Below are 57,671 nucleotides of genomic sequence, written 5' to 3'. Positions count from 1 at the left end.
TCCTCATCCCAACCAGTAAGCATGGCATACATGCGAACATTCATTTTGTTAGAAGCCTTCATATTTTCATAAAGCGCAATGGTCTCTTTACCGATACCGGCATCATGAAAACCTGTAATACCATTTCTTTGGCAAGCTGCGATGGCCAATTCAAAAGCTTTAGCTTCTCGTTCTGGGGTCGTCTCAGGAATATGCTTGGTAATCAAGGTCTGGGCACGTTCATTGAAAATGCCTGTTGGTCTGCCCAAAGCATCTCGCATTACTTCTCCACCTTCAACTTGAAATTTATCGATTCCTTCTTTTGCCAACACTGAAAGACCAGCAATTTCCATCGCTTTGGCATTGGCAAAGCCTGCATGCCCACTCGCATGCCTTAAATACACTGGATTGTCAGGAGAAACTTCACTTAATAAATCGTGTGTTTGGAATCCATTTACCAAATTGTCGGGCATCTTGTCCCACTTACTTTGATGCCAACCTCGCCCTAAAATCCATTCACCCGGTACGGCGGTTTTCGCCTTTTCTGCGACCGCATCAACAATTTGCTGATAACTGGCTGTATTGATAAGGTCAAGATTTAGTTCATTATAACCTAAACCCATAAAATGCCCGTGCCCTTCAATGAGTCCTGGGGTCATGGTTTTGCCTTTTAAATCCAGTAATTTAGTGCTTTCGTCTTTATATACTTCTGCATCCGCCAGATTACCGGCAAACAAAATGATGCTATCTTTTATTGCAACAGCCTCCACTTTTGTTTGTGTGGTGTCAACCGTATATATTGGGCCGCCAAAAATTAACATTGTGGCAGTTTCTTTTTTTGCTTTGGAGCATGAGGATGTTATTATAAGAAGCGCCAGGATCAAAAAAAGAGAAAGGTTTTTTAGTTTCATTATGGACGGGTGGTTAAGGTTTTAAATACTAGAATTCTGCTATCAATATAGTTTAATTTAGCTCATTCAACCAAGTACTTTTTTAAGCGCACTATCAAATCGTTGTATATCTTCCATGGTACCTGTACTAATTCGGGCCCATTCATAAAAGGGAGGGAAGGGCCTGCCAATAATAACATCTTCTTTTTTCATTTTAGTAATCATGTCCGAAATAGGCTTACCCGTTTTAAAAAAAATGAAATTGGTATGTGATTTAATGTATTCAAGATTCAAATCATCTAATGTTTTATAAATAGCTTTTTTGGCTTCTACATTCTTCATTAAACTGAACTTATAAAACTCATCATCCTTAAGTGCTTCTTTAGCGGCTTCAATTGCTAACACATTGGTCATTGCCATAACATTACCTCTAAGCCTTTTAGCAATATCAGGGCGTGCCACTAAATATCCGATTCGCATTCCTGCTAAACCATAAACCTTTGAAAAAGTCTTAGAAACGATGACATTCATACCTTCTTTTACGAGCTCTACCATCGAAGGGTAATCTGGCTCAGTGATAAAATCATAGTAGGCTTCATCACTAAAAACCATAGTTTTTTTACTAATACTGCTGCAAAAATCTCGAAGCTTGTTTTTATCCAATAAAGTTCCTGTAGGGTTATTGGGATTGCAGATAAATATCAACCTGGTCTTAGTGTTGATACGATTGGCCATGGCATCTAAATCATGCTCCATGTATTGGTCGACAGGAACGCGATGTACATAAGCACCAAAGTTTTCAGCATATCGCAGCATTGCCTGAAATGTTGGGTCTGCAGCAATGATTTCACCTCCGTCAATACCATAGGTGATTCCAGTTGCTTTTAGACCTTCTGTCGACCCGCCAGTAATTACAATATGGTCGGTAGATACTTCTTCTGTAGCAGCTATTTGTTCTAAAAGTGGTCTAAAAACAACAGATGGATATCGGCAAGCATTATTAAATGCCTTGGTTATCGCAGTTCTAACTAGCTTTGATGGCCCAAAAGGATTTTCGTTTGAATTTAGTTTAGCAAAAGAGTTATCCTTTAAAACCTCAGTTGGTAAAGATGAATCCATTGCAAGCCCGCTTAGGCCCCCTAGTAGGGTAAAACCACCAGTTAGCCCCATTGTTTTAAGCCATTCTCTTCTTTCTATAGTCTTCATAAGTAACTCTTATTTATGTAGTAAAAGGTACGAAAGAATAGAGAAAATAAGTGCTATTGCACTAAATTACCTTGATGTTTGCCTTTAAACCTTGAATGATTCCTAAGATATTGGTCACAGTGTCCTTTAAATAATATTTGATGACAACATGTGGTATTCTGATGGTGGTAAATCCATTTTTAAAAGAATGCATTGCCTCTTCTAAATCATTTATTGCTTGCTCATGGGTAATCATTTGATAATCAGTGTCAATCTCAATGTTTAATTTCACTCTTGAAATTGCAATATCTACTGATTTATGGCCATCCCACCATTCGAGCATTGGGTTTGCCCCAGCTTCTTTTAGTGCATAAAATAGCTGCACTGCTTCGATGGGAGTGTCATTTTCTATAATTACTTTTTCAATAAGTCGGGTATGCCGTTCACACAATTCAACACCTAAGGTTTCGGTCGAATATTTAAACGCGTCATAGCCGATATTTTTGTTACAATCTATACATGCCATGTAAGTAGGTCAGTTTGGTCAATTTTTCAATTTGGGACTATTATAACTTGTACATTTTTTTTATCGTATGTGCTATCGATGTATAGCACCCCTTTTTTAGATGAAATGCATTTTTTTAGATGAAATGCAAGGTGGCTTGTTGGGAAACTGCTATTTTGTGTGGTGTAAATTTTCAGTATGTTTAAAAAGATAGGCCCCGGAGTTTTAATCGCAGCCGCATTTATAGGGCCAGGTACGATTACTGCATGTACAATTGCTGGGGTAAGTTTTGGTTACGCACTGCTTTGGGCAATGCTACTATCAATAATTGCTACGATGGTATTGCAAGAGATGGCTGCACGCTTAGGAATTATTACCCAAAAAGGATTAGCGGATGTCATTAAAAATGAACTTACTGATAGACGGATCAGGGCGTTGACGATTGCAATAATATTAGGAGCTATTTTAATAGGAAACGCAGCTTATGAAGCTGGTAATATTGGCGGGGCAACTTTGGGCTTAGAAGCTTTGTTTGGAGAAAAGTACGCGAAATTTTATCCAATCGTGATAGGATTTTTGGCATTTGCGCTTCTTTGGTATGGAAGTTATAAGGCCCTTGAAAAAGTATTTATCATACTAATCGCTTTAATGAGTTTTTCATTTGTGATAACGGCAATTTTGACAGGACCTATTCTAGGGGAAATTTTAAAAGGGCTGTTCGTTCCTTCAATGCCATCAGGAAGTTTATTGACAGTAATTGCATTAGTTGGTACTACAGTAGTACCTTATAATTTATTTTTACATGCCTCGTTGGTCAATGAAAAATGGAAATTAACAAGCGATTTAAAAACAGCTCGTTGGGATACCATAATGTCAATTGGTTTAGGGGGGCTAGTTTCTATGTGCGTAATTATAGCTGCTGCTGCAATACCTTCCGACGAAGTCAAAAGTGCCATGGATTTAGCTATGGGTCTTGAACCGCTCTTTGGAAACACGGCTCGTTACTTCATGGGAATCGGACTTTTTGCCGCAGGTATCACATCTTCTATTACTGCGCCTCTAGCTGCTGCTTATGTTGCCAATAGTTGCTTTGGTTGGAAAGCTGGTTTCAAAGACTGGCGCTTTCGACTAGTCTGGATTTCTATATTGTTAGTAGGTGTGTTTTTTCTTTCTTTTGGTATTAAACCTATTGAGATTATAAAGTTTGCTCAGGTGGCAAATGGTATTTTGCTACCTGCTATTGCAGTACTTTTAGTTTGGATGGTTAATAAAGCAAATGTTATGGGTGTATATAAAAATAACTTGACCCAGAATATAGTTGGGTATGTAATTGTCGCATTTTCTTTGTTCTTAGGATTGAAAAGCATTGTTAAAGTTTTAGGCCTGTATTAATGGACACTATTTTAATTGATATTAACTGTGATGTTGGAGAGGGTATAGGTAATGAGGCTGAATTATTGCCACTAATAAGTTCTTGTAATATTGCCTGTGGTGGTCATGCAGGTGATGAAATTACTATGCAAGAAGTAATGCAGTTGGCAAAACAGAATGATGTGAAAGTAGGGGCACACCCTAGTTACCCTGATAAAGAGAATTTTGGGCGAAAAACTTTAAACATTGCGAATGAAGAATTAAAAAAAAGCATCAAAAATCAGCTTGATGTATTCATAAAAATTCTTGAAGAGGCCCAATTACCGCTGCATCATATTAAACCGCACGGAGCTTTGTATAATGATGTTGCTAGAAATTTAAGTTTAGCAAAGGTGTTTTTAGAAGTGATTAAAGCATATAAAGAACACTGTTTTTTATATGCCCCTTTTGGTTCGATAATTTCGAAAGAGGCAATTGAACAAGGCTTTCAAATTAAATATGAAGCCTTTGCAGATAGAAACTACAATGCAGATCTGAGCTTGGTGGCAAGAAGTCAATCTAATGCAATTATTGAAGCCCCTGAATTAGTTCTAGAACATCTCTTAAACATTGCTAAAAATGGTAAGGTGATTTCATCTACCGAAGAAAGTATTGTAATTAAGGCAGATACGTTTTGTGTGCATGGTGATACGTCTTCTGCATTGGAAATATTGACGTATCTTTCAGAAGAATTACCAAAAAACCAAATCGAAATACGAAAGTGAGATACCCCATTACCATCAAACCTTTTGGTGCTCATTCCATTTTGGTAGAATGGCCCAATAATGTAGCAGACACGATATTGGAAGATATTCTTCAATTCAATACATTTTTAGAGACTAAGCTTGAAGGCCAGTGGGAGTTTGTCCCTTCATACAATTCTTTGGCACTTATACAAGACTCGGTAATATCAGACTTTAAAATACTCAATAATCAACTATTGGAGTTTTATAGGGAATTAGACTATACTAAGAGAACAGAACGACATTTATGGAAACTTCCTGTTTGTTATGATTTGGAATTCGGACTTGATTTAGAAGAAGTTTCCAAAAAGCTCAATATGTCTATTTCTGATTTAATTTCAAATCATTCATCTAACGAATATACAGTCTATGGTATTGGATTTTTACCTGGCTTTATGTACTTAGGCGGGTTACCGCAATCCTTAGAAATAGCACGTAAAGAAACTCCACGGTTAAAAGTAGCTAAGGGTGCTGTGGGACTTGCGGGGAAGCAAACAGGTATTTATCCTCAGGAATCTCCAGGGGGATGGAACATCATAGGAAGTTGTCCGATTCCAATCTTTAATGTCAATTCAGAAAAACCTTGTTTTGTAAGTGTTGGTGATAAGATAAAATTTGAGGCCATTTCACGAGCAGAGTACGAGCTGCACAAAATTGAAGGAGAAGTAGGCATTTACCAACCCAATAAAACAATTTTGGATGCTTAAAGTACTAAAACCAGGATTTTTTACTTCTATTCAAGATAATGGTCGGTACGGCTACAGAAATAAGGGGGTGCCTATTTCAGGAGCTATGGACTCGAGAGCCCTAAATATGGTCAATTCATTATTGGAAAACCCTGTTAACGCAGCTGCTTTGGAAATTACCATGACAGGACCAACGCTTATATTCGAAGAGGAAACCTATGTCAGCCTATCTGGCGGAGTCATCTCCGCGACATTAAACAATGAACCTATTGAGAATTATAAGGTTTATAAAGTTGAAAAAGGGGATATCATTTCCTATGGTAGATTAGAATCAGGTTTTAGGGGGTATTTGGCTGTAAAAGGTGGATTTTCCCTTAAAAAAACTTTAGGTAGTTCTTCACAATATTTTCCTTTGACTGCCAAAAGGTGTATTTCAGAAAAAGATGAGATTCCTTTTGAACCCACATTGAACTTTGTGCCAAAAATATCTGAATTAAAAATAGACTCCTATTTAACGGAAAAACAGCTACAGGTGAGTAGGGGACCAGAATATACGATACTTAATGACAAACAATTGGAGGCTTTATTTTCAAAAGGTTTCACGGTTGCAAAAGAAAATAATAGAATGGCATATCAGGTTTCTGAGTTTATTGAGGGGCATTCGATACCCATGCTTACATCGGCAACCTTGCCCGGAACTATACAACTAACCCCGGCTGGAAAATTAATTATCCTTATGAAGGATGGTCAAACTACAGGGGGTTACCCTAGAATACTTCAATTGACCGAAGAGGCAGTCTGTGTATTGGCACAAAAAAAATCTGGAGATAGTATTAATCTTAAATTGAATTAAACCTCGCGGTATACCTCTTTAAAAGGAATTCTAAAACGTTCTCCATAAATTCCCTTTTCATCTCGAATTCCACAACCAATAACCATGTTGATTTCAGCACCTTGAGGTAGTCCTAATATTTTTTTAACCCTCCATGTATCACTCCCTTCCATGGGGCAAGTGTCATAACCCATAGCTGCCATACTTATCATGAAGTTTTGTGCTGCAAGCCCCGCACTTTTATGGGCTACTATTCGCATATCCGAATTTCTAACTTGTCTATAAGTTGGTTTGAATAAACCTACCAACTGAAAAATCAAAAATTTTATCCAACCCAAAATTCCTAAAATATCAAAATACACTGTTGGTATTAATTTAGAATAGTAATTCAAAGCAAATTTCTCTCTTCCAGAATATTCAGATGGTTTCTTATCACCCATGCCAGCTTTAAGAAAAGAAATATTGGCTTGAGCACGTTTTCGCCATAAATCTTTTCTGGCTACAACTACAACCATTTCTTTTGAATATTTTGCAGCATTTTGCCCTAGGCATGCAACCGTCATCTTTTTTAGTACCTCTTTATCTTTAACATGATAAAACTCCCATAACTGCAGGTTACTACTTGTTGCCGCTAGAGTTGAATTTTGAATGCACTGTTTTACTTTTTCTGAATCTAATTCTAAATCTTCTCGAAAGATGCGCACAGAACGACGATAATTGATGGCCTCGGTAACTGTTTTTTCCATAGTGGCCAAAAATATAAAATTGAATTTGACTTTGGAGTAAAAATAAAAATAGCTATTCTTGTCATATGAATAACAAAAGTATTGTGATTAACGTAATTGTGATTTCTCCTGTATCAGGGTGATTTCAGTTCATGTTATTCAGAAAAGCCCTGACAGCAACGTCAGGGCTTTTTTTGTGGCTTTTGTCAAGGAATGAATATGGTATTTTAAATTACTGTAATAAGCTGTTATTCAGATGGATAAACAGATATCAATTTAAATGAATTTAGAGCCTGCTTTACTGTTAAAATTATTCGGTATTTGAAAAAATTATTTTTGAATGCTGAAGTATTTATAAGCTTGAGGCACAATTTGAAAGAGATTTTCTAATGGAATTGAATAAGTATAGTAAAAACGTTACCCAAGATCCAACTCAACCAGCTGCTCAGGCCATGCTATATGCCATAGGTTTGACTGAAGAGGATTTAAAGAAACCATTGATAGGTATTGGTAGCACAGGTTACGAGGGAAACCCCTGTAACATGCATTTAAACGAATTGTCTAAATATGTCAAAGAGGGAATTAACTCATCTGACTTGGTTGGGCTAATATTTAATACCATCGGTGTGAGTGATGGAATATCAATGGGTACTTATGGAATGCGTTATTCGCTTCCCTCTCGTGATATTATAGCCGATTCTATGGAAACGGTAGTTCAAGCGATGAACTACGATGGTTTGGCTACTGTGGTTGGATGTGATAAAAATATGCCTGGGGCCTTAATGGCAATGATTCGATTGAATCGTCCATCTGTTTTGGTTTATGGCGGTACAATTGCTTCTGGATGTTTGAAGGATAAAAAATTGGATGTGGTCTCCGCTTTTGAGGCGTGGGGAGAGAAAGTAGCGGGCACCTTAAATGAGGAAGATTACAAAGCCGTAATTCAAAACGCATGTCCAGGTGCCGGTGCGTGCGGAGGAATGTATACGGCAAATACCATGGCTTCAGCAATTGAAGCATTAGGGATGGCAATGCCTTATAATTCATCAAATCCGGCTACAGGAAAAGAAAAAAAAGATGATTGCATTGCCTCTGGTGAGGCATTAAAACATCTTATCGAAAAAGATATTAAACCGTTAGACATCATTACTCGAAAATCATTGGAAAATGCTGTTCGGTTAATTACGGTACTTGGTGGTTCAACTAATGCGGTATTACATTTTTTGGCGATTGCCAAAGCAGCTGAGATTAAATTCACCTTAGAAGATTTTCAACATATAAGTGATACCACCCCATTCTTGGCGGATTTAAAACCCAGTGGTAAGTTTTTGATGGAAGATGTACATCGCGTTGGTGGTGTACCTGCCGTGATGAAGTTCATGTTAGAAAACGAAATGCTACATGGTGATTGCTTGACGGTAACAGGTAAAACTGTTGCTGAAAATTTGGCTAAGGTCCCTAGTCTAAAAGGAGGTCAGCAAGTAGTTAAAGGTCTAGATGATCCGATTAAAGAAACTGGACATTTGCGTATTCTTTTTGGTAACCTAGCAGCAGAAGGTTCTGTTGCTAAAATTACCGGAAAAGAAGGCTTACATTTTTCTGGTCCCGCGAAAGTCTTTGAAGGAGAATTTAAAGCCAATGATGGTATTCGTGATGGCTTGGTAAATAAAGGAGATGTTGTCGTGATTCGTTATGAAGGCCCTAAAGGAGGACCTGGAATGCCAGAAATGTTAAAACCAACAGCTGCTATTATGGGTGCAGGATTAGGAAAAGATGTCGCATTGATTACAGACGGTCGCTTTTCAGGGGGCACCCATGGCTTTGTGGTGGGGCATATCGCTCCTGAGGCTCAAGATGGTGGAAATATAGCGCTATTACAAGATGGCGATATGATTACCATTGATGCAGAAAAAAACAGTATCTCGGTCAATCTAACCGATAAGGAGCTTTCAAATCGAAGAGCTAACTGGAAGCAACCCGCTTTGAAGGTTAGAAAAGGAAGTTTATATAAATATGCAAGAACAGTTTCTTCAGCCTCAAAAGGTTGTGTAACTGATGAATTATAATCTGGATGCCTATGGAAACGCTTAAGGTGCAAAAAGCAGAAAACAAAACAAAAACCACTATCAAAATTTCTGGAGCGGAAGCAATTATTCATTGTTTACTTGCAGAAGGAGTGGATTTGCTATATGGATACCCAGGGGGCGCCATTATGCCCGTGTATGATGAATTATACAAATTTCAAGATAAATTAACCCACATTTTGACAAGACATGAACAAGGAGCTACCCACGCAGCGCAGGGTTATGCTAGGGTTTCGGGTAGAGTTGGCGTCGCTATGGCCACTTCAGGACCTGGAGCCACAAATTTGGTCACGGGTTTGGCCGATGCTCAAATAGACTCCACACCTATAGTTTGTATTACAGGTCAAGTACCACGACATTTATTAGGTTCTGATGCTTTTCAAGAAACTGATATTATTGGTATTTCAACTCCTGTTACAAAATGGAATCATCAGATTACAAAGGCTTCAGAAATTCCTGAAATGATGGCAAAGGCCTTCTATATTGCAAAGTCTGGTAGGCCAGGCCCGGTTTTGATTGACATCACTAAAAATGCGCAGTTTGAAGAGTTTGAGTTTAGTTATGAAAAGTGTACTGGAGTTCGCAGTTATAACCCAGTTCCAACGCCAGTCATGGCTTCAATAGAAGCTACTGCAGAACTTATTAATAATGCCAAAAAACCTTATATCGTTTGGGGTCAAGGGGTAATTTTAGGTCAAGCTGAAGAAGAACTTAAAGCTTTAATCGAAAAGGCAGGTATTCCTGCAGCTTGGACGATTATGGGGGAATCTGCAATTTCGACGAGTCACCCATTAAATGTAGGTATGGTAGGTATGCATGGCAACTATGGACCTAATGTATTAACAAATGAGTGTGATTTGCTATTGGCCATAGGAATGCGTTTTGATGATCGGGTGACGGGTAGTTTAGATACTTATGCCAAACAGGCTAAAGTCGTACATTTTGAAATAGATCCCGCAGAAATCAATAAAAACGTAAATGCAGATGTTGCTGTTTTGGGAGATTCAAAAGAAACATTGTCATTACTGATTCCTCTCGTAAACGAAAACAAGCACGAAGCTTGGCATAACGAATTCAAAAAAAGACACCAAATAGAGTTTGATACAGTGATCAAGAATGATATTCACCCCACAAAAGATGGTCTGACCATGGGCGAAGTCATTGAAGAAATAAATTTAGCTTCAAAAAACAAAGCGGTGATTGTTACCGATGTAGGGCAGCATCAAATGATTGCCTGTCGTTACGCAAAGTTTGAAGAATCAAAGAGCAATATAACCTCTGGCGGATTAGGGACTATGGGATTTGCACTTCCTGCTGCTATCGGAGCGAAACAAGGCGCAATGGATAGAGAAGTGGTTGCTATTATTGGTGATGGAGGGTATCAAATGACAATTCAAGAACTTGGAGTTATTTTTCAGCATAACATTCCGGTAAAAATTGTGGTCTTGAATAATGACCATTTGGGCATGGTAAGGCAGTGGCAAGAACTGTTCTTTGATAAAAGATACGCCTCTACCGTTATGGTCAACCCTGATTTTGTGAAGATTGCCGAAGGCTATCATATTGAAGCAAAACGAGTTAGTGAACGTAAAGATTTAAGGGCTACTATTCAAGAAATGATTGCTTCCGACAAGCCTTATTTCTTAGAAGTAAAAGTTGAAAAAGAAGACAATGTATTCCCTATGATACCATCTGGGGCCTCTGTTTCCGATATACGATTGAAATAATGCATGAGTGTAGTTTTACAAGAATAATTGAAAAATATGAATAGGAGAAATTTTGCCAAAAATGCATTGATTGGAACTATTGCTATTGGAGCAATCAGTTCATCTTATGCTTTTAGCGAAATAATAACTGAAAAAAACTTTGATTTCATGTCTCAAGACCATCCAAATATCATATTGATTAACGATTTCTTTGCTGCGTATTCAAATAACGATTTAGAAGGGATACGCAAAGTAGTCTCAGAAGATATTAAATGGCATATACCTGGTGAACATCCTTTAAGCGGAACGAAAATCGGGATTGAGGAAGTTATGACATTTTTTAAAAACCTTAACAAAGGAAAATTCAAAGCCTCCCCAATCATTATGGGTGCAAATGATAATTATGTAATTGATTGTCATCAGAACTGGAGTAATCTTGAAGATTCTGAAAATCTAAATGCCATGTCTTGTTTGTTGTGGCGGATTGCGAATAATAAAATTATTGAGGTTCATAATTTTCCTCAAAATCAAATAGATGTTGATGCCTTTTTCAGAAAATTATATGGATGACATAGAGTTTTAGTTTAGATTGACCCTAAGTAATAACAGCTACTAAGATGAACGATTCAAATATAAAAGACATTCCTATTATCCATCATCAGATAACTCAAAAATCTAAAGAGATTGGGTTTACGATGCCTTCGGATTTATTTATCGGAACGCTTTTGAAAACTTTGATTGCTAGTAAGCCTAGAGGTCTGTTTTTGGAATTAGGCACCGGTATTGGTCTTTCATTATCATGGATGATTGACGGTATGGATATTAACTCAAAATTGATAACCGTTGACAATGACCCAGAATTGATAGCTATTGCCAATCAATATTTTGGTGCCAATGAACGAGTCAAAATTGTTTGTGAAGATGGAACAAAATGGATCAATAATTATAAAGGCAACCAATTCGATTTGATATTCGCAGATGCCTGGCCGGGCAAGTATAGTGAATTGGATGAGATTTTAAATTTGATACAAATAGGAGGATTTTATGTTATTGATGACATGAGCACACAGCCCAATTGGCCAGAGGGCCATCAAGATAATGTAGATGGACTTATTACTTATTTGGAAAAAAGAGAAGATTTTAATCTAACAAAAATGAACTGGTCAACTGGTGTGATAATAGCGGTTAGAACAAAATAAATAGTATGGAAAATCAATGGTTCACCATATCGGTTTATTCCGAGAATAACGTAGGATTGTTAAATAGAATATCAGGTATATTTTTAAAGCGACACATTAATATAGAGAGTTTAAACGTCTCTAAATCAGAAATTGATGAAGTTTCTAAATTTACTATTGTAGTAAACACTACAGAAAAATGGGTGCACAATATTGTTGGTCAGATTGAAAAGCAGATTGAAGTAATAAAGGCTTTTTATCATATCGATGATGAAACTATATATCAAGAATCTGCATTGTTTAAAATTAAGTCTGCACTCCTTTTTGATGAAAGACAAATTCAAAACATCATAAAAGAAAGCAATTCTCAAATTGTGACGGTAGCAAGAGAGTTTTTTGTACTTGCAAAATCCGGTCGTAGGCATGAGATAGACGAAATGCACGACCAGTTGAAGCCTTTTGGTATTATGCAGTTTGTTCGTTCAGGACGGATATCAGTATCAAAGGAAGAAATGCAGATTTCTGCGATGCTAGAAGAATTTCATTTAACTAATTAATATATAACCTTTCTAAAGATTTCTGTTTTTGGCAGAAGCAAAAATTAAAAATTTAAAAATGGCAAATTACTTTAATACACTATCATTAAGAGATAAATTAATCCAATTGGGAAAATGCAGATTCATGGAATCTAGCGAATTTTCGGATGGTGTTAGCGCTTTAAAAGGAAAGAAAATAGTCATTGTTGGTTGTGGAGCGCAAGGTCTAAATCAAGGCTTGAATATGCGAGATTCTGGATTGGATATATCATACACCCTAAGAGAAGCGGCTATTAAGGAACAAAGACAGTCTTATAAAAATGCTTCTGAGAATAATTTTAACGTGGCCACATATGAAGAATTGATTCCTTCGGCGGATGTGGTTATTAATTTGACTCCAGATAAACAGCATTCAAATGTTGTAAGCACGGTTATGCCAATGATGAAAAAAGGGGCGACCCTTTCCTATTCCCATGGTTTTAATATAGTTGAGGAAGGAATGCAGATTCGTGAGGATTTAACCGTCATTATGGTAGCTCCTAAATGTCCAGGTTCTGAAGTACGTGAAGAATATAAAAGAGGTTTTGGCGTGCCGACCTTAATTGCTGTGCATCCTGATAATGACCCTCAAGGGCACGGTTTGGCCCAGGCAAAAGCTTATGCTGCAGGCACCGGTGGTCATAGGGCAGGTGTGCTGGAGTCCTCTTTTGTGGCTGAGGTGAAATCTGATTTAATGGGAGAACAAACAATCCTTTGTGGTTTGTTACAAACAGGTTCTATTCTTTGCTTTGATAAAATGGTCGAAAAAGGAATTGATGCTGGATATGCATCTAAATTAATTCAATACGGATGGGAGACCATCACAGAGGGAATGAAATACGGAGGTATTACTAATATGCTTGACAGATTAAGTAACCCTGCTAAAATAAAAGCGTTTGAGTTGGCTGAAGAGTTAAAAGGTATTATGCGTCCACTGTTTCAAAAGCATATGGACGATATTATGACCGGTCATTTCTCAAAAACCATGATGGAAGATTGGGCTAATGACGATAAAAATTTACATACTTGGAGGGCGGCAACTGGAGAAACCGCTTTTGAAAAGACGCCAGCAGGTGATATGGAGATTTCTGAGCAAGAATTTTATGATCATGGGGTTTTAATGGTTGCTATGGTAAGGGCAGGAGTAGAGCTTGCTTTTGAATCTATGACCGAATCAGGAATTATAGCTGAATCTGCTTACTATGAATCTTTGCATGAAACGCCACTTATTGCAAATACGATTGCAAGAAAAAAACTTTTTGAAATGAATCGGGTGATTTCAGATACGGCAGAATATGGTTGTTATCTCTTTGATCATGCGTGTAAGCCATTACTGGCCGACTTTATGAAATCGGTGGATACAGATATTATCGGAACGAGCTATGGAGCAGGAGAAGATGGTGTCGATAATGCTAAATTAATAGCTGTGAACAAGGCTTTAAGAGATCATCCAGTTGAGATTGTAGGAACTCGATTAAGAGCATCGATGACTGCAATGAAACCTATAGTTTAACGACTAAATCCCTAAGCAATTAGGGATTTTTTATTTCAACTAAATTTAAGAAAATGAGCGTAAAAAATAATATACCAGAGCTATACCAGATTACCGAGACCATTAACCAAAGGCAATACTTGGTAAATGGAGAACTTAAAGATTGGAACGGAAAAACCACCGAGGTGATTTCTACTATTTCTTCTACTTCAGATTATAAGCATACCGTTTTAGGAAGTACACCTGATATGGGTGAACCTGAAGCCATGGATGCTTTAGAAGCTGCTCTTGGCGCCTATGACAAAGGAAAAGGGGTTTGGCCTACAATGAAAGTCAAAGATCGTGTAGAGCGCATGGAAAACTTTGTCAAAAAAATGGAGACCAAACGCGAAGAAATTGTGAAATTATTGATGTGGGAGATTGGCAAATCACTTCCGGATTCGCAAAAAGAGTTTGACAGAACTGTTGAATACATTTATGACACCATTGAAGACTACAAAGAGTTAGACCGTAGTTCCGCCAAGTTTCACAAGTCTGGAGATGTGTATGCCCATATTCGAAGAGGCCCTTTAGGAGTTGTGCTATGTCTTGGACCTTATAATTACCCTCTAAATGAAACCTTTGCATTATTGATTCCTGCAATAATTATGGGTAACACCACTATTTTTAAACCTGCCAAGCATGGTGTATTATTGATTACCCCTCTTTTAGAGGCGTTTCAATCTAGTTTTCCTAAAGGAGTGGTGAATATTCTTTTTGGTCGAGGTAGAGCGGTTGCAGCGCCCATTATGAAGACAGGTAAAGTAGATGTTCTCGCCTTGATTGGTAATAGTAAATCAGCAAATGCCTTGCAAGACCAGCATCCAAAAAGTAACCGACTACGATTGGTGTTAGGGCTAGAGGCTAAAAACCCAGCAATTATTTTACCAGATGCTGATTTAGATCTTACGATTAATGAAGTAATAGCGGGTACCACTTCTTTTAATGGACAGCGTTGTACTGCATTAAAAGTAGTTTATGTTCATGATGACATTAAGGATGAGTTTTTAAAACGTTTCTCGGCTAAAGTAGATGCATTGAAGTTCGGAAATCCTTGGGATGATGGCGCAAAATTAACGCCACTGCCAGAGCCTGGAAAACCGGCTTACATTCAGGAACTCTTAGATGATGCTTTGGCTAAAGGAGCTAGTGTTCAAAATAAAAAAGGAGGAGAGCATTCTGATAATTATATTTGGCCTGCCGTCTTATATCCGGTTTCAAAAGACATGCGAGTGTATGAAGAAGAGCAATTTGGACCCATAATTCCAGTGCTTTCGTTTTCTGACATTTCAGAACCGCTCGACGATATGGCGGAATCTAATTACGGGCAGCAAGTAAGCCTTTTTGGAAAAGATGTGTACAGTCTTTCTCCGCTTATTGATACACTGGCAAATTTGGTTTGTAGAGTAAATTTGAACAGTTCATGCCAACGAGGACCAGATGTTTATCCTTTCACTGGACGCAAGGATTCTGCCCAAGCAACCCTAAGCGTTCATGATGCTTTACGATCGTTTTCAATAAGAACCTTTGTGGCTTTTAAAGACAATGAGTTAAATAACGAAACGATTGAGCAGTTATTAGAAGCTAAAGTGAGCAACTTTTTGAGTACAGATTATATCTTATAAACTTGCTTTTACTAAGGGAGCTAACTTTTGGCCAATAAGTTGTATGGCCTTAAGTAGTTTTTCATGAGAAATACCAACATCCATTTGAAAGGTTATTCTTGATAACCCCCCAAGTGCTTCATTATGATGTAAGATTTTCTCGGTAATGTCTTCAGGACTTCCAACTAGTAATGCTCCTTGAGGGCTAGCATTTTGCGCATCAAAACCTGCTTTGGTAACTGGTGGAAAGCCACGTTCTTGACCAACTTTAGTGAATACTTTTTGATAACCTGGAAAATAGTCGTTAACTGCTTGCTCTGTCGTTTCTGCAACATAGCCTAGAGAATGTAAGCCCACTTTTAATTGCTCAGGAGCATATCCAGCTTTTGCTCCAGCCTGTCTGTATATATTCACTAAAGGGGCAAAATGATGGGTTTGCCCTCCAATAGCGGCAAGCATGAGTGGAAGACCTAATTCACCGGCCCTTACAAACGAAGAAGGTGTGCCACCTACTCCAAGCCATATCGGAAGTTGTTTTTGAACAGGTCGGGGGTAAATGGATTGTCGATTAAGACTGGGTCTAAATCTTCCGGTCCATGTGACGGTTTCTTTAGCTCTTATTTCTAGGAGCAGATTTAACTTTTCTATGAAAATATCATCGTAGTTTTCTAATTTGAAACCAAATAGAGGAAAAGCATCTGTAAACGAACCACGCCCTGCAACAATTTCTGCTCTGCCGTTGGAAATTAAATCAAGTGTGGCGAAATTCTGAAATACCCTTACAGGGTCGGCGGCGCTTAAAACAGTTACGGCACTAGTCAATTTGATACGTTCTGTCTTTCTGGCTGCAGCGGCTAAAATCATGGAGGGGGCAGAGTCCAAAAAATTTTCTCGATGGTGTTCACCAATGCCAAAGACATCCAATCCAACTTGGTCAGCAAATTCAATGCGCTCTATAAGTTCATTAATGGCTTTTGAACCATTGACCTCCTTTTCTGGAGAAGCTGCAAAACTGTCTATACCAATCTCTATCATTTATTGTTTTTTATTTGAAAAGGGATACTCAAAGTTGTCCCTTCTTTTTCATATTTTAAAGCTCCAATTTTATGGTCAAATAACCCATTCAAATTATTGCCCGAAGGGTCTTCCAATCGTGTATTGATGAACAGAAAATATTCTCCTTCACGCCAAAATGAATCTGGGGTGAAAAGCCAACTTTTTTCATGCTTCCCAATACTTACATCTCCTTTAATTACATTTTTTTCAGCATCAGTAACTACTAATCTTTGCTCCAAAGAAAAATAGTCTAACATACTCGGAAAGTATACTGTTATATAATCTTTAGTATTGGATTTTGGAACTCCTAAATTCCAAGAATCGATATCTGGTGGAGTAAGGTCAGAGGATTCAACCGTAAACTTTTTAGTATAAGCAGTTATCATTTTTTGATGATTGACATCTTCAATATTGTCAATTATCAATTTGTAGTTTTGACCGGGGATTAATGCCCTACCGTATTTCATATTTGCATGAAGTCCTGTTTTGACCCGTGCTGGATCTAAAATTAAAGTGAGTTGTTTTTGTTCTTTATTCCAGAGCTCATAAACGTTATTAAAAAAAACGTTTTCTATGATATTGCCCTCTCCATCCATCAATTTAATCTTTTCCAAATTATTGACAGTTTTCATGGGCTTTGAAAACTTGATATATATTCTGAGTAAATTATCTGGTAATTTATCTGAACTAGGGTAAACGGCCTGAACAAAAGGATGATTACTTTTTTCATTACAGGCCGCTGAAGTACAAAAAACTAGTATTAAAAAAAATCCTTTATAAAAGTTCATTTCTAAATTTGAAATAGAGCCTAATTACGGCTCATTGCTTCTGATGTTAATTCTGGGTAGCCCTCCATTTGTTTTGCCATATCATGGTATTGCTTTGTTGGCTGTTGTGCCTCTGAGTACCTATAATCCGGAAAATCGTATTCTGAAATAAAATCACTCAACCTTAAATAAGAACCGGTAATTTCAGAAATCAAGTCAATTTCCCCCGATTCTATATTTCTGCGTACCATGGTCAAAAACATTTGGTTTTGAACATCAATTTGCATGACGTTTGCTGTTGGTATAGCCCGAATACCATCAAGGCCAGTTGCATCCATGGCCTGCATACCAGCCATGCCTTTTCCTTCGGCACCTTCAACAATAGAATTAAAGGGAATCAATGACCCACCCCTATTTTTATGCGTAACCAAAAGACTTTTTGAAACACTTCCATCCATTCCTTGTTCTTGCACTATGATCATATCAATTGGTGTATTACCATATCCAAGTTCAGCAATGGTTTTTCCTTTGACATTGGCATTCTCTTTTATTTCGGAAGTTGGTATGGTCACGAGAGGTGTGCAGGTATAACTTGCAATTATTGTGGGTGTTCCATCAAGTTCGTCGATCAGCATGGTTCGTATTGGTGCTCTAGTTTCCATTTGCGTATGAACGGCGTGATAAATTTCAATACTGTTCACTTCGTTTTTCGATTGGTCAAAAGGATAAGCAATTTTTCTAATATTGGAAGCAAACTCTCCATTTGTAAGACCGGAAACAAATATGGAATCATCACTATAATCAATATCAGTAATTGTTAAAGAACTGGCTGGAGTTTCATTCCAAAACTTTAAATCGGCAGAAGCTGGATTTGTTATGGTGACAGTTTTAGTATTTGCTTCTTTCATCTCTACAAAACGAATTTCAGAGGTGGTAGGGCTTACAATTGCAATCATGGATTCTGCGTCTGGTGAATGCCCTTTTTTTATTGAAATATAGGCTTCTTGACTGACGGGATGAATTTTCATATCATTAATAACAACATCTCTAAGTTCGATACCTAACTTTTCAGAAAGCATATTATCAATGCCCTCTAGGTTATAGGGTACTGCATCTTTTAATTCAATCGCTTCAGTTTCAATAGCATGTATCCGAGCATTTTTACTATCTCCAACAAACAATATATTATCAGGTCCAAAGGCCAAAATATCAGCCCCTGGCAAGGAAGTATTTTCAATAACAGGGCTTGCGCTTTCTACATTTAGGGCAAGTTCTTTTATTTTTTCTTGTTTGCATGCTGCTGCCAACAACAAAAATGTGCTTAAAATGATCAATTGTACTTTCATAGTGTGATTTTTTAAATTTATTGTTAAATACGCATGTATAAGATACTTATACCATTTACTCTAAATATTAATCTTGATTAAGAAACACGAAATGTAGTGTTAAGTTTACTTTAAGTTAAAATTTAAAGCTCAGTGTTGGGGCGATGTAAAAAGTGTTTTCCGATTCTCCTGAGGACTTAATAAATTTACCGGCGATAAAGTAGGTACTTCTTAAATCAAAAGAAATATTTCTATTGAACTCATAGTTTAGTTGAATGCCTAAAGCATCACCGATATGATTTTCTTCAATTCCATTTGCTTGCCTATTCTGAAATCTGGGTGGTGTATACAGTCCATCCGCACTTTGTGTTCTATAAAATAGGGCGTAATCAACAAAAATCGAAAATTGGTCAAAAGGAAAAACAGTTAGACTAGGGTGAAAACTGGTCAAATTGGCTGGGGTATTGACACCTGCTAAACTATATAGTGCTGGGTTGACAAATAGGGGATTGAAGGTATTTAATTTTCCATCACCAATTTCTCTATCTCCTGTTGACCAGTCCAATTTTAAACCTAATGTTGGTTTCCAAACCATATTGATTAGTTTATATTTCCAGTCCGTTTCTAGATTAAAAGCACTTATAGTACTTCCATCCAAGTCTCCAAATTGATAAATGAATTCAGTATTGTAACTCAATCTTTTTCCTATTGCACCATAACTGCGAAAACCTATGCTATGACGTTTTTCTTCACCAAAGACATCGCTAAAACCAGCCGTTTTTGATTTAAAACCTAAATAATATAGTTCATAGTCCCCATTTAAGTTATAAACGGGAAACTGCATTCCAAAACCCCATAATTGCGGATTGGTAGCATCTTTATCAAAAAGACTAAACTCATTATCAAAGGCTTCAAACTGGGGACTTACTTCCTTACCATAAAAGACTTTTACCTTAAATTGGGAATAGCCGTAAATTACTTTTGCTAGGTCAAAACTCCTTCTCATATTTGGTCCCTCTCTATTCCCAACCAATCTGCTGGCTCCTAATACCAATTCTTGCCTTCCAAAACTAATAGACGAATTTTCATTTTCTCCTTTAAGAATTTGGAACTCGATGAAGGCTTGATGCAGATCAATAACATCAGATTCAGGAAATTGTTCTCCACTACTTGTATAACCGTGATATAGTTCTCCGAATACACGAAAGTATTCTCCAAGATTTAAACTGGTATGCAGTGCTAAGCGCTGCGAATAAAAAGTTTCATCATTAGAAGTGTAATCTTCATTTGTAAAATGCTCTATTCTAGGACGATATTGCCCCCCTATACTTAGGTATATGGATCGATTGGAATTGAGGGCGATATACTTCAAGTCATCTGCAAAACCCTTTTTATATGGATTTTTTTCTAAGTCCTTTAGATAGGTATAATCTTCTTGAGCCCTATTGGTCTTTAAAGCAGGAGGTTCTTGTTTTTCAGTTTTTTCTTGGGCTACAGCAAAAAGGCTTACGGAAAGTAAATTTAAGAATATTAGCCATTTCAGACATAGTTTACTTTGTTTCATTGTCTACTTTTTACTTTTAAAATGAGCAAAAAAGCTTAAGATAATTGCCAAACTAGAAACTATGGTCATTACCGTTCCTGGGACAAAATTTACATAACCTCCTAAGTCCACAAAAAGGAAATACCCTAAATCGGCTAGCCCGCCTGTTATTGCAGCTAGAAAAATTGCATTCTTATTTCCTTTCCAAATAAAAAAGGCACTGATGAATGTTACAATGCCAATCCAAAATAAGTTGAAACCATGTTGCCCAATAATTGCTCCGGCAGCATTTGGATAATCCATTTGAAGTGTTGCTGGGTCTAACGCATCGGCAATTCCCGCAATAGAAGAAGCAATGTCACCTGATAATATAAAGTTCATGGTAAGTACGCCGGCCAGAATATGTACTAATCCCCATATAATCCATAATACTGCAGAAATTTTGAATAGAATCGATAAGTTTTTCATAGTGGTTGATTTTAAATTGAATTTTGGAATAATTGAATTTTCTTGTTCAATTCTTCCTTCAAATTGCCGTTGATAAGTTCTCCGTTTTGAAAATTTGTATGAAAGTTTGGTAATGAAAATTTTGTAATCATATTACCTCCAAAATGGGGCATTAAATTGACCATAATGTTTAAGACATTTGCACCGCCCCGACCTCCAGGGGAAACTGCCATCAAAAACATTGGTTTGTTTGACCAGAATTTCATGTCAAGCCTGGAGGTCCAATCCCATAAGTTTTTAAAAGCCGCTGTAGGCAAGCCGTTATATTCTGCTAATGACAATACTATGGCATCTGCTGATTGTATAAGGTCCTTAAAATACTTAGCGTTCTCTGGGATGCCAGCTTCGATTTCTAGATCTGGACTATACAGTGGCAATATTAAATTATCCCAATTTAGAGAGATTACAACCGTATTTTCCATTCTATTTGCAACATAGGTCGCAAATAGTGTGTTTATGGATTTCTTGCTGTTGCTGCAACCTATGGCTAGCACTTTTTTCATTATGATACGGGTTTAAGACTTAACACCATAAATGTCTAGAATTAAAATAGCCTGTGCATTAATCTATGTTAAGAGCAACATGCGATTTTATTCTATTTCTCCATTTTCTGATAACAATATCGCGACTGCTCTAGTACTCTTAAATTGTGAGAATACGATAATCATCACTACGGTAATAGGAACACTCAATAACATACCTGTTATCCCCCAAATTTGCCCCCAAACCACTAATGCAATAATGGTAACCAAAGGACTTATATTTAAAGAACTGCCCATTATCTTAGGTTCAAGTACGTTCCCAATAAACCATTGGACAAGGCCCAGGCCGATAAGAATGATTATAAAAGGCGTAAATTCCCCAAACTGGATCAAGCTAAAAAATGCTGGAAAAATAGTGGCGATTAACGATCCAATTGTTGGAATGTAATTAAGTAAAAACATTAACAAAGCCCAAAAGAATGGGGCATCGACATCCATAAGAGCTAAAAATATATAACCAACCAATCCTGTTAGTAAGCTTACCAAAGTCTTCAAACCAATATAGTCGCTAATACTTTTATAAATTTTATTTAGAATATCTATTACACGTTCAAAATCCTCAGTTCTATTAAATATTTTTTTGAGTTTGTTTAAAAAGCTGGTCTCCTCAGAAATGATAAACATGGCATATAATAGTACCATAACAATATCTCCAAATATTCCTGAGATTGAGTCGGCAATAGTTTGTAATAGAGAGCTAAAATCAAAATCTTTCAATTTTTCAGTAAGATTTTGGTAAACATCAATATGGAAAATATCATTCAATTTATTAACAATAGTGTCGATATTACTTTGGTAACTAGGATAGGCCTCAATTAACGTATCAACACTTGAACTTATGATTCCAGCTATTAATGATATTGTAATTATGATAAACACAAAGATTATAGAACTGATCAACCAACTGGGGAGATACTTCTTAAAAAGAGGAATTTTATACGCTAAATTTTTAAAATATCGCCCTAAGAACCATAATGCTACACCATAAGCAAAGGGTATAATTATGTTCTTGGCCATTATCAATAGGGCAATTATGCCACCTATGCCAATTACCAAGAATGCTAATTTTTTCATGTGAATTAATTTTGTGAATTTTTAAGATGATTTTTTATTATCGAATTTAATATTGGAGCAAAAAGAAGTATTACACTTAGTATAAGAATTTGATACATGTTTATTTCAATAAATATCAGTACAATATAAATACAGGAAATTATCAACAAACCGCCAGTATTATTGTTCAAATATTTTGAAGTTTCAGAATGTTCATCAACAACCCTATACAAAATGGCAATACAAAGAACGATTATGACCATTGATCCTAAAAACAGATAATGCACATTTGCACTAAGGTCTTTGTTGGAATACTTTATAATATATAAAATTGATGCTCCAATACTTGTTATACTTGCTGTAAGTGGTAGATGCAAGTAGTACCAAAAAATGAAATTAGCACCTCCTTTTTTAGGTTTTCTGTGAGAAATAAAGTCATAGTAAAGCCACCAGATACCAATTGCCAATAATATGCCCAGCAGACAAAGAATGGCGACTTTAGTATTGAATTCAACATGACTAGAACCGGAAACTGCAGAAGTGATTATTTCTCCTAAGACAATTATGTTAAAAAGTCCAAAGCGCTCTACAAGCGCAGCACTAGCTTGAGGAAATTCGTGAATGTTCATTTTTTTAGAAAAAAATGAAAAGATGTACATGAAAGTAGGCGCTAAAAATGAAATAGTAATTGTAGCAAACCATAACCGATGATTTAATGGTGATTTCACGAATAATGAAGTACATAAAAGCCCAATATTTATAGCCAATAATGAGGCATATAAATTTGAAAATATTTTTGTTTTTTTCTCATGGTAACCAACTCTCAACCAAAGAAATAATAGTATGACTAAAAGAGAGATTGCCGAAATAGTAAATCCAATAGCCCCTTTGTGGAATGCTTCACTTGCAAATACGGCCATCCCGACGACAGAAATCATTTGGAGAAATGTAAAAACTCTTGTTCTAATATCGTTGTTGCCATATAAGTCATGATACAACGATCCATTAAGCCAATACCACCAAATCATTGTGAAAAGGAAAATAAACTTGAATGACCCATGCATGGTTAGCTCATCTGTTAATGCGTGGGAAAGCTGCGCTATCAATGCAACGTATACAAGGTCATAAAACAACTCTAAGAATGATACCTGTCTATGTTCTTCTAGAGCGGAACTTTGTTTAGGTTTTTTCCACCAAGTACGGATGGAATTCGATTTTTTATTCACCTAGTGAAAATCAGAAAATAATGGCAGATAAAAATTAACCTTGATTAAGAAAAAGGGGTTCAAAAAATAATTTAATGCAAGAAAGTATTAGCTCCTTTTTATTTTGCTTAAAGCTTCTGGAGTGATTCCGAGATAGGATGCAATCATTTTTTGGGGAATTCTTTGCGCTATTTTAGGATAGGTTTTAATAAAATCTTCATAGCGATCTTTTGCAGAAACACTCATCAACATGATTACTCTTTTTTGCAACATTCCTATACAGTGCAAAAAAAATTCTTTCGTAGGATCATTTTCGCTATCATCTTTATTAGATACTAATAATTCAGACTCTTCAAGGGCATCAATGTAAAATTCACATGGGGTTTTTGGTAAATTACTTTCACCAATAGTCCAACCTTCTGAGCCAAAAAGAAGAATATGCTCTTTACCGTTCGTTCCCATGGAATACATGCGTAGAACCCCTTTTTGAATTTTATAGATGTAGCTGTTTACATCACCCAATGATTGCAGTATTTCTCCTTTTCTTACAGTAATTTTTTTCAAAATAAGCTAATGAAGTTTTGTTGAAAATAAGGATTTTAATTTGACAAACACATTAACCTAGATTAAGAGTAGTTTATTTGTTAAATCTGTAGCGCCAACCAATCTCCCACTTCACTTGTTTTATAAGCTTTGCCTCCTTCAGCTAAATCTTCAGTAACATAGCCTTCCGCCAATGATTTATTGACAACATCCCTTATGGCTTTGGCCTCGTTGTGCAAATCAAATGCAGTTTCAAACATCATGGCAGCCGATAAAACCGTTGCCAAAGGGTTTGCAATATCTTTTCCTGCCGCTTGTGGGTAAGAACCGTGGATAGGTTCAAATAATGATGTTTTTTCTCCTAAAGATGCGGAAGGCATTAATCCCATTGAGCCTGATATAACGGAAGCCTCATCAGTAAGAATATCACCGAAAAGGTTTTCTGTAATCAAAACATCATATTCATTGGGCCATTGCACCAAACGCATGGCTACAGCATCCACAAATTCATAAGAAACGGTCACCTCAGGATAATCTTTTTCCATTGCCTGTACGGTTTCTCTCCACAAACGAGAAGATTCCAATACATTGGCTTTATCTACACAGCAAAGCTTCTTACCCCTCGTCATTGCCGCCTCGAAACCTTTCTTGGCTAAACGCTGAATTTCAAAACGCTGATAGGTCATGGTATCAAAAGCAGTATCTCCATTGTCTTTTCTACCTCTTTCGCCAAAGTAAACACCACTTGTCAATTCACGAAAAAACACTAAATCGGTACCTTCGATGCGTTCACGCTTTAGCGGAGATTTATCAATTAATGAAGGAAATGTAAAGGTTGGCCGCACATTGGCGAACAGGCCCAATTTTTGGCGCATTTTTAATAGACCTTGCTCAGGTCGAACCTTTGCAGAAGGATCATTATCAAAACGAGGGTGACCAATCGCGCCAAATAAAACAGCATCCGCAGCCTCGCAAATGGCATGGGTTTCATTGGGATAAGGTTCCCCAACAGCATCAATCGCAGCCGCTCCTGTTAAAGCCGGAGTCCAATTAATTTCATGTCCGAATTTGATTGCGACCGCATCGGTAATTTTAACAGCTTGGGCTATAACTTCAGGTCCTATGCCATCTCCTGCCAATAAGGCGATATTCATTTCCATAAAAATATATTGAGTATTATTTAAATTATATTGAGCATCTTTTCAGTTGCTTTTATTGCAGATACCGTTTGGTCCGAGTCTAGTCCGGTAGTAACAAAATCATTCTTATCTGTTTTCCAAGTTATCATGGTCTCGCATAGGGCGTCAGAATTGCTACCGGGTGGTATTCGCACTGCATAATCAACTAATGCAGGTAATTTGACTTTAAGCCTTTTATATACCTTATTCAATGCATTCATGAAGGCATCAAATTGACCATCACCTTGAGCGTTTTCTTCAAAGGTTTTTCCATCTACTTCCATTGAAAGGGTGGTAGAGGGTTGTAGCCCTTTGGCGTGCGTAAGTACATACGATTTTATAAATACTTTTTGCTGAAAAGAACTGCTATCTAGAACATCGGAAATGATATAAGGTAAATCTTCTTTAGTGACGCGCTCTTTTTTATCACCCAATTCAATTATACGCGCTGTCACCTTTTTAAGTTCATCATTATTTAAAGTTAAGCCCAGCTCTTGCAAATTCTTTTGAATATTAGCTTTGCCGGACATTTTTCCTAAGGCATATTTCCGCTTTCTACCGAAACGTTCCGGCATTAAATCACTAAAGTATAAATTGTGCTTACTATCCCCATCTGCATGAATTCCAGCTGTTTGTGTAAATACGTTATCTCCAACTATTGGTTTATTGGCGGGAATCCCAAATCCAGTAAACGCCGAAACCAATTTACTTACTTTATACAAAGAAGATTCATTTACTGAAGTAGTTACTTCTGGCAAAAAATCATTAATTACCGCTATAGCACTTGCCAATGGAGCATTCCCGGCCCGTTCACCCATGCCATTAACGGTGAGGTGAAGCCCATGACATCCTGCCTTCACGGCCTCCATGACATTAGCAACCCCTAAATCATAATCGTTATGACCATGAAAGTCAAAATGAACATATGGGTATCGCTTAATAATTTTATCAAGAAAATCGAAGGTTTCCGTATGGGTAATTACTCCTAAGGTATCCGGTAAAAGTATTCTTTTGATAGGTTGCTCAGCCAGAAAATCTAAAAATTGAAATACATAGTCTTCAGAATTTCGCATGCCATTGCTCCAATCTTCCAGATAAACATTGGTATCTATTCCCGCTTCATTGCCCAAGTCAATGACATTTCTAATTTCAGAAAAATGCTGTTCAGGAGTTTTTTTTAATTGATGGGTCAAATGGTTCAAAGATCCCTTTGCTAGTAGGTTTTGTACTTTGGCACCTGCCTTTTTCATCCAATCAATTGAAGTACCACCATCAACAAAAGTCAGCACTTCAATTTTAGCAATACAATTGTTCTCAATCGCCCAGTCGGTAATCTGTTTTACAGCATTGAACTCGCCCTCAGAAACTCTGGCAGATGCAATTTCAATGCGATCTACTTTGAGTTCATCGAGCAATAACTTTGCAAGGGTAAGCTTCTCAGAGGCCGTAAAAGAAACTCCTGAGGTTTGTTCACCATCCCTAAGGGTGGTATCCATAATTTCAATGGTTCTCGCCATTTTTAATAGTTAGAAAGGTCTGTTTTCAGCAAAGGTTTTGATATCTTCTTTAACGTTCAATAAATAGTCGATATCATCAAAACCGTTGGTCATATTATCTTTCTTATATTCATTGATTCCGAAAGTTTCGAATTCACCTGTGGCTAAAATTTTAATAGTTTGCTCTTGTAAATTGACCTCAAACTTTGTTTTTGGGTCGGCTTCTATAGCTATAAAAATCTTGTCAAGAAACTCGGGACTGATTTGTACGGGAAGTACTCCTATATTTAGGCAATTTCCTCGGAAAATATCAGCAAAAAAGCTAGAAACTACGCAGCGAAAACCATAGTCATAAACGGCCCAAGCAGCGTGCTCTCTAGAAGAACCCGAACCAAAATTTTTGCCGCCTACTAGTATTTTGCCGCTATAAATTGTGTTGTTCAGCACGAATTGTTCTTTTGGTGTGTTGTCTGAATTATAACGCCAATCTCTAAATAAGTTATCACCAAAACCTTTACGCTCCGTTGCTTTTAGGAATCGAGCAGGAATAATTTGATCCGTATCCACATTTTCGATTGGTAATGGAACTGCAGTGCTTTTTAATATGTTGAATTTATCGTATGCCATTTTAATAGTTGTAAGTATTAAGTCTTAAGCGATTTCCATTTCCATTAATTCCCTTGGATCTGTTACTTTTCCAGTAACTGCCGCTGCCGCTGCAACCAAAGGACTTGCAAGCAGTGTTCTTGCCCCAGGTCCTTGGCGACCTTCAAAGTTTCTATTTGAAGTGCTCACTGCATATTTACCAGCAGGTATTTTATCATCATTCATAGCTAAACACGCAGAACAACCTGGTTCACGCAGTTCAAATCCTGCTTCATTTAAAACTTCTAGAAGCCCCTCTTCTTTAATGGCGTCTTCAACTCGATGTGACCCTGGGACTAACCAGGCGGTCACATTATCTGCTTTTTTTCTTCCTTTTACAATAGATGCGAAAGCCCTAAAATCTTCTATTCTACCATTGGTACAGCTTCCTAAGAAGACAAAATCTATTTGCTTTCCCTTGATATCTTCGCCTTCATTGAAATCCATATAAGCTAAAGATTTTTTATAAGTGGCTACACCACCTTCAACAGCTTCTGCCATTGGAATGCCATTGGAGATTCCGGTTCCCATACCAGGATTGGTTCCATAAGTTATCATTGGTTCGATATCAGCGGCCTCAAAGGCTAATTCTTTATCAAATTCAGCATTGTCATCAGAATATAAAGTTTCCCAATATGCCATGGCCTTATTCCATGCTTCTCCTTTTGGTGTAAACTCACGTCCTTTTACATAGTCAAATGTTTTTTCATCAGGTGCGATCATACCGCCACGAGCGCCCATTTCTATGCTAAGGTTACAAACGGTCATACGGCCTTCCATACTCATATTTTTGAATACATCCCCAGCATATTCAACAAAATAACCAGTGGCCCCAGAAGTTGTCAATTTCGAAATAATATAAAGGGCTACGTCTTTAGGGGTCACCCCAAAACTTAATTGTCCATTAATTGTAATGCGCATGCTCTTTGGTTTTGGTTGCATAATACATTGTGTTGCCAATACCATCTCAACTTCTGAGGTTCCGATTCCGAAAGCAATGGCGCCAAAGGCACCATGAGTCGAAGTATGTGAGTCACCACAAACTATTGTAGCACCAGGCAGGGTTATACCATTTTCCGGACCAATAACATGAACGATACCGTTCTTTTCATGACCAAGACCCCAATACGGAATACCATGTTCAGCTGCATTTTTTTCTAAAGCTTTAAGCTGATTTGCAGATAAAGGGTCTGCAACTGGTAAATGTTGGTTAATGGTTGGGGTGTTGTGATCCGCTGTTGCAAATGTTTTTTCAGGATGTAAAACAGGAATGTTCCTGTTCTTAAGACCCAAAAATGCAACTGGGCTAGTTACTTCATGAACCAAGTGGCGGTCAATAAAGAACACATCTGGACCATTATTGATTTTTTTCACCACATGGGAATCCCAAACCTTATCAAAGAGTGTATTACTCATGGATTAATCTTTTCGAATTTAACAAGCAAATGTAAAAATTGTAGACCTTTCAGAGGCTATAACAGATATGTGAAATTACGATGTTCAAGCTTATATCAAAACAATTATCTGATTGCTGTACATAGATTAAAATCATTTTTTTCTATTCACTAAATAGTTAGGGCCAAAAGCCTAACCCAATAAAAATGAATGTTTTTAACAGTAATATTACTCATTTAACACAATGATAACGAATTACGGACAGCACTATGAATACTTTTAATCACAACCTAAAATTTTTAGCAACAATAAAAACAGACAAATGAAAAAATGTTACACAAGAACTGCATTATTATTTCTTTTTGCAGTTTTAAGTTTTGCAACCAACAGTTTTGCACAATTGGATTTGCCCAGAGGAAGTCAGATGGCAACGGTATCGCAACGCATTGGTATTACCGATGTTGAAATTATTTACTCGAGACCTAGCGTAAATGACAGAGAAATATGGGGTGCTCTAGTACCTTACGGAATGAATAATCTTGGTTTTGGCACGGCAAAAGAATCGCCTTGGAGAGCCGGAGCTAATGAGAATACCATTTTTAAAACTACGCATGATGTTACTATTGGTGGTCAAGTGTTGCCTGCAGGTAAGTACGGTCTTCATATGGTCATCAATGAAGATAATTCGGGTAGCGTCATTTTTTCAAGCAATTCAGGAGCTTGGGGAAGTTATTTTTATGAACCATCTGAAGACATATTAAAAGTTGACGTTACCGCCAAAGAAATTGCCCATGTTGAGCAGTTACGTTTTGAATTTAACGATGTAGATGCTTCATCGGCGGTGGCTTCATTAAATTGGGAGAAAAAGCAGATTCCCTTTAAAATTGAGGTACCGGTATCGGATTTGGTTTTAGCAGATATAAGGTCAAAATTACAATCTCAACCCGGATTTAATCGTCAGTCTTGGGAACAAGCGGCCAATTATGCCTTAAACAACGGTGGTCAGCTTGATGAGGCTCTGGGATGGATTGATGCTGCAATAGCCGGCCAATTTTTTAGTCAGAAGAACTTCAATAATTTGAGCATTAAGGCACAAATTTTAATGAAACAAGGTAAGATGAACGAAGCACTGGCCATAATGGATGAAGCCATGCCCATGGGAACTGTTTTTCAAGTACATGGTTATGGACGGCAATTAATCGGTGCTGGTCAAAAAGAAAAAGCTTTGGAAGTTTTTAAGTGGAATGCCAAAAAATTTAAAGGGCAATGGCCTGTTGATTATGGGCTGTCCAGAGGATATTCTGCGGTAGGAAACTACAAAAGTGCCTTAAAACATATAAAAGTTGCTGAAGGAAGGGCCCCGGACCAAGTAAATAAAAATGCTATTGCCTCCAATATTGAAAAATTGAACGCGGGAACGGATATTAACTAATTCTCATTTACAAGCTAGAATTTGAACGCCCAGCTTAAGCTGGGCGTTTGTGTTATTGAACGCTAAACTCAAGCGTAGTTACAGTTTTTTTTTCTGTTCCAATTTTTTTCAAATCAGAATCAAAGAGGTTTTTAAGATTATTGCCAGCTAAATCTTCTAAAATAGGATTTACCCCAAGTTTATAGACTCCCTTTTTCCAAAAATGATTAGGCTCAAATAGTATGGTCTTATCGGTATTTGATAGTTTAAGATTTCCTGAGAGTGGTGTATCTCCTTTGAACAATTTGATGCATTCCAGGGCAAGAACTGGATCCAAGGCATCATGGAAATCTATTTTTAGAGGACTTTTAGTATTCTCCAAAGGTGCAGTTATCTTCCAATTAGTTAAATCCGGACTTTTACCGTCTTTACCAACTATCTTGAGGGTTTTTGAATAGGACTGTGCTAAAGGGAAACCAGTAGCAGATTTCCAATTTTTATCAATGGTTATGGTATAGACATGACCTTGCTTTAGTGGAAGTCCTTTTTCTTTGTTTGGAATAAGGTCGGTTTTTATCCTTCCTGGATCAAACCAGAGGGTCAATCTCGTATGCTTTTTGTCCCATAGCTCGGTCTCTAAATCTAAAAAAGGATGTACCTCTATATTATCCGTTTTATCAAAGACAGTAATAAAGTCCAAAGGACTGCCTATATGTTGCATAGGGTGTGAAAATACCATATACATTTTAAGAATGTTCACAGGTACAGTATCCATTCTTGGGTAAATGACCAATAGCTCTGGTTTTTTACTAATCGCTCTAGTTTTAACTTTAAAGTGAGCAATTTGTTTTCCGTAACGTGCGATACCAAATTGATTACCATCTGAAAAAGGAATGGCAGGGGTAAAAATGATCTGTCCCTCTTTTTTGGCGAAATTCCCTAGAATAGGAGTATCCGCATTATTAAGATGATAAACATTAATTTGCTTAGCATCCCAATCACTTTTAAATAAAACTCGAACGGCCTTACCATTTTCATATTCTAAAATAGGGTCGACCATTATTTTGGTGTCCCTACATCCAAGAAAAATAAAGACAACACAAAAGAAGACCAAGCAGCTCTTGATTTTTTGTAAGTTATTTATAAGACGGATTACATCCATTTTGTACTGCGACTTCTTAGCAGCACATCACCATCAGCCGTACGTTGCACATACAGCACATTTTCATTATCAAGTAAATCCATTTGTAATACGTGGGGAAAGGGAAGATTATCATAGGGCACCCCAGTAGCAACAGCAAATTCTTCAACAGGTTCCGTTAATGTTTCTTTGAAATTGGCGATGTCTGAATAATCGAATCGCATCACTGGGCGATTGTTATTGGACATTAAAAAGTATTTTTCGCCTTCCTTTTCATATGATATCATATCGAGCGGCGAGTTCCCAGCACCCAATTCCGCAACGGTACGCCCTTTTTGATGTACTCCTTCTGTCAGCTCGCCCATGGGGAAAAGAACCAAGGGGGTACAAGTATAGCTGGCCATTAAATAATCGGTTCCCTCTAGGGTGATAACATCAAAAGTTTTAATTGGGGCGTGGGTTTCGAAGGCCCCGTGGGCAGCATGCCAAATTTCAAGGGAAGCAGCCATTTGGCTTTCAGAAAAAGGAAATGGAATGCTTCTGAACGTTGAGGCAAATTCTTTGTTGGAAAGTCCCGAAACCATAACTTTTCCATTGTGATATTTTAGGTCAGAAATTGACCAAATACGTTGTGGTCTTTCCCATTTATCTTTTACGTCTTCACCGATTGGGTCATTAATCTTAATTTCTGAATAACTTATTGCTTTTAGCGATATATTTTCAAGGTTTTCACCATTCAACCGAAGCACAACGGGAGTTCCGTCAATAGTACTGATCGAAAAATAGGGCATTTTCGATATGGGATTAACAACCATATCCATAATCTTGATGTCATCTACCGTGGTACCCAATGAAGCAGCAATTTTCTTATCAAAACCTTCAATTCTAATTTCACCACCTTTTTCTTTTATTGCCTTGTCTTGAGTGTCCAAAGCATAAATGGTGGCTTTTTTTGAATCTCCTATAAATAAAATTCCTTCTGGGCCAAAACTCATGCTATTAATAGAACTTATTTCTGGATTCCCATAAGTAAAATCAGCTGTTAATGCTACGGTATCCTTTTCGATTGCTGCAGAAATACCTAGTGCTGCCATAGCAGCTATACCTAAGACAAATAGAAATTTTTTCATGATGGTCTGTTTTAATTTCAAAATATTCTCTTTTTAGAAACTATACCGTTAAAAAAGAGGAATTAACCTAATTTTAACGAGTGAAAGTACATTTATATACTTTTGAATTCAATTCTAGAAAATATTATTGCCTTTTAACTAATATACCCCCAAATCGCTTTATCCTTAACCAAGTTGGTATAGGCTTTTCTAATAACTTGGTGTTGGGGCAATTCTAATTTTGGGTCAGCTTTTAAAAGTTGTATGGCGTAATATCGGGCTGATTTTAAAATATGATTGTCTTTCACGATATCGGCAATTTTTAGATTGAGCAATCCACTTTGCTTGGTACCCATTAAATCGCCTGGACCACGTAATTTTAAATCGACTTCGGCGATTTCAAAACCATCATTTGTTCTGACCATTGTCTCTAAGCGGGTTTTGGAATCATTAGACAATTTATGACTGGTCATGAGAATACAAAAGCTTTGTTCCGCTCCACGACCAACACGCCCCCTCAGCTGGTGCAATTGTGATAATCCAAAACGTTCAGCACTTTCAATAATCATTACTGAGGCATTGGGCACATTGACTCCAACTTCAATAACAGTAGTGGCAACCATTATTTGTGTTTCGCCTCTAACAAAACGTTCCATTTCATAATCTTTGTCCCTAGGTTTCATTTTACCATGAACAATAGATATTTGATAATCGGGTAAAGGAAATTCACGAGCAATACTTTCGTACCCATCCATTAAATCTTTATAATCTAAAGCTTCAGATTCTTGAATTAAGGGGTAAACGATATAAATCTGCCGGCCTTTTTTGATTTCATCCTTTATAAAACGAAATACCTTTAAACGATTAGCATCATAACGATGTACCGTTTTAATGGATTTACGTCCTGGAGGAAGTTCATCAATAACAGAGATGTCCAAATCACCATAAAGGCTCATAGCCAAAGTTCTTGGAATTGGAGTGGCAGTCATTACCAAAATATGGGGCGGGATGGAGTTTTTATGCCACAATTTGGATCGTTGGGCCACCCCAAAACGATGTTGCTCATCAATGACTGCCAACCCAAGATTCTTAAACTGAACTTTATCCTCAAGAACGGCATGGGTACCAACCAAAATATTTAAGTTACCATTTTCAAGTTGGTTATGTAAAAACGTACGTTCTGACTTTTTTGTGGAACCTGTGAGTAAAGCAATTTTTATAGGCATGCCTTGTACTAAATCTTTAAGTCCATTATAGTGCTGTTGCGCCAAAATCTCTGTCGGCGCCATAAGACATGCCTGATAATCATTGTCAATGGCCAATAGCATGCACATTAGGGCCACAATGGTTTTCCCTGAACCTACATCACCTTGTAATAATCGATTCATTTGAGCACTGCTGCCCATATCATTTCGAATCTCTTTGATGACTCTTTTTTGAGCATTCGTTAGCTCAAAAGGGAGGTGGTTTTTAAAAAAAATATTGAAATATTCACCTACTTGGTCAAAGGGTAGTCCTTTTATTTTATGTTTTCGGATTGCTTTTTTATTCAACAACTGTAGCTGTACAAAAAACAATTCCTCAAATTTTAATCGAAACTGAGCTTTGGTCAAAAGCTCTTGGCTTTTAGGAAAGTGTATGTTTAGCAGTGCATCCACTTTAGAAATGAGTTTTAACTCATCCAATAAGGCTTTTGAAAAGGTTTCTTCAAAGTCTGCCTTGGTCTCTATAAATAGTTGCTGAATCAATTTAGAAATGACCTTATTGGTTATCCCTGAATTACTAAGCTTTTCTGTTGATGGATATATGGGTTGCATGTTTATTTTAAGCCCCGCTTGATGCTCTGTTAAGAGTTCCATTTCTGGGTGGGGCATTGAAAAGCTACTACTATACTTATTTATTCTTCCAAAAACCACATAAAACTCATTGAGTTTTATATTTTCTCGAATCCATTTTTGACTTCTGAACCAAACCAAGTCCAACTGACCGGTATCATCCACAAAAGTTGCCACCAAGCGTTTTCCTCTTTTCTGTTCTACGGTTTTTAAATGAATGATTTTTCCAGTTATCTGAACATCAGCACCGCTATCTCTTAGCTGATTAATTTTATAGTATTGGGTTTTATCCAAATACCGATTCGGAAATAGTTGCAGTAAGTCTCCAAAAGTTTCCATGCCCAACTCTGACTTCAGGGTTTCGGCTCTATTTGGGCCGACTCCTTTCAAGTAAACTAAAGGTGTTTGAAGATAATTGGGATTCATCAGACTAAAATATGTAATTTGGATTGACTTTTGATAGTTTAGCTTTTATGAGAATCCTACTTATTGTTGTTTTATCTATTTTCTCACTTTGCGCCCAAAAGAAACCCAAAGTAAGTTTTGTAAAAATAGATATGGAAATTCTGCCAATTTTAGAATCAAAAGAAATTTTTGGTAAAGGCACCTATGATTTTGAGATAAAAACCAAGGTAGATTCTATTTTCATCGATGCAGTAGATATGACTTTTTTATACGTTGCTTTGAATGGAAGGGAAATCGAATATTCTAATTCGGGAAAGCGATTAGGTTTTGAGGCTCCGCCTACAATTGGTAACCATCAACTGTTTTTAAGATTTGTTGCTAAACCTAAACAGACAGTCTATTTTGTTAGATCAGATTCTGAACCCCTTTCGCATCAAGTTTGGACACAGGGACAGGGCAAATACACCAGTCATTGGCTACCCAGTTTTGATGATATGAATGAAAAAATTGAGCTGGATCTTACCATTTTAGCTGATCAAAAATACACAGTTATTGCCAATGGCAAACTCAAAGGAAAGTTTGTAGAAGATGGTCTTGCTGAGTGGAAATTTGATATGCTTGACCCTATGAGCAGCTACCTCTCCGCTTTTGTCATCGGGGATTATAACAAAAAGGTTTTGAAATCATCTTCAGGCATACCAATAGAACTGTATTACGAACCCAAAGACAGTTCTAAAGTGGAACCTACCTATCGATATACCAAAGAAATTTTTGATTTTTTAGAAAAAGAGATAGGCTTTAGTTATCCATGGCAGAATTATAAACAAATTCCAGTAAAAGATTTTTTATATGCGGGAATGGAGAATACTGGAACTACAATTTTTTCGAATCAATATATGATTGATTCCACTGCTTTTGTAGATAAGAACTATGTAAACGTGAATGCACATGAAATGGCGCATCAGTGGTTCGGTAATTTAGTTACTGAAGAAAGTGGCAAACATCATTGGCTTCATGAAGGTTTTGCTACCTATTACGCCTATTTGACAGAACAACATTTATTTGGTGATGATTATTTTTATTGGAAACTCTATAAAACAGCAAAGACGCTGTACAACCTCTCTGAAAATGGAGATGGAGAAGCGTTGACCAACCCAAATGCGAATAGTTTGACTTTTTATGAAAAAGGAGCATGGGCCTTAGTATTACTTAAAGATAAAGTAGGGGAGGAAGCTTTTAAGAAAGGAGTTGAGACTTACCTTAAAAAGTACCAATTCAAAAATGTAACTATCGCCGATTTCATTGCGGAGTTGGAATTGGTATCAAACAAAGATTTAACTAATTACCGCAAGAAATGGCTAGAATCTGAAACATTTCCTTGGGATGAGGTGAAAATTTTTCTTATGTCAAAGAACCCTTCTATTCGAATGTTTTTTGTAGAAAAACATAGAGAATCGTTTTCCTTAGATTTTTTAAAAGAAGAATCACCTGTTGAGTACAAATTGAATTTGATAAATAATTTTAAGGATAAGTATTCTGAATCAGATTACAAAATATTACTTGCCGATGGGGAACCAAAAATTAGACAGAAGGCAATTCAACTTCTTGTAAATATCCCTGATCTTCTTAAAAAAGATGTGGAACTACTTTTAAACGAAGGAAGTTATTTGACGAGAGAATTTGCTTTGTACAATCTTTGGGTATCATTTCCAAAAAGCAGAATTGCTTATCTTGAGAAAACTAGAGAAATGGTAGGATTGCCCAATAAGAATTTGCGTTTGTTGTGGTTGACCTTAGCTTTGGTTACTCCTGAATACGACCCTGAAAAGAAACAAGAGTATTATCGAGAATTGAATGGGTATACCCAACCTCAAAATCATTTTGAAGTACGCCAGTTGGCTTTTCAATATTTGAATCAAATAATGGCATTAAGTGATGAATCTCTCTATAGCCTTATTGAAGCCTGTCAGCATCATGTTTGGCAGTTCAAAAAGTCTTCAAGGAATTTATTGCGAGAGTTAGTTAAAGATGAAAAACTTAAAGAAAGACTTTTGAACATTTCAAGTTCATTAACTTTAGAGCAAAGAAATACATTGAATAAATTGATAAATCAATGAGAGCATTGGTTATTTCAGGTGGTGGTAGTAAGGGTGCATTTGCTGGTGGTGTTGCCCAATTCTTAATTCAAGAAGCAGCTTATAAATATGATATTTTTGTTGGCACTTCCACAGGCAGTCTCTTGATTTCCCATTTGGCTTTAGGTAAGATTGATAAAATCAAAGACATATATTCAAACGTCAACCAGAAAACTATTTTTAATAATTGTCCTTTTATCATTAAAAAAAAGCATGGCTCTGACATTATATCCATGAATCACTGGAATATTTTGAAAAACTTTTTAAAAGGAAAAAAGACTTTTGGTGAGAGTGAGAACTTAAGAAGTCTGATTAGAGAGAGTATTACCATTAACGAGTTTGAAGAATTAAAAAATGGCCCTTTAGATATTACCGTTACGGTTTCCAATCTTTCTCTGAATCAAGTAGAATATAAATCTATTAATGACTGCACCTATGATGAATATTGTGATTGGATATGGATTTCATCTAATTATACACCGTTCATGAGCTTGGTTCGAAAGAATGGCTGTGAATATGCCGATGGCGGATTAGGCAGTTTAGTGCCAATTGAAGAAGCAATAAACAGAGGGGCTACAGAAGTTGATGTTGTGGTATTGCATACTGAAGTCAGTTATTACAATCGAATGCCTTCTCGCAATCCTTTTGAACTCATCACTACTATAATTGGGTTTATTTTAGACCGAATCGAACACCAAAACATACGTGTTGGAAAATTAGTGGCAAACCAAAAAAATGCGATTATTAACCTTTATTACACGCCAACAATATTAACAACAAACTCCTTGATTTTCAATAAGGAAAAAATGACGCGTTGGTGGAAAAGAGGCTATTTATATGCTAAAAATAAAAATACTGAGAGTATGCCTATAGAACCTGATTTACAGGAGTAAAATAAAATTCAAGCTCAAGTTTCAAATTCAAAATTAATATGAAACTATGGGGTTTAACATGTGTTTTTCAATATGCTGACAACTACATTTACCCAGATAATAAATATTAATTCTCCCTTTTCGACTAGGGATTTTTGTTCTTACCACAATTCTCCTATCTCCTTCTTTACAAAGGATAGTGCCGTGGCAGATGGGGATTGCTTTTCCATGGTTTGATTTAAAATGTCTTCGCGAAGTTTATCTGCAGAATCTGCTTCGCTCATACCAGCAGAACGAATAATTTGAATAGTTGCGCTTTTCGCAGCTTTAATGATATTCCAGCACTCATCGGTCATATAAATTTGTTGTGATAAGTTATGGTCAAACTCATTCTCTACTTGTTTGATTAGTAGATTTTCATATTTGGCTTTATCTTGACCTTGAGGAGCCACACGGACAACCAAATTATTAATTGCAATACGCTCTAAAAATAGTACCATGCGTTCATAAGCTTGCAAGCGCACTGGCAGTGTATCTTTTTGAGAATCTTTATGCAGCAAAAAACGTCTTCTGCCTTCTTCATTATTAGTATGCATTCTGAAAAAGTAAAAGGCGATTGCCCCAGTTACCACTGATGGTAATAAATAAGCAAATAGTTGGAAAATTTGATCTCCGCTCATAGTTCATTTTGGTTTTGATGAAATTAGAACGCTATTTTGTTTCTAAAAGTATATTTGATGACTTACTGGAATTCTTTTTTCACCATTTGGTAAAATGCAGTGTCATTAGGAGCAATTCTTACTGAAATTCCTTCCTTAAAATTACCATCTTTTACCACGATTTGAATTTTTTCTGATCCAACACCTTCAGTTTTAGCTAATCTATTAGCAATAGTAGAGGCTTGAGCATAAGTGACCGCAAATTCTCCAGTAATATTCAATCCCTCAACAATAATTGAACGGTCTGGATTTGCTTTTACAATAGCACCAACTTTGGTAGTCCAATCCGCCCCTGATTCTGTAAGTGTCGATGCACTATCAGAACCAAAAAGCCCATCCAATGAATTTGAAATACTAACAATTCCATTTGAAACCCCGGCTTTTACTTCTGGGCCCATGGTCTGTTTTATTTGTGTGAAAATTGCAATGGCAATAGAATCGTTTCTTGAGAAGTTATCTGTTATTATTCTAAGCTGCTCTTCTTTCTTTTTTAGACTATTTAAAGCATTGCCAACAGACTCCGTATTTTGTTTGGAAATTTTAGAGAAATTGGTTAGGTTTTGGAGCAAGGTAGCATTGGCAGCCCTTAAGTCTTCATTCTCCTTTTCAAACAACTCAGCTTTAGAATTAGATGCATTGATTTCTCGTTGTGCTTGAGATACAGAATCGTTCAAGGACATAATTGTCTTCTCAAGTTCACTGACTTTTGCAATGAGTTCGCTTTTTTTCTGGGCTGAGGTTGTTGTGAAAACCAATAATGCAAAAAGGGGTAAAAATCTTCTCATACTTTAATTGTAGTTTTTAGTGCTCCACCTAAATATTGACAATCAGACAAGTCTTGCATATTTTTAAACGGCACTTGAGTTTTTTCATAACCATACACGGTCTTTAAATCACTGCTAAGATAATCATCATCTACATTTACTTGAATATCTTGCATAGTAAATTGACAAGGATGTTCATAACCAGCCGCACGAGTGATTTCTAAAAACTCTTTTCTAAAGGTTTTAAAATACTGTGCTAACCTATCTGATTTCAAAGGTACGTTGATGCCATTTTGCAACCATTTACTTTGTGTTGCAACACCAGCCGGGCAGCGGTTGGTATGGCATATCTGAGCTTGAATACAGCCAATGCTCATCATAGCCTCACGAGCAACATTGATACAATCTACGCCCATAGCAAAAGCCATGGCTGCTTTAGCGGGAAAGCCTAATTTTCCGCTACCAATAAATACAATTCGTTCTGTAAGACCTAGCTCTTTGAATATTTTGTATAAACTGGCGAAAGCATAAACCCATGGTAAAGAAACATGATCTGCGAAACTTGGTGGAGCTGCACCAGTACCGCCCTCACCACCGTCAACCGTAATAAAATCTGGACCTTTACCGGAAGTTTTCATTAAATCTGCTAATTCTTCCCATTGGTTGAGTTTCCCGATAGCAGCTTTAATACCAACCGGCAATCCCGTTTCTTGCGCAATTTTTTCAATCAATTCTAAAAGCTCAGGGATAGAACTAAAAGCTTTATGTGTTGCTGGTGACAGAACATCCTTTCCTATTTCAACACCTCTTATTTCAGCAATTTCTTTTGTTATTTTAGCGCCAGGAAGTACTCCTCCTTTTCCAGGTTTGGCGCCCTGCGATAATTTAATTTCTATGGCTTTGATGCATGGGTTTTCATCAACTAGTACTTTCATTTTCTCCATAGAGAAATTACCATCCTTAGAACGAACACCAAAATATCCAGTTCCAAAATGGAAAATTACATCGCCACCTTGTTTGTGATAGGGCGATAGACCGCCCTCACCAGTATTTTGATAAGCATTGGCTTTTTGCACCCCTTTGTTCATAGCTTTTACTGCAGCAGCTGATAGCGAGCCAAAACTCATTGCGGAGACATTGATTATAGAAGCTGGACGAAAAGGTTGCTTTCGTTTATTATATGCCCCTATCACCTTGGCACACGGTAAAAAATATGGATTTTTAGTATTTTGATGTTCTTTTGGAAGTTGATACCCAATCATAGCGTTCTTTACAAAGATGTGTTGATGGGCATGGATGTCCCTATCTGTACCAAAGCCTTCGTAATTGTTCTCCTTTTTTGCAGAAGCATAAATCCAACCGCGCTCAATTCTATTAAAAGGAAGCTCTTCGCGATTGTTAGCTACAAAGTACTGTCGCATTTCAGGACCAATGCTTTCCAGCCAATAACGCAAATGCCCGACTATTGGAAAATTGTGTTTAATTGTATGAGAACGTTGAAAAAAGATATCCCAAATAGCAACAATCACCAAAAACACCAACACCCATAGCCACCAAGAAACCCTAGTAAAGAAGTCTATCATACTCTCCATATCAAAGCTCAAGAAGACTAATTAATTTGTTATTGTCCGCTTGAAAGATAATCCAACGTCAATTCTGTCATCGCTTTAACTCCTAGTTGCATTCCGGCATCGTCAATCAAAAAATCTGGCGTGTGATGTGGAAACGATTCTGTATTGCCTGGCGTCATTCCCCCTAAAAAGAAGAAAAACCCAGGAGCTTCTCGCTGAAAATAAGAAAAGTCTTCAGCACCAGTTATAGCTTTTTGGGCTATTACATTTTCATCACCAGCAACACGTTTAAGCGTAGGTAACATCTGTGATACCAAAGCAGGTTCATTGTAGGTGATATCTGTGGCATCTTTAATGACACAAGTTGCTGTTCCCCCATACGCCTTGGCAATAGTTTCTACCATTTCGACCATGCGCTTGTTCAACTTATCTTTCATGTCATAGTCCAAAGTTCTTATAGTACCTAACATTTCTGCACTTTCAGGTATAATATTGGAACGAACTCCACTTTTGATTTTGCCCACAGTAATAACAGCGGCTTCATTTGTGAGTTCAGTTTCGCGACTTATTATGGTTTGGAGACCATCAATGATTTTAGCACTTATTAAAATGGGATCTACACCACCCCATGGTTGTGAACCATGGCTTTGCTTTCCATTTACTTTTATAGTAAAACTTTGTGCTGCGGCCATGGCGCCCCCAAATTTGTAGCGAATCATTCCTACAGGTGTTTGTGAATTAATATGTAATCCAAAAATAGCATCGACCTTTGGGTTTTCCATTACGCCCTCTTTTACCATTAATAGGGCACCACCTTCTTCACCAGGTGGTGGACCTTCTTCTGAAGGTTGAAAAATGAATTTTACAGTGCCTTTGATTTTATCTTTGTTTTTTGAAAGTATCTCGGCAACACCCATTAAAATTGCTGTATGGGTATCATGACCACAAGCATGCATCACGCCAACTTTTTCTCCTAAAAACTCTGAAGTAACGGTTGATTTGAAAGGAAGGTCGTTACGCTCCGTAACAGGTAAGGCATCAATATCTGCTCTTAATGCTACAACTTTACCTGGACTATTACCTTTTAAAAGGCCAACAACTCCAGTATGGGCGACCCCAGTTTTCACTTCAATTCCTAATGATTTTAAATGGTTGGCTATTTTTTCAGCTGTTTGGAACTCACGATTTCCCAATTCGGGGTTTTGGTGGATATCGTGTCGCCATTCAATGACCTTATTTTCTATTTTTTCATAATCTTTTTCAAGATTTGGGCCTTGAGCAAATAAGCTTGAGGTGAAAAGACAAAGCCCTAGTATTACTAATCGATTCATAAGTTTTGAATTTAGAATTTTATAAGACGGTATCCGTCATTTTGTAATTGTATTAATGCTGTCATAGCAGAAAGTGATAGTTGCACTCCTGAAATGGTTTCTTCAATAGGAAAGCTCCTTGAAAAGGATGATTGTCCGCAGAAAATAAATTCAACCCCAGCATCCATTAGTTGTTGTACCATTTTCGAATTCGGATTTTCCACACCATAACGCGCTTCGTAGGCTTCATTGGTTATAATATCCTTTGAGGCTTTGTTATGCACTACAAGAGCAACCTTCATATGCTCTTTTGAAACTCCGCTTTGCCCATGCATATTTAAAAAGCGGGCCGCCGTTTCAATACTAGCATTGCTCTTGGTCAAGTCGTCAGGGCTATTCATAATGTCAAAAACTACTTTAAGTTCTGCATTAGTTCGAACTTGATAATCGGGATTTTCAATTACCCAAACTTTGCCGAAATCTTGAATTATAGGGCCAGCTTTCTTTTCTTGTGCAGAAAGGTTGATAACTATACCCAAAAGAAAAACGAAGGCTAGTGTTTTGCTCATAGTTGTTAAATATATTCAATTTATGAGTTCTTTGAAATCATTCCCTGTTTAAAAGTATTTATAGCTTGATTTTATCTATAGCTGTAGATTAGTTATTTTCACATTTAGACTTGCTATAAAGGAAATTTCCCATGTCATATATTGATGAATTAAATGAGGCGCAACGGGCACCTGTTCTGCATAAAGATGGAGCTCTAATGGTCATTGCTGGTGCAGGCTCTGGAAAAACAAGGGTATTGACCTATCGAATTGCCCATTTAATGGCACAGGGGGTAGATTCTTTCAATATTCTAGCATTGACCTTTACGAACAAGGCAGCTCGCGAAATGAAAAAGCGTATTGCTGATATTGTGGGTAACTCGGAGGCCAAAAACCTTTGGATGGGTACTTTTCACTCCGTTTTTGCCAAGTTATTGCGTTTTGACGGCGATAAACTGGGGTATCCAAGCAATTTTACTATTTACGACACCCAAGATTCGCAACGTCTTATAGCCTCCATTATCAAAGAAATGGGTTTGGATAAGGATATCTACAAGTATAAACAGATTCAGAATCGAATATCATCTTATAAGAACAGTTTAATAACGGTTAAAGCCTATTTTCAGAGTCCTGAATTGGTAGAAGCCGATGCCATGGCCAAACGCCCGAGATTAGGGGAGATTTATCAAAATTACGTGGATAGATGCTTTAAAGCTGGAGCTATGGATTTTGATGATTTGTTGTTACGAACCAACGAATTGCTAACTCGATTTCCTGAAGTATTGATGAAATATCAAGACCGTTTTCGGTATATTTTGGTTGATGAGTATCAAGATACCAACCACTCGCAGTATTTAATCGTAAAGGCTCTTGCAGACCGCTATCAAAATATTTGTGTTGTAGGTGATGATGCTCAAAGTATTTATTCGTTTCGAGGGGCAAATATCAATAACATCCTCAATTTTCAGCGTGATTATGAAGATGTGGGCATGTACCGTTTAGAACAGAATTATCGTTCTACCAAAAACATTGTGAATGCGGCAAATTCCATTATTGCCAATAATAAAAATCAGCTTGAAAAAGTGGTTTGGACGGCAAATGACGAGGGTAATAAAATTATTATCCACCGGAGCATAACCGATGCGGAAGAAGGACGTTATGTCGCTTCTTCTATTTGGGATAATCGCATGAACCATCAAATGGGTAATGGAGAGTTTGCCGTGTTGTACCGAACCAATTCGCAATCAAGGGCCATTGAAGATGCCTTGCGCAAACGTGATATTCCGTATCGCATATATGGTGGACTTTCCTTTTACCAGCGCAAAGAGATCAAAGACGTATTGGCCTATTTACGTTTAGTCATTAACCCTAAGGATGAAGAGGCTTTAAAACGAGTAGTAAATTTTCCAGCAAGGGGAATAGGGCAGACCACTATTGATAAATTGGTGGTGGCTGCGAACCATTATGACCGTTCCATTTTTGAAGTCATGGACAACTTATCTAAGTTGAATCTGAAGATTAACTCAGGTACACAGAGAAAATTGGAAGATTTTGTGACCATGATCAAGAGCTTTCAGATTATGAATGAAGGTTCAGATGCTTTTACATTAGCAGAACATGTTTCAAAAAAAACAGGGCTCTTGCTTGAATTTAAAAAAGATGGTACTCCTGAAGGTATCGGCCGTATGGAGAATATTGAAGAATTGCTCAATGGAATTAAAGATTTTGTTGAGGGTCAAAAAGAATTGGCTGATGCAACAGGAAGCCTAACTGAATTTTTAGAAGATGTTGCTCTTGCAACCGATTTAGATAAAGATACAGGTGATGATGACCGAGTAGCGTTAATGACCATCCATTTGGCAAAAGGGTTAGAGTTTCCGTATGTATATATTGTTGGTATGGAAGAAGATTTGTTTCCTTCTGCCATGAGCATGAATACTAGAAGCGAATTAGAAGAGGAGCGAAGGCTGTTCTATGTAGCTTTAACTAGAGCAGAAAAACAGGCTTATTTGACCTATACCCAAAATCGCTACCGTTGGGGGAAACTGATTGATGCTGAACCAAGTCGATTTTTAGAAGAGATTGAAGAACAGTATGTTGAAAATTTAACACCAGTAAGTGACGGGTATCGTTATAAATCTACAATTGATGCCAATATTTTTGGCGAGGTCGATAAAAGTAAGCTACGCCAAGTAAAACCTCAAAATGGCACTCCTCCTGCAGCCGGTACTCCTAATGCAAATCAGCTTCGTAAGCTTCGAAAATTAAAACCTGAATTGGGCAGTCCTTCAAAAAACGCCAATACAATTGATTCAGATTTAGCTGAAGGGGTTTTGGTGAACCACACTCGATTTGGAAAAGGTCAAGTTTTAAAAATAGAAGGAGTGGGCAATGACAAAAAAGCAGAAATTAAATTTGAACGGGGAGATATTAAGAAGTTGTTATTGCGTTTTGCAAAGTTAGAGGTGATTTCATAATTCAAAAATGTAACTCGACAAAGTAAATTTAGCTTAAAACCATTTTTACATCAAAGGAATAAAAATCTATTTTTAAAATATAATGATTGTAAATTCTAACAAGGAGCTATGTCTGTCCTATTTAAGAAAATATGCCAATAAAGATATCAAAGGTGTTGGAGAGCTATTTGCTGATGACATTATATTGCGCGATTGGAAAATTCGGGTAATAGGTAAGGAAATAGCTTTAAAGGAAACCCGTAAAAATTTTGAAACCGTTGATTCTATAGAAATAGATGTGCTCTCAACTTATGAGAGTGAGGATAGCATAGCTGCCGAACTTAAAATAACAGTTGATAAGACCGAAGAACTATTTGTAATTGATGTGATTACTTTTAATAAAGATTCTAAAATAGCATCCATAAGAGCTTATTTAGGCAGAGGAGATAATTAATTAGAGTTTGAAGTTAGTTTGGATTAAACTACTAAATTTTCAATACTTTCTCTTGTTAAAGAAGTTGGTAAAGTAAAAGAAAAAGTACTTCCCTTGCCTTTCTTTGAAGTAATTTCAATTTCCCCGCCGTTTCTACGCACAAAATCTTTACAGATAGAAAAACCAAGCCCTGTGCCCACTTCATTTTCAGTGCCCTTTTTAGTGAAACCACCATCATCAGAATTTAATAGCACTTCAATTTCATCTTTAGACATCCCAACACCTGTATCTGTAATTTCAACTTTTAATTTTACACCTACCTCACTAATTTTAAAGGAAATAGTATCGCCACTTTTTGTGAATTTCAGAGCGTTTGATAATAAGTTTCGAATAATAAAATCAACCATATCTTTATCGGCATATGCTTTAAACCTATCATTATTCTTGAAAGTGATTTTTACTTTTTTCCTAAAAGAATTGTCTTTGAATAATTCAATGTTGTTTTCGACAAGCTTTCCAATATTAAAGGACTTTTTAGAAATATCATGATCGTTCATTTGCGATTTCGCCCAATTGAGTAGATTGTCTAATAATAATTGCAAGTTTTGAGAAGAATCGACCATGTACTTTACAAAAACACTCTTTTCATTTTCTGACAATTCATTACCATCTTGGTCTAAGATGTTAGCCAGCGAAAGTATATTACCGGTATGCCCCCTTAAATCATGTGATATGATAGAAAAGAACTTATCTTTTATTGCTGAGGCTTCTTTAAGTTCATTTTCAGATTCTGATAATTTAAGAGTTAAATCATATAACTCATTGTTATTGGAGTGTAGGTCACGTATCTGATTCCTGATTTTTGCAACTAAATCATTGTATTTTTGAGTAAGAATCTTTAATTCTTTTAATTCAAATTTTGAAGTTATTTTGTGGTTTTCCTTAAAATTTTCTTCTGAAATGGTATCCATATTTTGGATGAGTCCTTGAATAGGTTTCGCAATATGACCGGAAAATAAAAATGCAAAAACAATTGCAAAGGCTATTGTCAGGCCAAAGAACAATATAATATAAGATTTTATACTACTTTCGAGGTAGTTTAAATCGGTTTCAATTACTTCTGAAAGTTTGGCGACTTTTTTATCTAGTGCTGTGTTCGCTTGATTAAGTTCAAACAATAAGCCCAAAGATTCATTTCCAATTTCTTGTTCAATAGCTACTATTTCATTGAAAATAGCAAGATATTCTGCCAAAGCCTTTTTAGTCTTAATGGCATCTTCACTTTTAGATAGTTTTGTGATTAGTACCTCACATTCTGTATTAAGCAAATCTGCATAGTGAAGATCATCTCTAAGAAAATAATCTTTCTCCCTTCTGCGTAGCATTAAGTTTTCTGCAAGAGTCAATCCTTCACTATTATTTTCGAGCGCGTGTATTTTCTCTCGCATTAGCCCCTCCAGGCCATAATCTCGAAAGCCTCTTCTCAATTGCAATTCAACAACCTTATTAGACTTTTCAATAATATTCTCTATTTCATCTTCAACTCCTTGAATTCTTTTAGGGATAATGTTGCTTTTTGGAAATTCGGAATACTGTGCCAACCTAAGCGATTGTTTTGCTAAGTCAATATAGTGCCGTTGTTTTTTAAAGTTTGAGCTGGTTTCTGTTATATAGAAAGAATCAAGTTTAATATCTGCCTTAATCGCTATGTCAAAATGATTAATAGCCTTTAACCTATTAATATTGAGTATATCTACTTGTTCTTTTAAGTTTTTTGAATTATTTATTTTACGTAATGAAACGAATGAGAATAGTAGAAATGGTGCTATTAATAGGCACAGTATTAAAAAAGCTAGAAGTATTCTTCCTCTTATTGTTTTCATGAACGCTATATGGGACAGCTTTTTAACGCGGAGGGCTGCCGTAAATTGCACTTTTAAAGTTAAATTCGATAAAGAAAATTAAGTTTGGCAGAGTATATCAAAATATATGAAGACAACCCTAGTCCCAATCAAATAGCAAAAGTGGTTAAAGCACTGCAGAATGGGGGTTTGGTAATATACCCTACAGATACAGTGTATGGACTTGGTTGTGATATTACAAAATCTAGGGCCCTTGAGAGAATAGCTCGAATTAAAGATATCAAACTAAATAAGGCGAATTGGTCATTTCTTTGCTCAGATTTAAGTAATCTTTCTGATTATGTAAAACAAATAGACACCGCTACCTTTAAAATTTTAAAACGTGCTTTACCGGGTCCCTATACCTTTATATTACCTGGAAATAACAATTTGCCTAAAGACTTTAAAAAGAAAAAGACTGTAGGTATTCGCGTACCAGATAATTCAATAGCCCAGGCACTGGTCTCAAGTTTGGGAAACCCTATTGTTTCAACTTCGATACACGATGATGATGATGTACTCGAATACACCACAGATCCAGAGCTTATATTTGAAAAATGGCAAAACCTTGTAGATATTGTTATCGATGGTGGGTATGGGGGTAATATAGCTTCAACAATAATTGACTTATCTGAAGGCGAACCTGATGTGATTAGGGAGGGCAAAGGTTCTTTAGATATTCTTTAGAAAGAAAAAAGAGCGACAAATTTGTCGCTCTTTTTATTTTTTATTATTTGATTAAATCAACTATTCATTGATTGCTGGATCTTTCATTCCTTCTTCAATCATACTATAGAATTGATCAATTTTTGGAAGAACAACGATGCGGGTTCTTCTGTTTTTAGATTTATCGGTAGTTGAAACAGGAACAAATTCCGCACGACCGGCAGCTGTCATACGCTTAGGGTCTACACCATAATCGTTTTGTAAAACACGAACAATAGCCGTTGCCCTTTTTGCACTTAAATCCCAGTTGTCTAATAACACACCGCTTCTATATGGTACATCATCTGTATGACCTTCGACCATAAACTCAAAGTCTGGTTTATTGTTCACTACTTTGGCAACTTTACTAAGAACATTTTTGGCAGCTGAACTAATGTTGTAACTACCACTGCTGAACAACAATTTATCGGAAATAGAAACAAATACGACTCCTTTTTCAACACTTACCTCAATATCTTCATCATCAAGATTACCTAAAACACCTTTTAAACTTTGAACCAATGAAAGGTTAACAGAATCTCTTCGTGTTACCGCGTCTTGTAGTCTGCGGATTGTCAAATCTTTTTCTTGAAGACTTTCTAATGATTTTTCAAGGTTTTCAGCCCCTTTTGCGGTAAGGGTAGTTAAATCACCCATATTGTTGATCAATTCTTGATTGTTAGCTCTTAAAAAAGCGTTTTGATCCTCTAACGCATTCATTTTTGAAGTGGCAGATGCCTTTTCTTCCAAGCAATCATTAAGCTTAACAGTAGCTGAATTTAAAAGATCTTGTGCCTCTTTATGTCGTGCTTCCAGCTCTGCATATTTTTTCTGTGATACACAAGATGTCAATAATACAGCTGCACCTAAAGTGCCTAAAACTAATTTTTTCATAAATGAATATTTTATTCTGGTTAATTACTAATTCAGTAACTGGGGCAAAATTATAATAATTGCAATTTAGCAAGTTTGCCTGACAGTTAATCTTTTACTAAAATGTTAAAATTCTTCACTTGATGTACGAAGTGTGACCACACAATGGATTTCACAAAGTAATAATTTAATACAAAATTAGCTTTTTCACGCTTCTTAAAAACCCTAGAAAAGTTACGATAAAAACTTAAATGAGCTCTTAATATAGCAAAACTATGTAAGAATTTAAACTGTGCGGCAAAATGTATTACCGCAATACCATCTAGTAGTAAACGTTTGAAAATCAATTCAAAAGCATTCTTTCTTGGTAGGTTTTTGGTTATAGAGTAAAGTGAATTTCTAAAATTCAAGAACGTTTTATTCGGGTTTGAATTCTTGAGTGTGGATCCACCAAGATGGTATATATGGCTTTTTCCAATATAATACACTTTGTACCCTCTATTTTTTGCTCGCCAGCACAAATCAATCTCTTCTTGATGTGCAAAATAGGAGGCATCGAACCCTTTTAAATCAGCAAAGACCTCTTTTTTAATAAACATACATGCGCCTGTGGCCCAAAATACTTCAGTGATATCATCATATTGCCCTGTATCTTTTTCAAGGCATTGAAATATACGCCCTCTGCAGAATGGATATCCTAATTTATCAATAAAACCACCACCTGCACCGGCATACTCAAAGTATTCGCGATTTTTAAGGTCCAGAATCTTAGGTTGAGCGATTGCGATTTCTTGATTTGCTTGAAAAGCATTTATAATTGAAACTGTCCAATTTTGGGTAACTTCAACATCCGAATTCAATAAGCAAAAAACATCCGCTTCAATCCGCTTTAATCCTTCGTTATACCCTCCTGCAAACCCAAGATTTTCTTTATTTGAAATGACCTGAATTTCAGGGAAACTTGAAGTCAAAACTTCTAAAGAATCATCGGTTGACGCATTGTCAATAACGAAAATCGAAGCATCTTTTGAATACTCCACTACTTTAGGAAGGTATTCTTTAAGCAGCTTGGAACCATTCCAATTTAATATGACAATAGCAAGTTTCAAAACCGGAGCAAATTAACGGTTAAAATCAGGAATTTCCTTTAGAAAAGTGTATTTTTCTTCTTCATGATTTATTTGGCAGTAATAGTGGTTGATACCATTGCTCACCATGATATACTTTGCATTTACCTTTAAATTATAAATTGCTATTTGGTCAAATGCTTTTTGCGTGATATCTACATCAGGTGCTTTACACTCAATTAAAATATCTATTTCGCCATATTTATTGAAAATGATGATGTCATATCTTTTTCGCAAACCATTGATGATTATTTGTTTTTCAACATTAATAAGACTTTTTGGATACCCCTTTGTTTCCATTAAAAAGCAGAGAACATGTTGTCGAACCCATTCTTCAGGTTGCAATACCACAAATTTTTTACGAATCACATCAAATATATAGGTGCTATTTTCGGTATTTTTAAGGCGAAAATGATATGTTGGAAAGTTGAGCGCCTGCATTACACAAAATTGATGATTTTTTTTTAGATGGAAGAAGCTAAGCGTATTCTTAATGATATAAAAAATGGGAGTCTGAACCCGATTTACTTTTTGATGGGCGAGGAGCCTTTTTATATTGATGTTATTTCCGATTATATTTCTAAAAAAGTACTTACTGAAGTAGAACGGGGCTTTAATCAAATGGTGTTGTATGGCAAAGATACTAGTGTTGAAGAGATTGTATCAAATGCAAAACGATATCCAATGATGGCTGAGCACCAAGTTATTATTGTTAAAGAAGCACAACATTTGTCAAGAGCCATTGAGCAATTGGTTGCCTATGCCGAGAATCCGCAAACAACAACTATTTTGGTCATATGTTATAAATATAAAAAACTAGATAAGCGAAAGGCCGTCTACAAAGTTTTGTCAAAAAATGGTATTGTCTTTGAAAGTAAAAAATTATACGAAAACCAAGTAGCAGATTGGATCAAGCGTTTTATTAATGGCAAAGGATACCAAATTACCCCGAAATCAGCAGCTTTATTGGTAGAATTTTTAGGAACCGATTTGAGTAAAATCAGTAATGAACTTGGAAAACTTTTTTTGGTAGTCGACAAACAGACTGAAATCACTTCAATTCATATTGAAAAGTATATTGGCATAAGTAAAGACTTCAATAATTTCGAATTAAAGAAAGCAGTAGGAGAGCGTGATATCAAAAAAGCAACCCGTATTATTAATTATTTTGCGCAGAACCCAAAAGATAATCCCTTCGTTGTAACGGTTACCTTATTACACAGCTTTTTTACGCAGTTGTTGCAGTATCATGGCATGAATGACCATTCGCCTAAGGCCATCGCTCAAGTACTTCGCGTGAGCCCCTATTTTGTGGAAGAATATCAAACTGCAGCAAAAAATTACCCTATGAAAAAAGTGAGTAAAATAGTTTCAAATCTTAGAAAACTAGATTTAAAGGGTAAAGGTGTTGGTAGCCAAAATATATCGCAGCACGATTTACTGAAAGAACTATTAGCAACTTTATTTTAACTATTTTTTATCCACACTGTACTTGCCTGGTCCTAATAATATGATAGCAATGTAAAAAGCAGCATATAAGAATGCTTTTTCCTTGGTACCAAATGGGTCAGTACCATGAACTATGAAACCAGCTACTAACATGGTAATAAGTGCGGGTACAGCTGCATATCTAGTTTTGTAACCAATAATAATCAATATTGGGGCTATAAACTCTCCAACTACTGCCAAAAAAAGTGATGGTGCTTCACCAATACCAATAGGGTTTCCAAATTCTAAGTTGCCTGAGATTAGTTTTTTAAATTTTGGAAAACCATGAGATAACATCATTAAAGAGGGTAATATTCGCAAGACCGCCAAACCTATGTGCGCTAAACCGTTACTTTTCATCTAAGAGGGGGATTTTAGTTTTTGTAAATTTATTTATTTTTTCGATAATTTTAATGGTGTTGATATTTAGTTGATAACTAAACGTAAAGCCTAATCAAAAGAGGTTCTTTAAACTCTAACTAACAGTCATAACTAATTTACATCTTGATTTCCTTTTTCATTGTCAAAAATAGCTTCATATATTATTTTTTCAAGCTTATATTCAAAATGTATCTCTCTGTTTGGCATGTTCTTTAACTCAAATTCATCATCATTTTTCACAAATTTAAATTCAACCAGATTTTGAGCTGTTCTTCAGCAATAAAGACTTCATAAATACCGTCACTATTTTTATTGACAATTTGCATAATCACTTACCAAGGAGGACTTGTAAATTGTCTATACAGTCTGACAGATTTTGCATTATTGACTTGAACAAATTATATAAACTTAAAAATTGTTCGTATTGCTAGAAATAGAAGTTATGATTACCTTGTAGGACAGTATATTTATCAATCAAAAATCAATAGAATGAAAAAAATTATTACTGCTTTATCAGTCCTATTATTGACTACTCAGTTCTGCTATAGCCAAGATTTTGAGTTTAAGGCTAGTGACATCGATATCAAATATGAAAAATTCATATTGCCTAACGGATTAACCTTATTGATTCATGAAGATCATAAAGCCCCTATTGCTGCCGTAAATGTTTGGTATCACGTGGGTTCTAAAAATGAAAAACCTGGAAAGAGTGGATTTGCACATTTGTTTGAACATTTAATGTTTAATGGGAGCGAGAATTTTAATGATGACTATTTTCAGGCTCTTGAACGTATAGGAGCTACAGATTTAAACGGTACCACTAATAACGACCGTACCAACTACTTTCAAAATGTGCCCGTATCTGCCTTGGATCAGGTTTTGTTTTTAGAATCTGATCGTATGGGTCATCTATTAGGAGCCATAGATCAAGAAAAATTAGATGAGCAAAGAGGGGTTGTGCAAAATGAAAAGCGTCAAGGAGAGAACCAACCCTATGGTATGCAAGGAGATTACCTTACAAAAGCTATGTACCCTAAAGGACATCCGTATTCTTGGACCGTGATAGGTGAAATGAAAGATCTAAATGCGGCATCGCTAGAAGATGTGCAGGAATGGTTTAAGTCGTATTATGGAGCTGCAAATGCTGTAGTTGCCGTGGCCGGTGACATCAATCCGAAAGAAGTATATCAAAAAGTTTTGAGTTATTTTGGAGATATACCAGCCGGACCGACAATTGAAAGGCAAGAAGTAAATATTCCTGTTCATAATGGAGATACATATCAAGTTTACCAAGACAGAGTGCCTGAAACAAGAGTTCTTTTTGCATGGAACACTCCTCAATTTGGCTCAAAAGAGGATTTACATTTTGATTTAATTTCAGCGGTCCTTACTAGCGGTAAGAATTCAAGACTTTATAAGAAGTTCGTTTATGAAGACCAAACGGCGAGTAGGGTGGTTTCTTATCAAGCCTCTTCTGAGATTGCGAGTAGGTTCATTACCTATTTGAATGTAAAATCTGGTCAAGATGCTGACAAACTTAAGATGGAGCTTGAATCAGAAATAAATGACTTTATCGCTAACGGTCCAACGTCAGAGGAATTAAAAAGAGTAAAAGCTGCATATTTTTCAAATTTCATTAAGGGCTTAGAGCGTATAGGTGGTTTTGGAGGTGTTTCGGATATTCTAGCTTCTAATGAAACATATCACGGTGATGCATCTTATTACAAAACACAACTTAGATTTGTTGAAGATGCCACAATAGAAGATTTGAAGAATACTGCAAAGAAATGGCTGACAAAGGGCAAGCATGTGTTGGTATGCAATCCTTTTCCGGAGTATGTGGTTGAAAAAACTACAATAGACCGATCTAAATTACCAAAACTTGGACCACAAAAAAGCTCTAGTTTTCCTGAATTACAAAGAGCTGAGCTATCAAACGGATTAGATATTGTATTGGCAAAAAGAACAGGTGTGCCTACTGTGGTGATGAGTCTTGTTGTTGATGCGGGCTACAAGACGGATTATTTATCAAGTCCAGGAACAGCAGATATAGCAATGAATTTGATGGATGAGGGTTCTAAGGATTTCAGCTCGCTTCAAATCAATGAAAAGCTTCAACTTTTAGGTGCTTCGTTAAGTACCTATTCAAATCAAGACCTGTCAGTTGTTGATATTAATACTTTAAAACAGAGCTTTGATGCCAGTCTGGATCTTTTTGCTGATGTAATATTGAATCCGGTTTTTCCCGAAAGCGAATTTACAAGATTGCGCGATCAACAAATAAATGATATAAAGAGAGAAAAATCGCAGCCATTTTCAATGGCCTTGCGGGTCATGAATAAGTATATGTATGGTGAGGACCACCCTTACAGCAATCCATATACTGGCACTGGATACGTAGAAACTGTAGAAAAGTTGACCAGGGAAGATGCTATAAAATTTTATGATACTTGGGTTAAGCCCAATAACTCTACCATTTTGGTGACTGGCGATATGGAAATGAGCGAGTTAAAACCAAAACTTCAAAAAGCTTTTGGTAAATGGAAAAAAGCAGATGTACCTTCAGTTACCTTCAGAGCACCCAATACGAATTCAAAAAACACCCTGTATTTAATGAATAGGCCAGAATCAGAACAGTCTATTATAATTGCGGGTCATTTGACTGAGAAGTATGGAGATTTATCTGAAGTTGCGTTGGATCAAATGGTAAGTATCATTGGCGGAGATTTCACATCTCGTATCAATATGAACTTGCGTGAGGATAAACACTGGTCTTATGGTGCGGGCGGTCTTGTACTGGGTTCAAAAGAAGAAAGACCTTTTATTGTATATACCTCAGTTCAAACAGATAAGACTGCGGAATCAGTGACTGAAATTCGCAAAGAGATCTCTGAATTTGTATCGACACGCCCTGCTACAGATGAAGAAGTTGAAAAAGTAAAGACGAATCAAGTACTTAAGCTGCCTGGACAGTGGGAAACCAATAGTTCTGTAAACTCTTCCATTAGAAATTTAGTGCGTTATAATTTACCAGATGACTACTATCAGAAATACGATAAAAATGTGCGCGAATTGTCTGTGGATGATGTTAGAAAAGTAGGTAAACAGGTCATTAAACCAGAAGCCGTAAATTGGTTTATGGTAGGCGATAGAGCTAAAATGGCAACCAAGCTAGATGAACTTGGGTTTGATAATATTATAGAAATAGATGCTGACGGCAAACCGCTTGTACCGGCTGTAAAAACAGACACAGAAATAAAGAATTAAAAAGGGAAGCGGGGCGAATTGCCCCACTTTTTTATCTAAGTTTTGGATAATTACTTGAGTCTGACTCATGAATTATCTCGTAGACCTTTTCGAAAATATCTTCCTCATTTGGTTTTGAGAAATAATCTCCATCAGAGGCATATGCAGGTCTATGCGCCTTAGCGGTTAATGTTTGAGGTGCGCTATCAAGATATTTGTACGCAAGCTGCTTTTCAATTAGTTCTTGAATCAAATAAGCTGAACACCCTCCTGGAACATCTTCATCAATGACCAATAACCGATTGGTTTTTTGGATGCTTTTGACAACATCATGATTGATATCAAAAGGCAGCAGAGACTGCGCATCAATTACTTCAGCGTCTATACCAACTTCTTGCAGGTCTTTGGCAACTTTTTGAACAATTCGAAGTGTAGATCCGTATGACAAAAGAGTGATATCTGAACCTGTCCTCATGGTTTCAACAACTCCTATTGGCGTGCAAAACTCCCCAAGATTATTTGGTTTAGGTTCTTTAAGCCGATAACCATTCAAGCTTTCAATGACTATAGCTGGCTCATTACTTTTCATCAAAGTGTTATAAAACCCAGCTGCTTGAGTCATGTTTCGGGGGGTTAGAATGTAAATACCTCTAAGTAGATGTATTAATCCACCCATTTGTGAGCCGGAGTGCCATATGCCCTCAAGACGATGACCGCGTGTACGCACTATTAATGGAGCAATTTGTTTGCCCATAGTACGATAGCGTAAAGTTGCTAAGTCATCACTTAAGGTTTGAATAGCATAAAGTATATAATCAAGATATTGAATTTCTGCAATAGGTCTAAGGCCACGCATGGCTAAACCAATTCCCTGACCAATAATGGTAGATTCGCGAATACCAGTATCAGCAATTCTATATTTCCCGTATTTTTTTTGAAGCCCTTCTAAACCTTGATTTACATCGCCAATATTTCCAGTATCTTCACCAAAAACCAGAGCTTCAGGATATTTATCAAATAACCTATCAAAATTATCCCTTAAAATCATTCGGCCATCGACATGTTCGGGTTCATTCTCATAGGCAGGTTTTAGAGAAGGAATATAGGTTGCCTTATTCTCTGACTCACTAAAAAGATGAGAACTAAATTTTGGTTGACTTTCGGACAAAAACAATTGCACCCAACTTTGGAGGTTTGTTTTGTATTCGTTTTCTTCACCTATCAAATAACGTAAAGCCTTTCTGGCATGCGATGCTAAGTCTTTTTTAATAGGTTCTTCAATAGCAATTAAATCATTAAGCACTTTGGTAATAAAAGTTCTATTTGGACTATTGTTCGCAGCATTGGTCATCAAATTAACAAGTATCTTCTTTTTTTCAATATGCGGGGCCAAGAATTCTGCCCAAGCCTCTTTTTTTGCATTACGTACTTCTTGCTTGCAAGACTTTTCTATTTCCTTTAAGTACTCTTCTTCGGAAATATTGTTTTCCAATATCCATTCTCTAAAACGTTTGTTACAGTCATTTTCCTTTTCCCATTCTAAACGTTCGGCACTCTTATAGCGTTCGTGAGAGCCGGAAGTTGAATGACCCTGAGGTTGTGTCAGTTCCGTAACATGTATCATAACAGGTACATGTTCATCACGAGCAATATCCGAAGCATTTTCGTAGGCATGTATAAGAGCGGTATAGTCCCAACCCTTAACTTTTAATATTTCATAACCCTTATTCTGTTCATCACGTTGTAATCCTTTAAGAATCTCAGAAATATCACTCTTCGTAGTGTGAAATTCAGCAGGTACTGATATACCATAGTTATCATCCCAAATACTAATGACCATGGGTACTTGTAATACCCCAGCAGCATTTATAGTTTCAAAAAAATGTCCTTCACTAGTGCTGGCGTTTCCAATAGTTCCCCAGGCAACTTCATTTCCTTTATCTGAAAAATTAGCTTGGTCTATACCCTCAACATTTCTATAAATTTGTGAAGCTTGTGCTAACCCTAACAAGCGCGGCATTTGACCCGCTGTGCAAGAAATATCAGCACTACTGTTCTTTTGTTGGGTCAAATCTTTCCAGCTACCATCTTCATTGATACTATGAGTCATGAAATGCCCACCCATTTGACGACCAGCGCTCATCGGTTCTTTATCTAAACTAGTGGTGGCATATAGTCCATGAAAAAATGCTTTCGGGTTAAGATGACCCAATGCCATCATAAAAGTCTGGTCGCGGTAATAACCACTTCTAAAATCGCCATTTTTAAAGGCCTTCGCCATTGCAAGTTGCGGAAGCTCCTTTCCATCACCAAATATGCCAAACTTTGCCTTGCCTGTAAGTACTTCACGTCG

At 36.7% G+C, this 57,671-nt stretch carries 50 protein-coding genes (2 of these 50 only partly in view); 19 read left to right on the top strand and 31 right to left on the bottom strand.

The genetic code is table 11. The features are described 5' to 3' along the window. The 3 genes from RM706_RS11890 to RM706_RS11880 all read right to left on the bottom strand — a co-directional run. A protein-coding gene (locus RM706_RS11890) for an amidohydrolase (protein ID WP_311351758.1) crosses the window boundary here: on the bottom strand, window positions 1-800 show its start. 841 nt of this gene lie to the left of the window's left edge; the window shows 800 of its 1,641 coding nt (coding positions 1-800); the start codon lies at window positions 798-800; its stop codon lies beyond the left edge, outside the window. 156 nt (window positions 801-956) lie between these two features. Then, on the bottom strand, window positions 957-2,075 hold the full coding sequence (locus tag RM706_RS11885; RefSeq protein WP_311351757.1) for a pyridoxal phosphate-dependent aminotransferase: 1,119 nt from the start codon (window positions 2,073-2,075) through the stop codon (window positions 957-959). A 61-nt stretch (window positions 2,076-2,136) separates the two neighbouring features. Further along, complete coding sequence (locus RM706_RS11880) at window positions 2,137-2,580, bottom strand: hypothetical protein (RefSeq protein WP_311351755.1); 444 nt, start codon at window positions 2,578-2,580, stop codon at window positions 2,137-2,139. A 177-nt stretch (window positions 2,581-2,757) separates the two neighbouring features. Between RM706_RS11880 and RM706_RS11875 the strand changes: the two genes are divergently transcribed. From RM706_RS11875 to RM706_RS11860, 4 genes are read left to right on the top strand one after another with little or no spacing between them, the layout of a single operon-like run. Further along, window positions 2,758-3,951: an Nramp family divalent metal transporter gene (locus RM706_RS11875; protein ID WP_311351753.1), complete on the top strand. Its 1,194-nt coding sequence runs from the start codon at window positions 2,758-2,760 to the stop codon at window positions 3,949-3,951. Further along, complete coding sequence (gene pxpA, locus RM706_RS11870; protein ID WP_311351751.1) at window positions 3,951-4,694, top strand: 5-oxoprolinase subunit PxpA; 744 nt, start codon at window positions 3,951-3,953, stop codon at window positions 4,692-4,694. The genes RM706_RS11875 and pxpA overlap by 1 nt, the downstream gene beginning before the upstream one ends. Then, window positions 4,691-5,419, top strand: coding sequence for a 5-oxoprolinase subunit PxpB (pxpB, locus tag RM706_RS11865; protein ID WP_311351749.1), 729 nt, complete (start codon window positions 4,691-4,693; stop codon window positions 5,417-5,419). Before pxpA ends, pxpB begins: the two co-directional genes overlap by 4 nt. Continuing rightward, complete coding sequence (locus RM706_RS11860; RefSeq protein ID WP_311351746.1) at window positions 5,412-6,251, top strand: 5-oxoprolinase subunit C family protein; 840 nt, start codon at window positions 5,412-5,414, stop codon at window positions 6,249-6,251. Before pxpB ends, RM706_RS11860 begins: the two co-directional genes overlap by 8 nt. On the opposite strand, the gene RM706_RS11855 is transcribed toward RM706_RS11860, so the two are convergent. Next, a complete protein-coding gene (locus RM706_RS11855; RefSeq protein WP_311351744.1) occupies window positions 6,248-6,976 on the bottom strand; it encodes a nitroreductase family protein in 729 nt (242 codons plus the stop codon). The genes RM706_RS11860 and RM706_RS11855 overlap by 4 nt on opposite strands. A gap of 368 nt (window positions 6,977-7,344) precedes the next feature. Between RM706_RS11855 and ilvD the strand changes: the two genes are divergently transcribed. The 7 genes from ilvD to RM706_RS11820 are packed head-to-tail and all read left to right on the top strand — an operon-like array spanning window position 7,345 to window position 15,654. Next, a complete protein-coding gene (gene ilvD / locus RM706_RS11850) occupies window positions 7,345-9,021 on the top strand; it encodes a dihydroxy-acid dehydratase (RefSeq protein WP_311351742.1) in 1,677 nt (558 codons plus the stop codon). An 11-nt stretch (window positions 9,022-9,032) separates the two neighbouring features. Continuing rightward, the gene (ilvB, locus tag RM706_RS11845; protein WP_311351740.1) at window positions 9,033-10,766 is read left to right on the top strand and encodes a biosynthetic-type acetolactate synthase large subunit; all 1,734 of its coding nucleotides are present in this window, start codon (window positions 9,033-9,035) and stop codon (window positions 10,764-10,766) included. Between the two features lie 36 nt (window positions 10,767-10,802). Further along, window positions 10,803-11,315: a nuclear transport factor 2 family protein gene (locus tag RM706_RS11840; protein ID WP_311351738.1), complete on the top strand. Its 513-nt coding sequence runs from the start codon at window positions 10,803-10,805 to the stop codon at window positions 11,313-11,315. A 47-nt stretch (window positions 11,316-11,362) separates the two neighbouring features. Further along, the gene (locus tag RM706_RS11835) at window positions 11,363-11,944 is read left to right on the top strand and encodes an O-methyltransferase (protein WP_311351736.1); all 582 of its coding nucleotides are present in this window, start codon (window positions 11,363-11,365) and stop codon (window positions 11,942-11,944) included. A 5-nt stretch (window positions 11,945-11,949) separates the two neighbouring features. After that, the gene (ilvN, locus tag RM706_RS11830) at window positions 11,950-12,480 is read left to right on the top strand and encodes an acetolactate synthase small subunit (protein ID WP_311351734.1); all 531 of its coding nucleotides are present in this window, start codon (window positions 11,950-11,952) and stop codon (window positions 12,478-12,480) included. A gap of 58 nt (window positions 12,481-12,538) precedes the next feature. Next, complete coding sequence (gene ilvC, locus RM706_RS11825; protein ID WP_311351732.1) at window positions 12,539-14,011, top strand: ketol-acid reductoisomerase; 1,473 nt, start codon at window positions 12,539-12,541, stop codon at window positions 14,009-14,011. Window positions 14,012-14,064: 53 nt separating this feature from the next. Continuing rightward, window positions 14,065-15,654, top strand: a complete 1,590-nt coding sequence (locus RM706_RS11820; protein WP_311351730.1) for an NADP-dependent glyceraldehyde-3-phosphate dehydrogenase — start codon at window positions 14,065-14,067, stop codon at window positions 15,652-15,654. On the opposite strand, the gene RM706_RS11815 is transcribed toward RM706_RS11820, so the two are convergent. The 13 genes from RM706_RS11815 to leuC form a co-directional block, all read right to left on the bottom strand. Next, the gene (locus RM706_RS11815) at window positions 15,649-16,668 is read right to left on the bottom strand and encodes an LLM class flavin-dependent oxidoreductase (protein ID WP_311351728.1); all 1,020 of its coding nucleotides are present in this window, start codon (window positions 16,666-16,668) and stop codon (window positions 15,649-15,651) included. The genes RM706_RS11820 and RM706_RS11815 overlap by 6 nt on opposite strands. Then, window positions 16,665-17,477, bottom strand: a complete 813-nt coding sequence (locus tag RM706_RS11810; protein WP_311351725.1) for a hypothetical protein — start codon at window positions 17,475-17,477, stop codon at window positions 16,665-16,667. Before RM706_RS11810 ends, RM706_RS11815 begins: the two co-directional genes overlap by 4 nt. A 20-nt stretch (window positions 17,478-17,497) precedes the next feature. Next, window positions 17,498-18,802, bottom strand: coding sequence for a hypothetical protein (locus tag RM706_RS11805; RefSeq protein ID WP_311351723.1), 1,305 nt, complete (start codon window positions 18,800-18,802; stop codon window positions 17,498-17,500). 115 nt (window positions 18,803-18,917) lie between these two features. Further along, window positions 18,918-20,345 (bottom strand): alginate export family protein, encoded by a 1,428-nt coding sequence (locus RM706_RS11800; protein WP_311351721.1) that lies wholly within the window; start codon window positions 20,343-20,345, stop codon window positions 18,918-18,920. Between the two features lie 3 nt (window positions 20,346-20,348). Then, window positions 20,349-20,792 (bottom strand): hypothetical protein, encoded by a 444-nt coding sequence (locus RM706_RS11795; protein ID WP_311351719.1) that lies wholly within the window; start codon window positions 20,790-20,792, stop codon window positions 20,349-20,351. Between the two features lie 11 nt (window positions 20,793-20,803). Next, window positions 20,804-21,334, bottom strand: a complete 531-nt coding sequence (locus tag RM706_RS11790; RefSeq protein WP_311351717.1) for an NADPH-dependent FMN reductase — start codon at window positions 21,332-21,334, stop codon at window positions 20,804-20,806. 87 nt (window positions 21,335-21,421) lie between these two features. After that, window positions 21,422-22,447 (bottom strand): AI-2E family transporter, encoded by a 1,026-nt coding sequence (locus RM706_RS11785; protein WP_311351715.1) that lies wholly within the window; start codon window positions 22,445-22,447, stop codon window positions 21,422-21,424. Window positions 22,448-22,452: 5 nt separating this feature from the next. Continuing rightward, on the bottom strand, window positions 22,453-23,652 hold the full coding sequence (locus tag RM706_RS11780; RefSeq protein ID WP_311351713.1) for a low temperature requirement protein A: 1,200 nt from the start codon (window positions 23,650-23,652) through the stop codon (window positions 22,453-22,455). 87 nt (window positions 23,653-23,739) lie between these two features. Further along, entirely contained in the window at window positions 23,740-24,195 is a 456-nt protein-coding gene (locus tag RM706_RS11775; RefSeq protein WP_311351712.1) for a Crp/Fnr family transcriptional regulator, read from the bottom strand. Window positions 24,196-24,275: 80 nt separating this feature from the next. Beyond that, the gene (leuB, locus tag RM706_RS11770; protein ID WP_311351710.1) at window positions 24,276-25,334 is read right to left on the bottom strand and encodes a 3-isopropylmalate dehydrogenase; all 1,059 of its coding nucleotides are present in this window, start codon (window positions 25,332-25,334) and stop codon (window positions 24,276-24,278) included. Between the two features lie 20 nt (window positions 25,335-25,354). Continuing rightward, window positions 25,355-26,869 carry an alpha-isopropylmalate synthase regulatory domain-containing protein gene (locus tag RM706_RS11765; protein ID WP_311351708.1) on the bottom strand — a complete coding sequence of 505 codons (1,515 nt, stop codon included), beginning with the start codon at window positions 26,867-26,869 and terminating at the stop codon, window positions 25,355-25,357. A gap of 9 nt (window positions 26,870-26,878) precedes the next feature. Further along, window positions 26,879-27,475 (bottom strand): 3-isopropylmalate dehydratase small subunit, encoded by a 597-nt coding sequence (leuD, locus tag RM706_RS11760; RefSeq protein WP_311351706.1) that lies wholly within the window; start codon window positions 27,473-27,475, stop codon window positions 26,879-26,881. A gap of 24 nt (window positions 27,476-27,499) precedes the next feature. Further along, a complete protein-coding gene (gene leuC, locus RM706_RS11755) occupies window positions 27,500-28,909 on the bottom strand; it encodes a 3-isopropylmalate dehydratase large subunit (RefSeq protein ID WP_311351704.1) in 1,410 nt (469 codons plus the stop codon). Between the two features lie 301 nt (window positions 28,910-29,210). On the opposite strand from leuC, the gene RM706_RS11750 reads away from it, so the two are divergent. Further along, window positions 29,211-30,320: a DUF2911 domain-containing protein gene (locus RM706_RS11750; RefSeq protein ID WP_311351702.1), complete on the top strand. Its 1,110-nt coding sequence runs from the start codon at window positions 29,211-29,213 to the stop codon at window positions 30,318-30,320. Between the two features lie 52 nt (window positions 30,321-30,372). On the opposite strand, the gene RM706_RS11745 is transcribed toward RM706_RS11750, so the two are convergent. From RM706_RS11745 to recG, 3 genes are all read right to left on the bottom strand, one after another. Beyond that, complete coding sequence (locus RM706_RS11745) at window positions 30,373-31,359, bottom strand: hypothetical protein (protein ID WP_311351700.1); 987 nt, start codon at window positions 31,357-31,359, stop codon at window positions 30,373-30,375. Window positions 31,360-31,451: 92 nt separating this feature from the next. Further along, window positions 31,452-32,570: a hypothetical protein gene (locus RM706_RS11740; protein WP_311351697.1), complete on the bottom strand. Its 1,119-nt coding sequence runs from the start codon at window positions 32,568-32,570 to the stop codon at window positions 31,452-31,454. A gap of 134 nt (window positions 32,571-32,704) precedes the next feature. Then, the gene (gene recG / locus RM706_RS11735; protein ID WP_311351695.1) at window positions 32,705-34,810 is read right to left on the bottom strand and encodes an ATP-dependent DNA helicase RecG; all 2,106 of its coding nucleotides are present in this window, start codon (window positions 34,808-34,810) and stop codon (window positions 32,705-32,707) included. A gap of 47 nt (window positions 34,811-34,857) precedes the next feature. On the opposite strand from recG, the gene RM706_RS11730 reads away from it, so the two are divergent. Next, window positions 34,858-36,906 carry a M1 family metallopeptidase gene (locus RM706_RS11730; RefSeq protein WP_311351693.1) on the top strand — a complete coding sequence of 683 codons (2,049 nt, stop codon included), beginning with the start codon at window positions 34,858-34,860 and terminating at the stop codon, window positions 36,904-36,906. Further along, window positions 36,903-37,817: a patatin-like phospholipase family protein gene (locus RM706_RS11725; RefSeq protein WP_311351691.1), complete on the top strand. Its 915-nt coding sequence runs from the start codon at window positions 36,903-36,905 to the stop codon at window positions 37,815-37,817. Before RM706_RS11730 ends, RM706_RS11725 begins: the two co-directional genes overlap by 4 nt. A 140-nt stretch (window positions 37,818-37,957) precedes the next feature. Here RM706_RS11725 and RM706_RS11720 read toward each other — a convergent pair whose 3' ends face one another. The 5 genes from RM706_RS11720 to RM706_RS11700 all read right to left on the bottom strand — a co-directional run bounded on the left by RM706_RS11720 (window position 37,958) and on the right by RM706_RS11700 (window position 42,729). Next, on the bottom strand, window positions 37,958-38,476 hold the full coding sequence (locus RM706_RS11720) for a DUF7935 family protein (protein ID WP_311351689.1): 519 nt from the start codon (window positions 38,474-38,476) through the stop codon (window positions 37,958-37,960). 62 nt (window positions 38,477-38,538) lie between these two features. Next, window positions 38,539-39,300 carry a hypothetical protein gene (locus tag RM706_RS11715; RefSeq protein WP_311351687.1) on the bottom strand — a complete coding sequence of 254 codons (762 nt, stop codon included), beginning with the start codon at window positions 39,298-39,300 and terminating at the stop codon, window positions 38,539-38,541. Further along, window positions 39,297-40,862: an FMN-binding glutamate synthase family protein gene (locus RM706_RS11710; RefSeq protein ID WP_432264973.1), complete on the bottom strand. Its 1,566-nt coding sequence runs from the start codon at window positions 40,860-40,862 to the stop codon at window positions 39,297-39,299. Before RM706_RS11710 ends, RM706_RS11715 begins: the two co-directional genes overlap by 4 nt. A gap of 38 nt (window positions 40,863-40,900) precedes the next feature. After that, on the bottom strand, window positions 40,901-42,181 hold the full coding sequence (locus RM706_RS11705; protein ID WP_311351685.1) for an amidohydrolase: 1,281 nt from the start codon (window positions 42,179-42,181) through the stop codon (window positions 40,901-40,903). Window positions 42,182-42,192: 11 nt separating this feature from the next. Further along, the gene (locus RM706_RS11700) at window positions 42,193-42,729 is read right to left on the bottom strand and encodes a DsrE family protein (protein ID WP_311351683.1); all 537 of its coding nucleotides are present in this window, start codon (window positions 42,727-42,729) and stop codon (window positions 42,193-42,195) included. Between the two features lie 131 nt (window positions 42,730-42,860). On the opposite strand from RM706_RS11700, the gene RM706_RS11695 reads away from it, so the two are divergent. Continuing rightward, a complete protein-coding gene (locus RM706_RS11695; protein WP_311351681.1) occupies window positions 42,861-45,185 on the top strand; it encodes an ATP-dependent helicase in 2,325 nt (774 codons plus the stop codon). A gap of 82 nt (window positions 45,186-45,267) precedes the next feature. Continuing rightward, window positions 45,268-45,618: a nuclear transport factor 2 family protein gene (locus RM706_RS11690; protein ID WP_311351679.1), complete on the top strand. Its 351-nt coding sequence runs from the start codon at window positions 45,268-45,270 to the stop codon at window positions 45,616-45,618. 23 nt (window positions 45,619-45,641) lie between these two features. Here RM706_RS11690 and RM706_RS11685 read toward each other — a convergent pair whose 3' ends face one another. Continuing rightward, window positions 45,642-47,480: a sensor histidine kinase gene (locus tag RM706_RS11685; protein ID WP_311351678.1), complete on the bottom strand. Its 1,839-nt coding sequence runs from the start codon at window positions 47,478-47,480 to the stop codon at window positions 45,642-45,644. Between the two features lie 84 nt (window positions 47,481-47,564). Here RM706_RS11685 and RM706_RS11680 point away from each other — a divergent pair, with 84 nt between their 5' ends. After that, the gene (locus RM706_RS11680) at window positions 47,565-48,185 is read left to right on the top strand and encodes an L-threonylcarbamoyladenylate synthase (protein ID WP_311351676.1); all 621 of its coding nucleotides are present in this window, start codon (window positions 47,565-47,567) and stop codon (window positions 48,183-48,185) included. Window positions 48,186-48,245: 60 nt separating this feature from the next. Here RM706_RS11680 and RM706_RS11675 read toward each other — a convergent pair whose 3' ends face one another. The 3 genes from RM706_RS11675 to RM706_RS11665 form a co-directional block, all read right to left on the bottom strand. Continuing rightward, on the bottom strand, window positions 48,246-49,097 hold the full coding sequence (locus RM706_RS11675) for an OmpA/MotB family protein (RefSeq protein WP_311351674.1): 852 nt from the start codon (window positions 49,095-49,097) through the stop codon (window positions 48,246-48,248). A gap of 86 nt (window positions 49,098-49,183) precedes the next feature. After that, the gene (locus RM706_RS11670) at window positions 49,184-50,185 is read right to left on the bottom strand and encodes a glycosyltransferase family 2 protein (protein ID WP_311351672.1); all 1,002 of its coding nucleotides are present in this window, start codon (window positions 50,183-50,185) and stop codon (window positions 49,184-49,186) included. Window positions 50,186-50,197: 12 nt separating this feature from the next. Then, window positions 50,198-50,644, bottom strand: coding sequence for a type I restriction enzyme HsdR N-terminal domain-containing protein (locus tag RM706_RS11665; protein ID WP_311351670.1), 447 nt, complete (start codon window positions 50,642-50,644; stop codon window positions 50,198-50,200). A gap of 27 nt (window positions 50,645-50,671) precedes the next feature. Between RM706_RS11665 and holA the strand changes: the two genes are divergently transcribed. Then, window positions 50,672-51,673 (top strand): DNA polymerase III subunit delta, encoded by a 1,002-nt coding sequence (gene holA, locus RM706_RS11660; protein WP_311351668.1) that lies wholly within the window; start codon window positions 50,672-50,674, stop codon window positions 51,671-51,673. On the opposite strand, the gene RM706_RS11655 is transcribed toward holA, so the two are convergent. Continuing rightward, window positions 51,674-52,051: a DoxX family protein gene (locus RM706_RS11655; protein WP_311351665.1), complete on the bottom strand. Its 378-nt coding sequence runs from the start codon at window positions 52,049-52,051 to the stop codon at window positions 51,674-51,676. Between the two features lie 510 nt (window positions 52,052-52,561). Here RM706_RS11655 and RM706_RS11650 point away from each other — a divergent pair. Further along, window positions 52,562-55,339, top strand: a complete 2,778-nt coding sequence (locus RM706_RS11650; RefSeq protein WP_311351663.1) for a M16 family metallopeptidase — start codon at window positions 52,562-52,564, stop codon at window positions 55,337-55,339. 31 nt (window positions 55,340-55,370) lie between these two features. Here RM706_RS11650 and RM706_RS11645 read toward each other — a convergent pair whose 3' ends face one another. Next, window positions 55,371-57,671, bottom strand: partial view of an alpha-ketoacid dehydrogenase subunit alpha/beta gene (locus tag RM706_RS11645; RefSeq protein ID WP_311351661.1) — the 3' portion only. It continues 111 nt past the right edge of the window; the window shows 2,301 of its 2,412 coding nt (coding positions 112-2,412); its start codon lies off the right edge, out of view; its stop codon occupies window positions 55,371-55,373.

The organism is Croceitalea rosinachiae (assembly GCF_031846445.1).
Taxonomy (GTDB): Bacteria; Bacteroidota; Bacteroidia; order Flavobacteriales; family Flavobacteriaceae; genus Croceitalea; species Croceitalea rosinachiae.
Note: the sequence above shows the minus strand (reverse complement) of the source record. Positions and strands in the feature narration are given on the sequence as shown.

Coding starts and splice junctions, on each gene's coding strand:
- RM706_RS11885 (WP_311351757.1), bottom strand. CDS start 2,075: ATGAAGACTATAGAAAGAAGAGAATGGCTTAAAACAATGGGGCTAACT.
- RM706_RS11880 (WP_311351755.1), bottom strand. CDS start 2,580: ATGGCATGTATAGATTGTAACAAAAATATCGGCTATGACGCGTTTAAA.
- RM706_RS11875 (WP_311351753.1), top strand. CDS start 2,758: ATGTTTAAAAAGATAGGCCCCGGAGTTTTAATCGCAGCCGCATTTATA.
- pxpA (WP_311351751.1), top strand. CDS start 3,951: ATGGACACTATTTTAATTGATATTAACTGTGATGTTGGAGAGGGTATA.
- RM706_RS11860 (WP_311351746.1), top strand. CDS start 5,412: ATGCTTAAAGTACTAAAACCAGGATTTTTTACTTCTATTCAAGATAAT.
- RM706_RS11855 (WP_311351744.1), bottom strand. CDS start 6,976: ATGGAAAAAACAGTTACCGAGGCCATCAATTATCGTCGTTCTGTGCGC.
- ilvD (WP_311351742.1), top strand. CDS start 7,345: ATGGAATTGAATAAGTATAGTAAAAACGTTACCCAAGATCCAACTCAA.
- ilvB (WP_311351740.1), top strand. CDS start 9,033: ATGGAAACGCTTAAGGTGCAAAAAGCAGAAAACAAAACAAAAACCACT.
- RM706_RS11840 (WP_311351738.1), top strand. CDS start 10,803: ATGAATAGGAGAAATTTTGCCAAAAATGCATTGATTGGAACTATTGCT.
- RM706_RS11835 (WP_311351736.1), top strand. CDS start 11,363: ATGAACGATTCAAATATAAAAGACATTCCTATTATCCATCATCAGATA.
- ilvN (WP_311351734.1), top strand. CDS start 11,950: ATGGAAAATCAATGGTTCACCATATCGGTTTATTCCGAGAATAACGTA.
- ilvC (WP_311351732.1), top strand. CDS start 12,539: ATGGCAAATTACTTTAATACACTATCATTAAGAGATAAATTAATCCAA.
- RM706_RS11820 (WP_311351730.1), top strand. CDS start 14,065: ATGAGCGTAAAAAATAATATACCAGAGCTATACCAGATTACCGAGACC.
- RM706_RS11815 (WP_311351728.1), bottom strand. CDS start 16,668: ATGATAGAGATTGGTATAGACAGTTTTGCAGCTTCTCCAGAAAAGGAG.
- RM706_RS11810 (WP_311351725.1), bottom strand. CDS start 17,477: ATGAACTTTTATAAAGGATTTTTTTTAATACTAGTTTTTTGTACTTCA.
- RM706_RS11805 (WP_311351723.1), bottom strand. CDS start 18,802: ATGAAAGTACAATTGATCATTTTAAGCACATTTTTGTTGTTGGCAGCA.
- RM706_RS11800 (WP_311351721.1), bottom strand. CDS start 20,345: ATGAAACAAAGTAAACTATGTCTGAAATGGCTAATATTCTTAAATTTA.
- RM706_RS11795 (WP_311351719.1), bottom strand. CDS start 20,792: ATGAAAAACTTATCGATTCTATTCAAAATTTCTGCAGTATTATGGATT.
- RM706_RS11790 (WP_311351717.1), bottom strand. CDS start 21,334: ATGAAAAAAGTGCTAGCCATAGGTTGCAGCAACAGCAAGAAATCCATA.
- RM706_RS11785 (WP_311351715.1), bottom strand. CDS start 22,447: ATGAAAAAATTAGCATTCTTGGTAATTGGCATAGGTGGCATAATTGCC.
- leuB (WP_311351710.1), bottom strand. CDS start 25,334: ATGGAAATGAATATCGCCTTATTGGCAGGAGATGGCATAGGACCTGAA.
- RM706_RS11765 (WP_311351708.1), bottom strand. CDS start 26,869: ATGGCGAGAACCATTGAAATTATGGATACCACCCTTAGGGATGGTGAA.
- leuD (WP_311351706.1), bottom strand. CDS start 27,475: ATGGCATACGATAAATTCAACATATTAAAAAGCACTGCAGTTCCATTA.
- leuC (WP_311351704.1), bottom strand. CDS start 28,909: ATGAGTAATACACTCTTTGATAAGGTTTGGGATTCCCATGTGGTGAAA.
- RM706_RS11750 (WP_311351702.1), top strand. CDS start 29,211: ATGAAAAAATGTTACACAAGAACTGCATTATTATTTCTTTTTGCAGTT.
- RM706_RS11745 (WP_311351700.1), bottom strand. CDS start 31,359: ATGGTCGACCCTATTTTAGAATATGAAAATGGTAAGGCCGTTCGAGTT.
- RM706_RS11740 (WP_311351697.1), bottom strand. CDS start 32,570: ATGAAAAAATTTCTATTTGTCTTAGGTATAGCTGCTATGGCAGCACTA.
- recG (WP_311351695.1), bottom strand. CDS start 34,810: ATGAATCCCAATTATCTTCAAACACCTTTAGTTTACTTGAAAGGAGTC.
- RM706_RS11730 (WP_311351693.1), top strand. CDS start 34,858: ATGAGAATCCTACTTATTGTTGTTTTATCTATTTTCTCACTTTGCGCC.
- RM706_RS11725 (WP_311351691.1), top strand. CDS start 36,903: ATGAGAGCATTGGTTATTTCAGGTGGTGGTAGTAAGGGTGCATTTGCT.
- RM706_RS11720 (WP_311351689.1), bottom strand. CDS start 38,476: ATGAGCGGAGATCAAATTTTCCAACTATTTGCTTATTTATTACCATCA.
- RM706_RS11715 (WP_311351687.1), bottom strand. CDS start 39,300: ATGAGAAGATTTTTACCCCTTTTTGCATTATTGGTTTTCACAACAACC.
- RM706_RS11710 (WP_432264973.1), bottom strand. CDS start 40,862: ATGATAGACTTCTTTACTAGGGTTTCTTGGTGGCTATGGGTGTTGGTG.
- RM706_RS11705 (WP_311351685.1), bottom strand. CDS start 42,181: ATGAATCGATTAGTAATACTAGGGCTTTGTCTTTTCACCTCAAGCTTA.
- RM706_RS11700 (WP_311351683.1), bottom strand. CDS start 42,729: ATGAGCAAAACACTAGCCTTCGTTTTTCTTTTGGGTATAGTTATCAAC.
- RM706_RS11695 (WP_311351681.1), top strand. CDS start 42,861: ATGTCATATATTGATGAATTAAATGAGGCGCAACGGGCACCTGTTCTG.
- RM706_RS11690 (WP_311351679.1), top strand. CDS start 45,268: ATGATTGTAAATTCTAACAAGGAGCTATGTCTGTCCTATTTAAGAAAA.
- RM706_RS11685 (WP_311351678.1), bottom strand. CDS start 47,480: ATGAAAACAATAAGAGGAAGAATACTTCTAGCTTTTTTAATACTGTGC.
- RM706_RS11675 (WP_311351674.1), bottom strand. CDS start 49,097: ATGAAAAAATTAGTTTTAGGCACTTTAGGTGCAGCTGTATTATTGACA.
- RM706_RS11665 (WP_311351670.1), bottom strand. CDS start 50,644: ATGCAGGCGCTCAACTTTCCAACATATCATTTTCGCCTTAAAAATACC.
- holA (WP_311351668.1), top strand. CDS start 50,672: ATGGAAGAAGCTAAGCGTATTCTTAATGATATAAAAAATGGGAGTCTG.
- RM706_RS11655 (WP_311351665.1), bottom strand. CDS start 52,051: ATGAAAAGTAACGGTTTAGCGCACATAGGTTTGGCGGTCTTGCGAATA.
- RM706_RS11650 (WP_311351663.1), top strand. CDS start 52,562: ATGAAAAAAATTATTACTGCTTTATCAGTCCTATTATTGACTACTCAG.